40 protein-coding genes and 2 other annotated features are annotated in these 44,909 nt (G+C 38.9%); of the genes, 13 read left to right on the forward strand and 27 right to left on the reverse strand.

Features of this window, described 5'->3' with window-relative positions:
• Positions 1-113: 113 nt before the first annotated feature.
• Positions 114-869: a DUF2087 domain-containing protein gene (locus ACI48O_RS11740; RefSeq protein ID WP_435562002.1), complete on the forward strand. Its 756-nt coding sequence runs from the start codon at positions 114-116 to the stop codon at positions 867-869.
• A 22-nt stretch (positions 870-891) separates the two neighbouring features.
• On the forward strand, positions 892-1,251 hold the full coding sequence (locus tag ACI48O_RS11745; protein WP_435562003.1) for a GIY-YIG nuclease family protein: 360 nt from the start codon (positions 892-894) through the stop codon (positions 1,249-1,251).
• A gap of 56 nt (positions 1,252-1,307) precedes the next feature.
• Here the strand turns inward: ACI48O_RS11745 and ACI48O_RS11750 are convergent, their stop codons facing one another.
• The 3 genes from ACI48O_RS11750 to ACI48O_RS11760 all read right to left on the reverse strand — a co-directional run bounded on the left by ACI48O_RS11750 (position 1,308) and on the right by ACI48O_RS11760 (position 4,185).
• Positions 1,308-2,153 (reverse strand): GNAT family N-acetyltransferase, encoded by an 846-nt coding sequence (locus tag ACI48O_RS11750; RefSeq protein ID WP_435562004.1) that lies wholly within the window; start codon positions 2,151-2,153, stop codon positions 1,308-1,310.
• Between the two features lie 36 nt (positions 2,154-2,189).
• Entirely contained in the window at positions 2,190-3,326 is a 1,137-nt protein-coding gene (locus tag ACI48O_RS11755) for an amidohydrolase (protein ID WP_435562005.1), read from the reverse strand.
• 238 nt (positions 3,327-3,564) lie between these two features.
• Positions 3,565-4,185: a hypothetical protein gene (locus tag ACI48O_RS11760; RefSeq protein WP_435562006.1), complete on the reverse strand. Its 621-nt coding sequence runs from the start codon at positions 4,183-4,185 to the stop codon at positions 3,565-3,567.
• Between the two features lie 208 nt (positions 4,186-4,393).
• Here ACI48O_RS11760 and ACI48O_RS11765 point away from each other — a divergent pair, with 208 nt between their 5' ends.
• From ACI48O_RS11765 to ACI48O_RS11785, 5 genes are all read left to right on the forward strand, one after another.
• Positions 4,394-4,948 (forward strand): biotin transporter BioY, encoded by a 555-nt coding sequence (locus ACI48O_RS11765; RefSeq protein ID WP_435562007.1) that lies wholly within the window; start codon positions 4,394-4,396, stop codon positions 4,946-4,948.
• Between the two features lie 65 nt (positions 4,949-5,013).
• Positions 5,014-6,483, forward strand: coding sequence for an AMP-binding protein (locus ACI48O_RS11770; protein ID WP_435562008.1), 1,470 nt, complete (start codon positions 5,014-5,016; stop codon positions 6,481-6,483).
• Complete coding sequence (locus ACI48O_RS11775; RefSeq protein WP_435562040.1) at positions 6,476-7,573, forward strand: acetyl-CoA C-acyltransferase; 1,098 nt, start codon at positions 6,476-6,478, stop codon at positions 7,571-7,573. Before ACI48O_RS11770 ends, ACI48O_RS11775 begins: the two co-directional genes overlap by 8 nt.
• Entirely contained in the window at positions 7,570-7,965 is a 396-nt protein-coding gene (locus ACI48O_RS11780) for an FAS1-like dehydratase domain-containing protein (RefSeq protein ID WP_435562009.1), read from the forward strand. Before ACI48O_RS11775 ends, ACI48O_RS11780 begins: the two co-directional genes overlap by 4 nt.
• Entirely contained in the window at positions 7,962-8,333 is a 372-nt protein-coding gene (locus ACI48O_RS11785) for a MaoC family dehydratase (protein WP_435562010.1), read from the forward strand. Before ACI48O_RS11780 ends, ACI48O_RS11785 begins: the two co-directional genes overlap by 4 nt.
• 244 nt (positions 8,334-8,577) lie before the next feature.
• Here the strand turns inward: ACI48O_RS11785 and ACI48O_RS11790 are convergent, their stop codons facing one another.
• Positions 8,578-9,006, reverse strand: coding sequence for a VOC family protein (locus ACI48O_RS11790; protein ID WP_435562011.1), 429 nt, complete (start codon positions 9,004-9,006; stop codon positions 8,578-8,580).
• 168 nt (positions 9,007-9,174) lie between these two features.
• Between ACI48O_RS11790 and ACI48O_RS11795 the strand changes: the two genes are divergently transcribed.
• Positions 9,175-9,993 (forward strand): hypothetical protein, encoded by an 819-nt coding sequence (locus ACI48O_RS11795; protein ID WP_435562012.1) that lies wholly within the window; start codon positions 9,175-9,177, stop codon positions 9,991-9,993.
• A 224-nt stretch (positions 9,994-10,217) separates the two neighbouring features.
• On the opposite strand, the gene ACI48O_RS11800 is transcribed toward ACI48O_RS11795, so the two are convergent.
• The 9 genes from ACI48O_RS11800 to ACI48O_RS11840 form a co-directional block, all read right to left on the reverse strand.
• Positions 10,218-11,018, reverse strand: a complete 801-nt coding sequence (locus ACI48O_RS11800) for an enoyl-CoA hydratase-related protein (protein ID WP_435562013.1) — start codon at positions 11,016-11,018, stop codon at positions 10,218-10,220.
• 221 nt (positions 11,019-11,239) lie between these two features.
• On the reverse strand, positions 11,240-11,839 hold the full coding sequence (locus tag ACI48O_RS11805) for a polysaccharide deacetylase family protein (RefSeq protein ID WP_435562014.1): 600 nt from the start codon (positions 11,837-11,839) through the stop codon (positions 11,240-11,242).
• 48 nt (positions 11,840-11,887) lie between these two features.
• Positions 11,888-12,895, reverse strand: coding sequence for a glycosyltransferase (locus ACI48O_RS11810; RefSeq protein WP_435562015.1), 1,008 nt, complete (start codon positions 12,893-12,895; stop codon positions 11,888-11,890).
• Between the two features lie 806 nt (positions 12,896-13,701).
• Positions 13,702-15,837 carry a DNA helicase RecQ gene (recQ, locus tag ACI48O_RS11815; RefSeq protein ID WP_435562016.1) on the reverse strand — a complete coding sequence of 712 codons (2,136 nt, stop codon included), beginning with the start codon at positions 15,835-15,837 and terminating at the stop codon, positions 13,702-13,704.
• 202 nt (positions 15,838-16,039) lie between these two features.
• Positions 16,040-16,555 carry a DoxX family membrane protein gene (locus ACI48O_RS11820; RefSeq protein ID WP_435562017.1) on the reverse strand — a complete coding sequence of 172 codons (516 nt, stop codon included), beginning with the start codon at positions 16,553-16,555 and terminating at the stop codon, positions 16,040-16,042.
• A gap of 269 nt (positions 16,556-16,824) precedes the next feature.
• On the reverse strand, positions 16,825-17,088 hold the full coding sequence (locus ACI48O_RS11825) for a hypothetical protein (RefSeq protein ID WP_435562018.1): 264 nt from the start codon (positions 17,086-17,088) through the stop codon (positions 16,825-16,827).
• A 105-nt stretch (positions 17,089-17,193) separates the two neighbouring features.
• Positions 17,194-17,676: an acetolactate synthase small subunit gene (ilvN, locus tag ACI48O_RS11830; protein ID WP_435562019.1), complete on the reverse strand. Its 483-nt coding sequence runs from the start codon at positions 17,674-17,676 to the stop codon at positions 17,194-17,196.
• A 5-nt stretch (positions 17,677-17,681) separates the two neighbouring features.
• Positions 17,682-19,418, reverse strand: coding sequence for a biosynthetic-type acetolactate synthase large subunit (ilvB, locus tag ACI48O_RS11835; RefSeq protein WP_435562020.1), 1,737 nt, complete (start codon positions 19,416-19,418; stop codon positions 17,682-17,684).
• A 77-nt stretch (positions 19,419-19,495) separates the two neighbouring features.
• Positions 19,496-19,767 (reverse strand) — a binding site (T-box leader).
• Positions 19,768-19,828: 61 nt separating this feature from the next.
• Positions 19,829-20,093 (reverse strand) — a binding site (T-box leader).
• Positions 20,094-20,179: 86 nt separating this feature from the next.
• On the reverse strand, positions 20,180-20,674 hold the full coding sequence (locus ACI48O_RS11840; protein ID WP_435562021.1) for a PaaI family thioesterase: 495 nt from the start codon (positions 20,672-20,674) through the stop codon (positions 20,180-20,182).
• A gap of 232 nt (positions 20,675-20,906) precedes the next feature.
• Between ACI48O_RS11840 and ACI48O_RS11845 the strand changes: the two genes are divergently transcribed.
• Positions 20,907-21,386 carry a GyrI-like domain-containing protein gene (locus ACI48O_RS11845; protein WP_435562022.1) on the forward strand — a complete coding sequence of 160 codons (480 nt, stop codon included), beginning with the start codon at positions 20,907-20,909 and terminating at the stop codon, positions 21,384-21,386.
• A 68-nt stretch (positions 21,387-21,454) separates the two neighbouring features.
• On the opposite strand, the gene ACI48O_RS11850 is transcribed toward ACI48O_RS11845, so the two are convergent.
• The 4 genes from ACI48O_RS11850 to ACI48O_RS11865 form a co-directional block, all read right to left on the reverse strand.
• Positions 21,455-22,714, reverse strand: coding sequence for an MFS transporter (locus tag ACI48O_RS11850; RefSeq protein WP_435562023.1), 1,260 nt, complete (start codon positions 22,712-22,714; stop codon positions 21,455-21,457).
• Between the two features lie 156 nt (positions 22,715-22,870).
• Complete coding sequence (locus tag ACI48O_RS11855) at positions 22,871-23,092, reverse strand: hypothetical protein (protein ID WP_435562024.1); 222 nt, start codon at positions 23,090-23,092, stop codon at positions 22,871-22,873.
• Between the two features lie 150 nt (positions 23,093-23,242).
• The gene (locus ACI48O_RS11860; protein WP_435562025.1) at positions 23,243-25,537 is read right to left on the reverse strand and encodes a helicase C-terminal domain-containing protein; all 2,295 of its coding nucleotides are present in this window, start codon (positions 25,535-25,537) and stop codon (positions 23,243-23,245) included.
• 101 nt (positions 25,538-25,638) lie between these two features.
• Complete coding sequence (locus tag ACI48O_RS11865; RefSeq protein WP_435562026.1) at positions 25,639-27,201, reverse strand: Vga family ABC-F type ribosomal protection protein; 1,563 nt, start codon at positions 27,199-27,201, stop codon at positions 25,639-25,641.
• Between the two features lie 445 nt (positions 27,202-27,646).
• Between ACI48O_RS11865 and ACI48O_RS11870 the strand changes: the two genes are divergently transcribed.
• Positions 27,647-29,140, forward strand: a complete 1,494-nt coding sequence (locus ACI48O_RS11870; RefSeq protein ID WP_435562027.1) for a peptide MFS transporter — start codon at positions 27,647-27,649, stop codon at positions 29,138-29,140.
• Between the two features lie 190 nt (positions 29,141-29,330).
• Here the strand turns inward: ACI48O_RS11870 and ACI48O_RS11875 are convergent, their stop codons facing one another.
• The 4 genes from ACI48O_RS11875 to ACI48O_RS11890 form a co-directional block, all read right to left on the reverse strand.
• Positions 29,331-29,963, reverse strand: coding sequence for a DUF2238 domain-containing protein (locus ACI48O_RS11875; protein WP_435562028.1), 633 nt, complete (start codon positions 29,961-29,963; stop codon positions 29,331-29,333).
• Between the two features lie 213 nt (positions 29,964-30,176).
• Positions 30,177-31,964, reverse strand: a complete 1,788-nt coding sequence (gene pepF, locus ACI48O_RS11880; RefSeq protein ID WP_435562029.1) for an oligoendopeptidase F — start codon at positions 31,962-31,964, stop codon at positions 30,177-30,179.
• Between the two features lie 143 nt (positions 31,965-32,107).
• Entirely contained in the window at positions 32,108-32,593 is a 486-nt protein-coding gene (locus tag ACI48O_RS11885; protein ID WP_435562030.1) for a nitroreductase family protein, read from the reverse strand.
• Between the two features lie 386 nt (positions 32,594-32,979).
• Entirely contained in the window at positions 32,980-33,819 is an 840-nt protein-coding gene (locus ACI48O_RS11890) for an EamA family transporter (protein WP_435562031.1), read from the reverse strand.
• A gap of 311 nt (positions 33,820-34,130) precedes the next feature.
• On the opposite strand from ACI48O_RS11890, the gene ltaS reads away from it, so the two are divergent.
• Positions 34,131-36,083, forward strand: a complete 1,953-nt coding sequence (ltaS, locus tag ACI48O_RS11895) for a lipoteichoic acid synthase (RefSeq protein WP_435562032.1) — start codon at positions 34,131-34,133, stop codon at positions 36,081-36,083.
• 58 nt (positions 36,084-36,141) lie between these two features.
• Here the strand turns inward: ltaS and ACI48O_RS11900 are convergent, their stop codons facing one another.
• Entirely contained in the window at positions 36,142-37,152 is a 1,011-nt protein-coding gene (locus ACI48O_RS11900) for a VanW family protein (protein WP_435562033.1), read from the reverse strand.
• 201 nt (positions 37,153-37,353) lie between these two features.
• Between ACI48O_RS11900 and ACI48O_RS11905 the strand changes: the two genes are divergently transcribed.
• Positions 37,354-38,280 (forward strand): aldo/keto reductase, encoded by a 927-nt coding sequence (locus tag ACI48O_RS11905; protein WP_435562041.1) that lies wholly within the window; start codon positions 37,354-37,356, stop codon positions 38,278-38,280.
• Positions 38,281-38,395: 115 nt separating this feature from the next.
• Positions 38,396-38,857 (forward strand): YndM family protein, encoded by a 462-nt coding sequence (locus ACI48O_RS11910; RefSeq protein ID WP_435562034.1) that lies wholly within the window; start codon positions 38,396-38,398, stop codon positions 38,855-38,857.
• A gap of 41 nt (positions 38,858-38,898) precedes the next feature.
• Here ACI48O_RS11910 and solA read toward each other — a convergent pair whose 3' ends face one another.
• The 5 genes from solA to ACI48O_RS11935 form a co-directional block, all read right to left on the reverse strand.
• On the reverse strand, positions 38,899-40,059 hold the full coding sequence (gene solA / locus ACI48O_RS11915; RefSeq protein WP_435562035.1) for an N-methyl-L-tryptophan oxidase: 1,161 nt from the start codon (positions 40,057-40,059) through the stop codon (positions 38,899-38,901).
• Positions 40,060-40,337: 278 nt separating this feature from the next.
• The gene (gene glnT / locus ACI48O_RS11920; RefSeq protein ID WP_435562036.1) at positions 40,338-41,702 is read right to left on the reverse strand and encodes a type III glutamate--ammonia ligase; all 1,365 of its coding nucleotides are present in this window, start codon (positions 41,700-41,702) and stop codon (positions 40,338-40,340) included.
• 20 nt (positions 41,703-41,722) lie between these two features.
• A complete protein-coding gene (locus ACI48O_RS11925) occupies positions 41,723-43,081 on the reverse strand; it encodes an FMN-binding glutamate synthase family protein (RefSeq protein ID WP_435562037.1) in 1,359 nt (452 codons plus the stop codon).
• Positions 43,063-43,770, reverse strand: coding sequence for a GltB/FmdC/FwdC-like GXGXG domain-containing protein (locus ACI48O_RS11930; protein WP_435562038.1), 708 nt, complete (start codon positions 43,768-43,770; stop codon positions 43,063-43,065). Before ACI48O_RS11930 ends, ACI48O_RS11925 begins: the two co-directional genes overlap by 19 nt.
• On the reverse strand, positions 43,758-44,654 hold the full coding sequence (locus ACI48O_RS11935) for a class II glutamine amidotransferase domain-containing protein (RefSeq protein WP_435562039.1): 897 nt from the start codon (positions 44,652-44,654) through the stop codon (positions 43,758-43,760). The genes ACI48O_RS11930 and ACI48O_RS11935 overlap by 13 nt, the downstream gene beginning before the upstream one ends.
• Positions 44,655-44,909: the final 255 nt, after the last annotated feature.

A 44,909-nucleotide genomic window follows, 5' to 3' on the forward strand; every position in this document is an offset into this window, starting at 1 on the left:
GAGCTTTTATTAAAGAAAAATAAACAAACGTTTTCACAATACGTTTGCGTTATTGACAACAAAGATATAAAATGTTTGTATATAAACAAACAAAACAAGGAAGTGTTTGTATTATGCAAATATCCGAATTATTTTGGAATGCATCATTGGAAGAACTTAAACGTGGTTTTATTGAAGAAACAGACGATTATATCTGTTTAATATGTGGAAATAGAATTGAAAAAGGGATTATTTATCCCGAATCTGGTGTTTTATATGAAGCAGAAAAGTTTATGCGTGTTCATATCAACAAGGAGCATCAGTCTGTTTTTGAATACCTAATCGGACTTAATAAAAAACTGACCGGACTAACAGACCACCAAAATCGGTTACTTCAACTTTTTTATCAAGGTAAAAGCGATGCCGAAGTTAAACATGAACTAGGTATAGGCAGTGCTTCAACCATTCGGAATCATCGTTTCGTTTTAAAAGAAAAAGAACGTCAAGCTAAGCTTTTTTTAGCGTTAATGGATTTGCTAAAGGAAAAGGATCAGCATGCACCTGCCTTCCTCTCCCCTCACAAAACAGCTCGAATGGTAGATGATCGTTATAACATAACCCAAGAAGAAAAAGACGACTTGCTTGCCAAATTTTTCCCTGAGGGCCTAGATGGGCCGTTAAAATCCTTTCCATCAAAACAAAAGCAGAAGCTCGTTATACTGCATGAAATCACGAATCGCTTTGAAAAGGGTCGTACGTACACTGAAAAAGAGGTCAATCATATTTTAATTCCTATCCACCATGATTACGTTCATTTAAGAAGGTATTTGATTGAATATGGATTTTTGGATCGAAAAGCGGATGGAAGCGAGTATTGGCTGAAGAAATAACATTTCAAGAAGGAGAAGGAAAATGGATCGAAAAAAAGAACTAAAACAGCAATATAAAGAAACAAAAATCGAAGCAGGTGTTTACCAAATAAAAAATACGCGGAACGGTAAGATTTATCTCGGAAGCACAAAAAACTTTAAAACATTAAATGGAAAAAAATTTATGTTAGAAACTGGCGGTGAGCGAAACCAACAACTCCAAAAGGAATGGAACGAATTTGGAAAAGATGCGTTCATAATAGAAATTTTAGAGGTGTTAGAACAAAAGGAAACCGGTTATTTTGATTTAAAGCGTGAGCTAGAAAAACTGGAAGAAAAGTGGATGAACACACTGCAGCCATACGGAGAAAGAGGCTATCATAATCCAAAACGAGCTGAATAACGGAAAAACCGCCCTTAATTAGGGCGGTATAATGCTTATATCTTGCTGAATTTTATTCACACCTTACTTGATGGTGTTTTTGAGAGCACATAGAAATGGACCGGGCATTCAGTGTTTATGTTCTTTTTAAAACCAGTAACCTTCCATCCCCGCTCAAAATAGTCGGTAAAAATCTGTCTTGTCTTCATTCGCCAATCGATTGCTACATCAAGGTTTGTGCTTCGGATTTGACGATAATTTTTTGGAATGGCCACTAAAACTGGTTTATGAATTTGCGGAGCGGTATCCCGAATTAAAGATATAATCGGCACTCCTTCTCGACCTACCTTCCACTGTACAACAGAGCTCTCTACAGCTTCTTCCATACTCCAGCCCTCCACGCTAACATTATCAGTTAAATCACGGCGTATGTACCATTCGACTAGAAAACGATCGGTCGGAATTCCCTTGTTCAAGAGATCTTCCATTTCACCATAACAATTTGGGATGTATGTTCCAGAGACGGCGCCGAGCTTACCAATATTTAAATACCCATTTATACTTTCCAAAGGATCGTAAGTCCAAGTAATCAGTGAATACCCATACTTGAGCGCTTCCTCTCGTTGAGCCCATTTTAACTTCTCCCCTATTCCTTTATTGCGAAACTCAGGATCGGTCCCCAACACATGAGAACAAAGATAAGCAGTTTTTCCATTAAATCCAGGGAAGCTGTATTGAAAGGCAATAAGCGTTCCCTGAACGAAAGCACCTAGTACCATTCCCCCATTTTTCACGGCAGTTAACGTTTGGTGTGTTGGAATGGAGTCCTCCTTGCCCCAGATTTTCGATTCAAGCTGGCGTACCTCCTCCAGCTCATCCACTTTAGTAAGAATACGAATGTCAATTTCTTCAACTAATTTCATGGGAACCCCTCCCTCAGCAAAAAAGTACAACAAGTATCATGAATCCAAATCAGATGCTAACAAAACGGCTTTCGTTAAAATTTTCGTTCCATATATAAGTGCATCCAATTGAAATTTCATTTCAGGGTGGTGCAAACCTGGCGATAAACCACAGCCTAATCCAACCATTGTCGCCTGTAAATTTGCAGTTTTAGAAGTATAGAAATGGAAATCCTCTCCGCCTTGTGATATACACAAAGGAACCAAATTTTCTTCTCCGAGAATTTCTGTAATGGCAGCCGCGGCAATGTTTATTGCTTCACTGTTTTTAATCGCAGCCGGAACAAAGTCATTTAGAGACCATGAAATCTTCGCTCCCGTTATATTCATAATTTCCTCAAAGATCAACTTGACTTGATTCTGCAGTTCATTCATTACTTCATTTGTTTGTGCCCTTACATCTAATGAGAAGTTAGCTTTTTCCGGAATAACGTTGGAAGCCTCATTATGAGTTTGTAACTGGGTCATTTTAATCGAATAAGGAATCTTTGTGTCCAGTTTGATCTGTTTTATTTTTTCAACAATTAAAGAAGCTGCTTCGATTGCATTAATACCATCTTGCGGACGTGCAGCATGGGCCTGTAAGCCTTTGATTGTTCCTCGTATTGAACCCGCTGATCCATGAATAATCACAGGTGAAGCTTTCAAATAAGGAACCTCGAATTGAGGACGAACATGTATCCCAAATAAATAAACAACATTTTTAAGTGCACCTTCTTTTATCATTTGTAGCGCACCTTCACCCTTTTCTTCAGCAGGTTGAAAAATAAATCGGATAGTATGCTTGGGCACTATTCCTGAAGTGGCTATTGCCAATGCTGTATATAAAACCATAGTACTATGGCCATCATGTCCACAGGAATGGTTCGCCTGTACGATTCCGCCAACCTCTTGAACTAAAGCATCTAGATCCGCCCTTAATGCAACAACTTGTTCCATTTCACCTGGTATTTCAGCTACTATCCCAAAATGATTTGAAAATGTTTTTACCTTCAAGCCCGCTTTCGTTAAGTGTTCAATTATATAAGCAGATGTATTTTTTTCTTGCCAGCTTGGTTCAGCTAATGCATGAAGTTCTTGAAATGTCTTTAACAGACTCTCTCTATTCTTATCAATATATAGAAACGGATTCATGTTATCCTCCTTACCTCTTTGTCTGACATTACATAGCTCCTAGTGTATACAGCTTTATAGTACCGGACGTTTATTGATTATTGTGATAGTGAATAGTTATGTATCGGAATACATTAAAATACAACTAAGTAATTATTATACTTTGTTAATATATTATTTTAAATTAAAAATTGAAACCTTTTTGATAGAAATATTGTTACGTTTTTCTTGAAAGGGACGGGCTTCCCCCTTTGTTTGATTAATTCTTATTCTTTTTATTTATAGGATTTCGCGGAAAGTCTAGCCGTAAAGGAAGTGGAGGAAAAAACTGAGAATTTAAGACGGTATTTCCTGGCTGTGGAATATACTTATCGTCTAACCCGTTGCTGCTAATTAATAGATTGATAGGATTCTCAACACTGATTCGAACCTCATAACAAGGGTTTGAATGCAAAACTTGTGCTTGAGGGAAATCTGCTAACACAGTAAGCTGCGTTTGCGGAGGAATTTGAAAAAACAGCGGTTCCATTATGACCTCATGATCATCCACTTCTTCTGAAGGATGAATCGTTGGGTCGAACGAAAGAAGCCCCTCTTCTTCCGGTCTTTCATAACCTAAATCACTGGGGTCGAGTAATTCACCACTTAGCAGAACGGATTTTCCTAATTCTTCAGGCGGAGAAGTTGTCCAATCTTTGATTTCAACGATTACATCTTTTGTAAGCTTATTATCTAAATTTAATATATTTACCGAAATGATTTCCGTTTCAGGAGTAGCTTCAACGGGTCCTGAACTCAATATAATTCCAGAAACATGACTTGGAACCTTTTCGTTCTTTGAGGAGTGCTGGTCCTTAGAATTGCGTTTTTCTTTAGCCAAACAACTACACCTCTTTCATCTAATTATTATATTTATATTCACATTTGAATCCTGTTGTTAAGGTAAAGGTCCAAATGAAGCCGAATTTATTATTTCGTTTGGTTAACCAAAAATAAAAATATGTTGACATATGATATTATCCCCTACTAAAATAATGATTGAGAAAAATAGTTTAAATTATCTATATAATAATGAATGGAGATTTGTTATGAAAATCAAGGACATTACTTACATTGCTTTATTTGCAGCTGTAATGGGAGCGCTCGGCCTAGTTCCACCCATTATGCTGTCCTTCACCCCTGTGCCGATTACACTTCAAACATTAGGAGTTCTCTTGGCAGGAGGTATATTAGGAGCTCGTCTTGGAGCTTGGAGTTTAAGCGTATTCTTACTACTTGTTGCTGCCGGAATGCCACTTTTATCTGGAGGCCGAGGTGGAATTGGAGTTTTTGTAGGGCCAAGTGCCGGATATTTATTTGCCTATCCTATTACTGCTTTTGTAATCGGCTTTATCATTCAGCGCATCAAAACATTAAATTTAAGAAACATTTTGCTGACAAATTTAACCGTAGGGATTTTCTTACTCTATTTGATCGGTATTCCTGTCCAAGCTTTTGTCATGAACATTCCTGTTTTGGAGGCAATAAAGTTAAGCCTTGTCTATATCCCTGGGGATGTGATCAAAGCTTCACTTGCTTCTTACTTAGTCTTTAGATTGAAAAAACACTCTGTGTTTAAACAAAATTTATCAAAAGCTTCCTAAAGAGACACTTTGATGTGTCTCTTTTGCGTAATTTCAACCAATATTCTATCGAAAGGAGAATACCGTTGGCAGCCATTTCCGATACATACGAAAAACATGCAATCGTATTTCCAGATAAAATTGCAATACAAACACGAAATCAAACAATAAACTATTCCGATTGGTACAAGCTAATCAAGCAAACCGCTACTTGGCTTAATTCATTAAATGTTGCAAATAAAACGGTAGGGATCTATCTCCCAAATGGCATCCCTTTTTTACAGCTTTTTACCGGTGCAGCAGCTGCCGGCTGGACTGCTGTTCTGTTTGATACAAAATGGAAGGAAGCTGAAATTAAAGAGAGATTGTCAGTAGCTCTCCCTTCAATTTTTATCACCACTAGAAAGCTCGCGGGCAAAGTTGGCCCTTTTGTTCCTACGATCATCATTTGGGAGGAATGTGCGGAATTCATTAATCAAGCTGAATATCATCGTTCACCTGAAATAGACGGGCATTTACCTTTTTATATGGGCTTTACCTCAGGAACAACAGGAGCGCCGAAGGCTTTCATACGTTCGCATGATTCATGGCTTGCAAGCTTTGATTGTAATCGAAATAATTTTCAAATGGATGAAACAGAGAATGTACTTATTCCTGGAGGGCTTGTTCACTCACATTTCCTTTATGGGACCATTAGTACCTTGTATTTGGGCGGAACAGTATTTTTACTAGAAAAGTTTTCTGCTGAGTTAGCCTTAGAAATAATAAATGAACAACCGATTTCTACCGTATTTGTCGTTCCGACGATGGTTCAAGCGTTTCTAAAAATAGATGGAACGATCAATAAACCTATTAAAATGATTTCCTCCGGCGCTAAATGGGAGGTAAATTCAAAACAAAAGATCCAAACCAAATTTTTGAATTTAATCATGTATGAGTTTTATGGTGCAAGTGAACTTAGTTTTGTCACGTTTTTATCGCATCAAGAAAATCACTTGAAACCAGGTTCGGTTGGAAAACCTTGCTGGAATGTTGAGCTTCAAATTCGTAATAGGGATAACAAACTTGCGGCTCCAAATGAGATTGGAAAAATATTTGTACGAAGCACAATGGTATTTATGGGCTATCTAAACACCAACACGAGGACGGTTCGAACCATTCACGACCAAGCTGGCTGGATAACGGTCGATGATATGGGGTATTTAGATGAGGATGGTTATCTTTATATCGCTGGCCGAGAGAACAATATGATTTTATACGGTGGCATCAATGTGTTCCCTGAAGAAATCGAGAAAGTCCTTTCTTCACATCCTGCAGTTGAAGAAGTGGCTGTAATTGGTCTTCCCAATCCATATTGGGGACAAATAATTACGGCTGTTGTCACTGGTACTGTCAATAAAGTCGATTTGATTCGATTATGTAAGGAAACGTTATCCTCCTTTAAAATTCCTCGCAGGTGGTATTTCTTAAATGAGATGCCCTATACGACCAGCGGAAAAATCGCACGTGCCAAGTTAAAGGAAGAATTAGAAAGTAAGGTGATTTGTCATTCATAGTGCAGTCATTGTTCAAGCAAAACGTACACCCATTGGAAAAATGAATGGAATGCTCCGCAGTTGGGAAGCACATCAGCTTGCTGCACCTATTCTGCAGGTCCTTGGCAGTGAAGTAGAAGGAATTCTTGATGAAGTTATTCTAGGAAATGTCGTGGGACCTGGCGGTAATGTGGCACGTGTTGCTGCGTTAGAAGCAGGCTTACCCATGTCAATAACGGGTATCACTCTAGACCGTCAATGCAGTGCCGGATTAGAAGCGATTCGTATGGCTTGTTACTTTATCCAAGGTGGTGCTGGAAAATGCTACATCGCTGGTGGAGTAGAAAGCACAAGCACCTCCCCTTTACCGAAACGTGCACGCTTTTCTCCTGAAAAAATCGGAGACCCTGATATGGGAGTTGCAGCAGAATATGTAGCTGAAAAATATGGAATCACAAAGATGGAGCAGGATGAATACGCCCAAATTAGCTTTAACCGCAGTTGGTCCGCCTATGATAATGGACAATTCAAGCAAGAAATTATCCCTGTTGCCGAGAAGGATCACGATGAGGAATTTCTTAGACGCAGAAATATAGAAGCACTCCTAAAACGAGCCAAGCCGATATTCATAAAAGAAACAGGGACAGTTACAGCTGTAAACAGCTGTGGGATAAATGATGGAGCTTGTGCGGTAGTTGTCATGGACGAAGTGTTGGCAAAGCAACATCGATATCAACCCGTTTTACGGTTTGTAGACAGCAGCGTATCGGGGGTACACCCTAATTTCCCCGGAATCTCTCCCGTTCAAGCAATCCAATCATTGTTGTTAAAAAACAGCTTAACGATTGCTGATATTGATCTTTTCGAAATTAATGAAGCATTTGCTTCCAAAATAGTAGCCTGTTCACAGCAGCTCTCTATTCCGCTGGATAAGCTAAACGTTTCAGGCGGAGCATTGACGATGGGCCATCCATATGGAGCTTCCGGGGCAATCCTAGTCACGCGCTTATTCTATGAGGTTCAAAGAAAGCAAAATATCAAATACGTTGTGGCTGCTGTCGGGAGTGGCGGAGGAATTGGCTTGGCAATGTTGTTTGAGGTGATAAGATGAGAACGAAGGATTATACCATCATCTTTCGGGAAGGTGATGTAAGGCAATTTATAAAGGTTATCGATGATCGAAATCCCATTTATGAGTCGATTGCGACAGCCCAATCGTATGATTATACAACGATTCCGCTCCCACCGACCATGCCGATGATCGCTTATAAGTGGATTGACATCCCGTGGACGTTGACAGATCCTATTATTCATCGGACCCAGAATTGCAGATTACACAGCATTATGTATATTGACGAACCCTATACTGCTAATGTTTCGATATCTTATCGAACGAGGCGTGAAGATCAATGCCTCGTTAAACAAACTCTTTTAATTAAGGATCGTGACGGTAACATATGTTTTGAGGGGATTTCCCAGCTAATGGCAGGTGGACTAATTTGAAAACAATCGGGTTTCTTGTAACCGAAAAGGATATAGAAGGATATGCAGGTGTTTCGGGTGATTACAACCCGATTCATTTTGAACTTAAGGATGCCCAACAACACGGATTTCCAGATCGAATTGCTCATGGTATGCTGACAATGGGAAAAGTCTGGAGTGTTTTATCATGGAATATACTTTCTCCAACTGATCACCCTATTAAATATGATATAAAATTTTTAGCACCTGTTTTCGTCGGTGATGTCGTTACCCTTAATGTAACGAATACTGAAAATAGCACGATTACCATTGAAGGGAATTGTGCTGGTAAACCGGTGATTACTGGAACAGTTGTTTTAAAAAATTGCAGTGTTAAGGAACATTGTTGATTTTTGAGCAATCTGTTGATTGGAGCGGAAGGTGCGAGACTCCTGCGGGAGAAGGTGTCATGGGAGACCCCACAGGCGCTAAAGCGCCGAGGAGGCTCCCAGACTCCCCCGCGGAAAGGGAGCACCTGTAGCGGAAATCAACAGACAAATTTAACAAAGCCTAAGAAATTAAAGGAGAGAAGCATGTTTGCCTCTCTCCTCCTCGACAATCCTCTGTAAATAAATAAGAGCAGCCTGCTGCTTTTTACATTCCTGTTTCGTCACTTTCATGGCTAAACTGCCATGCAACTCCGAACTTGTCCGTTAACATGCCATAGCACTTGCTCCAGAATGTTTCTTGAAGCTCCATGCCAACCTTACCGCCTTCTTTCAATTTGTTGAAGGCTGTTTTTAATTCGTCAACGTCTTTCGTAATAACTGTAACACTAACATTGTTTCCTACTGTATAAGGTGATCCGGGATAAGTATCTGAAGCCATCACATTGCTACCACTAATCGTTACTCTTGAATGCATAACCAGGTTTTTTGCTTCATCAGGAAGTTGGAAATCAGGATTTGGCGGTGCTTCACCAAAGGACATTATTTCCGGTTTCGCTGAACCAAAGGCCTCCGCATAAAACTCCATCGCTTCCCGACAATTTCCATTAAACGTTAAATAAACCTCTACTGCCATTACCATCACTCCTTATAAAATAATCAACACTATCTCAATATTACCAAATTCATCATATTAAAAACCATGTAATACAAAATTAGACAAAATGACTAAAAAACCGCGAGTGACAGTACGGTTGAAATGAAATAAAATATAGAAAAGTCTAACAGTTTAGGAGAGTTGTGGATGGAAATATTTTCTTTAAGTGGTCCTAGTGGAACGGGAAAAAGTACGAGCGCTCTCTCATTTGCTCACAAACATAAGATTCCAGCCATCATCGATGATGGTTTATTAATATTTAATGGTAAAAAAATTGCCGGAACTTCGGCAAAATTTGAGAAGAATCCACTGACAGCTGTAAAAAGGGCCACATTCTTTGACGAGGATCACGTTAAGGAAGTTCAAATGGCCATTAACAATTACTACATAGATAGAATTTTAATTATCGGGACATCAGATAAAATGACACGCTTAATTGCGAGCCGCCTACAGCTAGGCGATATTAACCATTATTATTACGTTGAAGACATCCGTTCCTCAAGTGAAATTAAGCTCGCTCAATTTATCAGAAGAACAGAAGGAAAGCATATAATTCCTATTCCATATAAACAGGTGGATCAAAACTTCTTTAAAAAGCTAATCCAACGAGGTGTTGAAATCTTTTCACCCAAAAAAGAACGAATTGGAGAAAATACCATCGTTCACCCGGACTTCCACCGAGGCGCCATCAAAATCCACAAAAAGGTTTTTAGAAATATCGTTGAAATCATCTGCTCCGAATATAAAACAATTGATGAATGCAAGTCTGTTGAATTAAGTTTAGAAGGGTTACCCATTTTAAAAGCAAGTATTACGATAAAATACCCGATCCGCAGTAATTTAATCGAACTGATCGAGAACCTGCAAAAGGATATTCGCTTCCACTTTCTAAAAAACTTAAATATTGAACTTTACTCTATTAACCTAACCATTTATCTTGCCAAAAAAACGGAAAGCTCAGTCTAAAATGAGCTTTCCGTTTTTTATTTTTTATGTAACTAGAGATTTTAACGATGTAGATAACTATTCACAGTCAGACTTGTCCAGCTCCAGCCCCCAGCTCCTAGTGGACTTCGCCCACCTCCCTACGATAAGTCAACATCGAATCGCTATCGCTCTTCGTGTTTCCTTTATCTCAGTCGATGTCCTCCAGTCCATACGGAGCTACCCGGGCGCTTGCGCTTTTGTTCCTATTCAATCGTTCTACGCGAGAATTGCGGTGGCCGCTTCTCAACAAACGCGGCTACTCCTTCTGGGAAATCCTGTGCATCAACAAATGGAGTCGAGCCATTCCAAAGTACAGGCGCACTATTAATGCACTCATTAACCGATTTTTTCACAGCAAGCAAGGACGCCGGTGACATGGATGCCACTAATTTCCCCATTTTGAAAGCGTAGCGATCGAGTTCTGCCTCAGCTACCAAATAATTTAACATTCCTAGTGCATATGCCTCTTCTGCTTTCAAAATCCGCCCTAAATATACGAGTTCTTTTGTAACACTCGGTCCAACTAAATCAACAATTCTCTTAGCAAATTTATTGTTTAACGTGATCCCTAACTTCCCAACAGGAATGCCTAATCTAGCCTTCTCAGAACCAATCCGTAAATCACAGGCCAGCGCTAACTCAAGCCCTGCCCCCATTGCCGGTCCATTAATCACTCCTATAGTTGGCAATGGTAGTCCTTCGATGGTTGAAATCGCCTTTTCCATTGACACAAACGCATTTTCTGATTCTTCAAGAGTCATTTCATGAAACTCTTGAATATCTGAACCTGCCGTAAATTGTTCTCCCGCACCCCTTAAAAGCAGCACTCTATTTTTAGGATTTTCTAAAACCTGCTGACCTATTTCGGCTAGTTGATTCCACATATTTGCAGTTAAAGCATTTCGTTTTTGAGGTCGGTGTATGGTTATAATGGCAAGCCCTGCTGCTTCCTGCAGCGTAATTTTAGCCTGTTCCTCCGTCATTCTCTTGATTCCTACACGCATTCTTTCCCGCTCCCTTTTGTTCATTTTTTGAAAATTGAGTACCTATTTAAACAAAATTAGCAGTTTTCGCTCCTAATCGACAATAATAGATAGAATTTTCCGTATATAGGTATTATAGCATACTGTTCTATAACACTATTGGTGAAAAATAAAAAAATTCAATCTTTTCAAATTAATACTATACATAAACTAATCCCTCACGATAATGCTGAGATTGGTTGTTATGTTAATGTTGTAAGTTTAAACCCCTTACATCTTATCTTATCTATTAATTGTGATAGGATGGAGACGGTCTGAGGAAGCTCATGCAAAAGGATGACTGAACCGGGTTTTATATTGTTGAGAACATTGTCCACAATGACAAAAGGCTCATTTCGATGGTTCCAATCAAAAGAAGAAATGTCCCACATGACAGGAAATAAGTTCAATTCCTTCAAAATCGACAGTGTATCTTCATTATATTGTCCAAATGGAGGTCTAAAGTATTTTACCTGTCTTCGGGTGACGCTTTCTAGAATTTCTATACTTGTTTTGATCTGCTTAAATTGTTCTGTGGTGTTCAGTGTTGTTAGATTAACATGCTTATGGGCATGTGACCCAAGAGTATGCCCCTCATGAAAGAGGCGCTGCCAAGGTCTTTTCCCATAGAGTAACCTCGACTGCCAAAAGAAAACAGCTGGCGCATTTTTTGCTTTTAAAATATCAAGAATTTGGACCGTCTGTCGTCCTGGACCGTCATCGAATGTTAGAACCACGCTTTTTTCCTCTCGGCCCTCCCCTTGTAAATTTGTTATCCATCGTTCATCCTTTAGATCGTACACGACCTCTTCAGTTACAACTCAAGGATTTCTCAACACCCTCACCTCTGCTCATTTATCTCCGATTACTTGATATACTGACAGATAACGTTGGATTTCCTCATCAAGACGATGATTTTGACGTATGAAGGAGACCGCAGTATCTGTTATATCACGGAGTCTAACTTTATCCTCTAGAACGGTTTTCAGTTTACTTGTAAATTCTTCAGGTGTAGAGTAAAGAATTCCATTTGCCCCATCATGAACAATACTTTCATTACCACCATTTCGTCTCGCCGCGACAAGACAGCCTAACTCCATTGCTTCCAAAAGTGTTGAAGCCTGCCCTTCGCTAATTGAAGTGTTAATCACCACATCTGCCCACTGATAAAGTGATTTCATTCCTTCCAACGGGACATTTTCCAAAAAGGTAATCCAAGGATGTTTTTGCTGATATTGGAGCAACTCTTCGTAAACGGGCGGTTCAATCACAATTCCTGCGACAATAAATTGTAAGTCAGGATAGGATTTACGAAGTTGGATGATCTCTTTCATTACATAAAATATATCTTTCACTCGCCTTAACCCCGATGGCAGTAATATATTAGGATACCCTTTTTTTAATTGTGCTGTTACATCGATTTCGTTTTCTGGAAACCAGACACTCTGCGGAATGATTCTTATATAAGGATGATCACAGCACCTTTTTAATTTGATTGCTCCGTCCTCTGTAAAGACAGTTATTGCTGCTGCCTGTGTGAGAAATTGTTTGTAAGTTGGATCATTTTTTACCTCAAGTAAATCATGATTAACATCTGTCCCACCATTTGTTAGAATATAGGGTTTTCTTAATTTAAACCCTACCTTATTCATCCATCTTGAAAATCTGGATATATGCAGGATATGAAAAACTTCGTAATCGCTGAACGTTTTTAATAAGTCGTCAGTATACTCTTCTTCCTCATACGCAAAAACGAGAACGTTCATTCCCTTCATTCTCAATCCCGATACGATCCGCTTTGCCGTTGTAGAATTCCCGCGACTCTGGTGATAGTAGGGGGTAAAAAATACAATTTTCATTTATAAATCTAATCCTTTTTTTATTTTTGCTGTAATCGTACCATACAAGACATGTCAATTTCTTTTTGTATGCTTGAAGTAAGAGATTTTGTCTAAATAAGTCAGAAAATTTTAAATAATTATCGGATTGTGTTAAAATATGGATATAGAAATGCAAGGGGGATCGAATGATGAAAAAAATGATCTTAATCATACTGTTCCTAATTAATGGTTTCTATTACTTCTATTATATTTTTAATTTTGGAAGTCCTGCATTAATCAACCATATTTGGACATTAATTTTCGTAACTGGCATCATTATATCATCTTACTATCTTTATCGTTACATAAGAAAAACCAGTTATATGCTATATTTATCACTAGCAGTCTTTATTATGAGCATAACCTCCTTAGGTGCTTTTGGATTTAGACAACTGATCGATGGTTTCTTTTAAAGAAAGCTGTGTTAAAGCTCAGTGTTGATTTTTTACACAATGTTGATTAGAGGGGAAGGTGCTTGACTCCTGCGGGAGCAGCGGGACAGTTGAGACCCCACAGGAGCTTTAGCTCCGAGGAGAAGGAAAAGTGGAAGCGGCTTGCCCAGGGGCGACAGGCATAAGACGATCCGTCAAGAAGGTCGTTCTTTGACCTTCTTAACGGATTGGCTTATGACCCCGAGCCCATAGCCGCTGTAGCTAGACAGGCTCAACGCCCGCCCCGCGGAAAGCAAGCTCCTCTCGCTGCAATCAACATTCACGTTTAACACAGACTTAAAGAAAAAACCTCTACTTTAAGGAATTACTAACAAGCCTTAAAGTAGAGGTTTTTTAGTGTTCTTTTAAAAAGAAGTAAGCGCGGAGCATAAAATAGGTTACCTCATCCGGAAGCTGTTCCTTTATGGGTTTCAATTTTTCCGTTCCCGCAGTTTCGATCGCCGCTTCTATTAACGGACGGTATTCCGCTGGAAGTTCTTTATCCCAATCGATCAAGTGGCCTTCCTCTCCGCTTTTTATAAGATGGGATTGGATGGTGATCTGTGAAAGCTCCCGATCCTTTGCAATTTCCGCAATGGACATTCCCGATCTATGAAGCTCGTAACTGACAAGATGAGAGGGGGGTGCTTCAGCATCCTTCTGCTTTCGTTTAGGTTTATGATTTTTTTTCTCATTAACTTGAATGCTTACCACGCTTTCCCGCTCTGGATTTCTTTCACAAAAAGAGCGTATCGCTTGGATGAAATCTAATCCATACTTCTCTAATTTCCGAGTCCCTACCCCTTTTATATTAGCAAATTCAGAGCTTGTTTTAGGAAGCTTTACACACATATCTTGTAAACTGGTATCTGCAAAAATAACAAACGGCGGCACCTGTTCTTGTTCTGCAAAACGCTTCCGTAACTCACGAAGCTCTTCGAAAAGTGGGTCAGCCTTTGAAATGGTTTTGGCTTGGATCTCCTCTTTCCTTGTTACGATTTGAAGTCCTGTAAGAACATCTCTCCCCTTTGATGTAACGAAAATCGTTGGAAACTGACCGTTTTCAACCCCCACTACATCTTCGGTAATTAAATAATCAATAAATTCGTTAACGTCTTTGGCGCTTTTATCTTTCAGCATTCCGTATGTGGTTAATTTATCAAAATGAAATTGCGCTATCGTTTTACTTTTAGAACCTGTCAAGACTTTCGCAACAGCCGCTTTCCCGAATCGCTGACCCATTCGGACGATACATGAAAGGACAATTTGCGCCTCCTTCGTTACATCAACAGCCTGTCTCGTATCAGTACAATTGCTACATCGACCGCAGTCACCAGCTGTCGCCTCGTTAAAATACTCGACAATCCATGTCTGAAGACAGTTCTCAGTATGACAATAACCGACCATTTGGTGTAGTTTCGATAACTCCATTGGAATTCGGTCACGATCCGAAGTTTGATCAATTAAAAACCGGTGTATTTGTGTATCACCAGGTCCATACAATAGGATACACGTGCTATCAAGGCCATCACGTCCAGCTCTCCCAGCCTCTTGATAATAACTTTCCATATTTCTTGGCATTTGATAATGAATGACATAACGTACATTCGATTTATCAATCCCCATCCCAAACGCCGATGTTGCAACCATTACCGTTTTTTCATCCTGTAAAAAGGCGTTTTGCTGTTCTCTCCTTTCACTATCAGATAGTCCAGCATGATAACGAGCCACATTTACCTTTGCCTTAGTAAGTGCTTGGAATAACTGGTCCACCGTTTTACGGGTTGAAGCATAAATGATGCCTGATTCATGTTCATTTTTACTAACATAATCAAGTAAAAATCGATCGCGGTCCTGCCCTTTTACAACCGAAAAAGTGAGATTGCTCCGTTCAAAACTTGTAACCACTTCCTTACCGATATGGAGAGACTGGCAAATGTCTTGGCGAACCTGCGAGGTAGCAGTTGCAGTTAATGCAAGAATTATAGGCTTTGTTTGAATATGGTTTAATATGCTTGAAATATACATATAGCTTGGCCGAAAATCATGGCCCCATTGCGAAATACAGTGAGCCTCATCTACCGCGATAAGCGGTATTTCAATCCTGCCCAGTTCCTGTAAGAACTGACCAGACTCCAGTCGTTCCGGTGAAATATAAAGAAGCTTATATTCTCCATTTCTAGCAAGCATCATCCGTTTCTCAATTTCCGAAGCTGGCAAACTACTATTAATATAGGTTGCCGCAATTCCTAGTTGCTGGAGGGTATCAACTTGATCCTTCATTAAGGAAATAAGTGGTGAGATGACAATCGTTGTTCCAGGAAAAACAAGTGCGGGGACCTGATAGCAGAGAGATTTCCCTCCACCAGTCGGCATAACACAAAGTGTATTTTCCTTTTTGAAGACATGTTCTAGGGTGGAAATTTGACCGGGGCGGAATTGGTCATAACCAAAGTGGGTTTTTAGAATAATAGTAGCCTCTTGAAACAAGTTTGGTTCCTCCTTTTTTTGACTAGGAGACTAGTGATTTATTTTCTATTATACAAGTAGCGCGAGGGCTTTTGAACACTATCCGTCGATTGTTTTTTCATTAGGAGGTTTATTAGCCCGGTATAGAAATGGAGAAATCGATTATTTTGCACAAAAAAACCCTTTGAGCTTCGATAACTCAGAGGGTTTTTTTATCGGATGATTATGCGGCTTTTTTACCTGTATCCAGTGCTTGTTTGAAAACAGTCTTTCTAATGAACGGAATTACCCAGCGGTCTAATCCGTATTTTCCAGCATTAAAACCTGCGAACAAAATGATAAATCCTAAGAAAATATCTGTTGGGTTGTGTGAAACTGTTCCAGCTAGGAAGAATGAAAAGTTCATCACTAAACCAAAGAACATCGCTGCAGTTGTTAAACAACCAAGGAGAAGTCCTAAACCAATCAAAAATTCTCCAATTGGAACGATCGTGTTAAAAAGATCTACATTCGGGATTGCAAAATTTTCTAAGAATGATACATACCAGCCATATACTATAGACCCATCTGGACCTTTAACTGGGTTCGCTACAGCTCCTTGTAAAAATCCAGTCGCATCAAATCCTCCACTTGATAACTTTCCATATCCCGCAGTTAACCATGAATACCCTAAATATAAGCGAAGGACTGTTAAGATCCCTGCTGCAATTTTGTTTTCTCTTAAGAAATTTACTACCATTTTAAATCTCTTCCTTTCAAATATATTGAATTAAGTATTTCTGAATTCAATATACCAAAAGTAACGTGTGAATAGTGTATAGCGAAGGTTCGTTCACATAGTGTTAATAAAAAATTGAATGATTTGTGAATAAATGGCATGTGTCGGTTGAAAAACGTTCATATTTGTGATTATTTAATAAGTTTACATATCTCCCATTCCGTTTTTATAAAAAAAGGAACCACTCCTGTAATGGATATGGCTCCTCATAAATGTATTTAAATTTATAATTATCCTTTTCTTTTCATGAAAAATGCGAGCCCAAAAATCAAAATCGGTAAAAGGATAAATAATTTTGTGTATCCTGGTTGTGTATAAAGGATAAACGCCGGAACTAATAACGCTAAGCCGCTAATGAAGACAGCTTTCCACGATTGGCGAAATAACCCCCAAAGGAAGAACAAAGCTCCCGCAATAATAAACCCCCATACAATCGTACCAACTAGGAAAAAACCTAAATCCCACACATTAAAACCTAATAAGAAGAATTCCATTTTGATCCCCCATTGTTGTTAAGTGGTACTGGCATTAGTTCTGGAAAAGGTTTATTTTTAAAAGTTTATATATGTTAAGTTTATTTTTAAAACAGATTAATATGTTTAAAATTCCTTTTCCATCGCCATTACTCCGGTTCGGGATAATTCTTTTAAACCATACGGAATAAGTTGCTCCACCATTTTATTAATGGTGCTGCTTTCGCCCACTGCTTGAATAATCATCGTTCTTGAACCATTATCAACTACAGTCCCCTTGAACCCTTCAATAATCTCGAGTAATTTACTATTCCAGCTTGTTTCCTTGTTAACTTTCAAAAGTGCTAGTTCACGTGTAACAATTCGTTCTGGGTTAATGAGTTTTGCTTTGTATACTTCGATCAACTTTAATAGTTGATTTAAAATTTGCTCCATTAAGTTGTCATCGCCAGACGTTACAATATTAATTCTTGATAACCCTTCTTCTTCAGTAGCGCCCACGGTAATACTATCCATATTAAAGCCTCGCCGAGTAAACAGACTTGTTATTCTTTGCATAACACCTGGATGATCTTTTACCAAAAGCATGATTGTTTTCTGATTTTCCATAACTTTTACCCCTCCATCATCATTTCGCTAATTGGATTCCCTGGCAACACCATCGGAAAGACATTCTCGTTTTTTGAAACAACGAAGTCGATTAATACCGGACCATCTGTTTCTAATGCTTCCTTCCATACTTGGTGAGCCTCTTCTTTTGATTGCGCTCGAAGCCCCTTCACTCCATAAGCCTTAGCAAGCTGGACAAAGTCGGGATTGCCTGTTAAATCGATATGGCTGTATCGCTCATCATAAATGATTTCCTGCCATTGTCGAACCATGCCCAACGCCTGATTATTAATAATCACAATTTTTAATGGAAGCTTATGAATGGCGCAAATGGCTAGCTCCTGGGCACACATCTGAATACCGCCATCCCCATTAATTGAAATTACCAAACGATCCGGATTCCCCATTTGCGCTCCAATAGCGGAAGGCAAGCCGAATCCCATAGTCCCTAGACCTCCAGATGTGATTAATGATCGAGGATGATTAAACTGATAAAACTGAGCGGCCCACATTTGATGCTGACCAACATCTGTAGTAATAATGGCATCCCCATTGGTTGTTTCATGAATCATTTCAATCAAGTACTGTGGCTTTAATACCTTCTCATCATCTTGATATTTCAAAGGATAAGTCAGTTTGTTTTCGTTAATTTGCTCGATCCATGCAGCCGATTTCGCTGGTTTTGCTGATTGGTTCGCTATTGAAAGAACTAATTTTATATCACCGATCAAAGGAATATCGGTTGCTACGTTTTTCCCTACCTCGGCGGGGTCAATGTCGATGTGGGCAATTTTCGCCTTTGGGGCAAAGCCTCCTAAATCCATCGTTACACGATCATCAAAGCGAGCACCAATACTAATTAACAAATCACTATTTTGGATAGCGGTATTAGCTGCATATGTTCCGTGCATTCCCGGCATCCCCACCCAAAGACCATGAGAGCTCGGAAAGCCGCCAAGTCCCAAAAGAGTGGTTGCAACAGGTATTTGTGTTGTATTGATAAATTCCAAAAGTTCTTCTTGTGCACCAGAATGAACTACACCTGCTCCTGCCAAAATAAGTGGGCGTTCAGCCTTCTCAATTGCTTGCAAAAGCTTTTCGATTTGCTGACTGTCAGGGGTTATTCCAGGATTATAGCCACGAATTTGAATTTCTTCAGGATAGATAAACGTCGTTTTATTTGCCGATACATCCTTAGGAATATCAATCAATACAGGCCCTTTTCTTCCTGTAGAAGCAATATAAAAAGCCTCACGAATAACTGTAGCTAAGTCCTCAACATTTCGAACCTGATAGCTGTGTTTCGTAATTGGCATTGTGATTCCATAAATATCAGCCTCTTGAAACGCATCTGAACCGATCAAATTTGTCGCAACATTACCGGTTATAATGACTAACGGTACAGAATCCATATGGGCAGTTGCAATGCCGGTAATAAGATTTGTTGCTCCTGGTCCTGAAGTGGCAATACACACCCCTACCTTACCGGTAGATCTCGCATATCCATCTGCTGCATGTATCGCACCTTGCTCATGGCGGGTTAATAGGTGCTTAAAATCCTCATTCCCATGCATCGCATCATAAATATTCAATACTGTCCCCCCAGGATAGCCAAACACACAATCTACTCCCTCTAATAATAAGGAACGGAGCAGAATCTCTGAACCTGATAAATTATCACGGGTTAATAATCTTTCTCGTAAATCATTTTTTTGTTCTGTTGCTACATTTTGAGCACTCATATAAATCCCCCTTCAAATTGTAAACTGATTTTTTTATAAATAAAAAACCTCTTTCACCCCAACACACACATCGCATGTATCGGGGTGAAAGAGGTTATCTTCCACGGTACCACCCTAATTTTGTTATATGCCTTACAGCATATAACCTCAGTAGGTCTCAAACATTAGAAACCCTAAGCACAATAACGAGTGCCATTCCGGTCCTCCATACTTGGTAAAAAAAAGTACTACCTTTCAGGAAAACAGCTCAGAGGTGACTTCGTCATTGGGATTAAGGCAAAGGTTTCAGCCAGTCCTTTGCTCTCTGTGCATAAGAGCCCAAAAACTTTATCCTCTTCATTGCTGATTGGATCTTTATGTATCAAAAAACACAAAAGCCTCTTTCATCTCAATACATGCATAAAATGCATGATTGGGATGAAAGAGGCTATCTTCCATGGTACCACCCAAATTTGTTGCAGCTTTGCAGCATACAACCTCAGCAGGTCTCAAACATTAGAAACCTTTGACACAATAACGAGTGTCAATCCGGTTTTCCTTACTAGTTAGAATTTAACGGTTCGGGAAAACAGCTCAGAGGTGACTGTGAAATCAGGAGTTATGGCAAAGGTTCCAGCAAATCCTTCGCTCTCTGTACATAGTGCCTAATCTCTTTATCCTCTTCATTGCTTTGATTAATATGTTCTGAATTTTATTACAATTTCGACAGGTTGTCAACGCTTCAAGTTTAAAAAATGTAAAAGTTAACTAAACAGACACATTTAGTCGTTTTTCAAAAAAGTACTTGGCATTACAACAGCAACCACTTCACCACGTGCACAAAGAGTTTCATCCGCATATACCTCTGTCTCTACTCGAAACTTCTTTGGATGAATTTCATGAACCGTACCAATGGCTCTTAATGGGACGTTTTGTGGTGTTGGCTTAAGGAAATCCACTTTTAAGGAAGCGGTTACAAAACGAGGCGGTTCAGCTCCATCTCCCACTTCATGTCCATTCTTTCTATGTAACGTAATAGAAGCGGAACCAGTACCATGGCAGTCGATTAATGAAGCAACCACGCCTCCATAAACAAAACCAGGAAGAGCTGTATGCTCTGGGTTTGGAGTGTAAATGGTTAATGTTTGCTCCCCTTGCCAGCCTGTTCGTAATTGGTGTCCATGTTCATTCAAACGGCCACAACCGTAACACCATGCAAAATCATCTGGATATTCATCCTGTATTGCTTTAACTACTTCCACTACAGTTTCTTCCATAAAATCTCCTCCTTTTTCAGAATATTATAACATATTAGGTAAAATTGAGAAGAATTATGTGGAAATAATCGCCAAATACAGCAGAAAACAGGATATAAGACCTACCCCCTAGCGTATACATGTGTATTTATTTTAAAAATAAAACTTTCTTTCAAAAGAAATAAATGACATGATTTAAAAGAGGTTTAGGTAAGATATGGATTAATTGATCTTCTTTAGGAGCTGAAACCGGATGAACTATAAAATTATTGAAAGAGATGCGTTCCAAGTAATAGGCGTAAAACAAGAATTTTCATGCGGAAATGGTAATTTTGGAATTCCTGGTGTACCAGTGTTTTGGGATGATGCCCATAAAAGTGGAACTATTAGTCAATTAGTAAAATTATTAAATGGTCAAATTAAAGGGCTTTTAGGTATTACCACTAACTTCGATCCAGAAAAAAATGTGGTTGATTACTGGATTGCTGTTGAGCATGATGGAGCAGTACCAGAAAATTTCGCTTACATTGAATACCCACCAGCAAAATGGGTCGTGTTTGAAGTCCGTGGACCTGTCCCATTTGCCATCATCGAGGCTTGGAAACAAATTTATTCCGATTGGTTTCCTTCGAATCACTATCAACCAGCAAATTTAGCACCTATTGAAGTCTATCTTGATTCCGAATTGAACAGCCCGAATTCTTATAATGAGATTTGGATTGCTGTAAAATAATGTCCACCTAAACAAAAAAGAGACTTTTCGGAGTCTCTTTTTTGTAATTTAGTTAATTTCTTATTTTCTTATACTTCTGCCGCTTTTGGTATCGATGACCCCTGACGTTTCTTAACACTTAGCACAAAAAGTGTCGCTAATATACATAAGGCACCAGCGGAAATAAACGTAAACGTGTAGCTATTAAAGACCTCGTAAAAGTATCCGCCAAGAAATGCGGCCACCCCGGAACCTACCTGATGAGCAGCAAAAACCCAACCATAAATGATAGCCCCGCGTTCCTTTCCAAAAAATTCTGTCGCTAATCGAATCGTTGGCGGGACGGTTGCAATCCAATCTAATCCGTAGAAGACTGCAAAAACGATTAGCATGACATACGATTTCAGTTCAAAGGCATATGGCAAAACAAGCAATGACAAGCCTCTTAATCCATAGTACCAAAACAATAACCACCGATTATCGAAGCGGTCTGATAACCAACCTGAAAACATAGAACCAATAATATTAAAAATGCCCATAAATGCAAGCAGGCTTGCTGCATGAACCTCAGGGATTCCATGATGTGTAGAAGCAGGAATAAAATGCGTCCCAATTAACCCAGCTGTCGATAAACCGCAAACAAAAAAACTTGCACTTAATAGCCAAAATGGAACAGAACGAACTCCAATCCATAAACCATGAAACGCTGTTGTTATTGGATTTTGCTTGATTGAGTTTGCATCTATTCCAACGTTTTCCACAGCACCATATGGAAGCAACCCTTTTTCGGATGGATGATTTCTCATCCAAATGGCAATGATTGGAATCATTAAAATGGTTAAGGCGATAAAAATGTATAGACCCACTCGCCAAGAATAGGCTTCTGTCACGAAAGAGAGCAAAGGAGTAAAGATCATTTGTCCCGCTGCAGTACTGGCCATTAACAAACCAACTACAAATCCCCTTTGCTTCTCAAACCAATTTGTTGCCACTGTTGCAGAGAGAACAGTAAGAAAAACACCGCAGCCGATCCCGATTACTAGACCCCAAATGAGATGTAACTGCCAAATCTCAGTCATATACAAACTGAAGATCATTCCCAATAACAAAAGGAGCATCGCGTATACCATCGATTTCCGAATTCCGATCCTATTAAGGCCTGCGGCAATAAACGGTCCGGAAAAACCGTAAAGCGTTAAATTGATTGCAAAAGCAAAGGAAATAGCAGAACGACTCCAGGCAAATTCCTGCTCCAAAGGAATCATAATCACTCCTGTAATCGAACGAATACCGGCTGCTACTAGCACAGCAAAAAATGTAAGCCCCACAACAACCCAACCGTAATACAAATACAAGCCCTCCCCCTGCTTAAGGTCATAAATAATAACACCATCATACAATTGAAAACGATTATTTAAAAGATTCTAAAACAAAAAAACACCTCAAGGTTGAGGCGCATTGTCATTTAAGTCGTACATTTGTGAGGGATGGTTTGTGCGTTTGGTTTAAAGTTCTCTTTCTTCTTTTCCATCTTCCCTATTCTCATACCAATTCGTCAGTTGAGTGAGAATCGCAAATACCAAAAAGAAATTCATGGCCCATACATTGATAAAAGGAGCTATTCCCCCAAATTCAATTGATTGATAACCTTTAAATTTCATCACAATCATCGACTCGATAAAAATGAGTACAAAACCAACTACACCCGCCACTGCCATACGAATCATTTTGGATCCCCCACTTTTTTCGTTTGCACTATCAAGAAAACTGATAGCCATTGCCACCAAGAAATCGAGCAACATTACTTTAATAATAGGGTTAAAACATCGTCCTAAACAATGATTTATAGCACATAAACCGGGGACTTTGAGCAATTTTCAAATAGAATTATTTATTATAGTATAGTTGCGCCATTCCTGTGGTAGAAGTGATTTATATGGATTTTTTAGAAACCGATCGTCAACCAGAACAATTGTTCCGTGATCATATTCAGAACGAATCAATCTTCCTCCTGCCTGTAATACTTTGTTCATGCCTGGATACACATAGGCATATTCAAAACCATTTTTTCCCTGAGCGGTAAAATGGTCTTTGATAAGATTTCGTTCATAACAAAGCTGAGGCAGGCCAACACCAACCACCACAACACCGTTTAAGCGATTCCCGACTAAATCAACCCCTTCAGAAAAAATCCCACCTTGGACAGCAAAGCCTAGTAATGCATTTTTTTGATTAGGTTGGAAGGATTCGAGAAACTCCTCCCTTTCAGCTTCTGTCATTCCTGTTGCTTGAACTAAAGTCGCCGTGTGTTGAGATAATTGTTTAAATTCTTCATAAACAGACAGCAGATAATGATAGGAAGGGAAAAAAGTTAAGTAATTACCCGGTCTGCTTGTAATTAAAGCATTGAGCATTGCAGCAATAGCTGTTTTTGATAGTTCGCGATCGCCGTACCTAGTTGAGATTGGCTGGATGTAAACATCAACCTGACCTTCAGAATATGGGGAGGGAACAGCGAGCAGATAGTCCTCCTCCTCGCCTCCAAGAATATCCTGGAAGTACGAAAGCGGTGAAAGAGTAGCTGAAAAAAACACCTTAGAACGAAAACCTTTTCCCATTTGTTTCAAAAGCAAGGAAGGATCCATACAAAATAGTTTTATTGTTAAATCATGATTATTTTTTTCTCCATAAATGACATAATGTTCATCTACTAACTCGTTTATTTTTAGAAATTTTTGGACTGCGAAGTAGACATCCAAAAGAGTGGAACTCGAACCATTTCCTGAAACCAATACCGGTTCAGCAGCATCAACAAATTGGTTTAGAAGTTCCATTAATCTTTCATCAAAATCTTGAATGACAAACTGATTTGGCTCACCTTGTTGTTTTCTCAATGAAAGAAACCACGCGTTGATTTCGCTTGCCAGCCGAAAAACTTCTTTATGAATTTGCTTATATTCTTTTTTTAATTGCAAAAATATATCTTTATTTAAAGAGGCGGAGAACATTTCCCTTCCCCGGTCGGCCAAATTATGCGCCTCATCAACAAGCAAAATGGTCGACCTCTTCTGCTCCTCAACCATTCGCTTTAATGATACTCTTGGGTCAAATATATAATTGTAGTCGCATATCACCGCATCAACTGTATAAGCTAGGTCAATCGAAAACTCAAATGGACAAATTGAATGCTTACGGGCATAATCTTCGATAACCTCTCGATTCATTAAATTTTCATTGGTTAAAATATCGAGCATTCCGTTGTTAATCCGATCATAATAACCATTTGCATACTCACAAATCTCCGGTTGACAAATCGTTTCATCCTTAAAACAAACCTTTTCCTTTGCCGTAATCGTGACGGTCTTAATATGAAGTCCAGTTGAGCACATTCGAGTGAAGGCTTCTTCAGCTGTTGTTCGAGTAATCGTTTTTGCCGTAAGATAGAAAATTCGACTGAGCTGCCCATCGCCAATCGCCTTAACCGATGGAAATATGGTTGATACTGTTTTCCCAATACCCGTAGGTGCTTTGGCAAACAGATTTTTCCCCTCTATCATCGTCTTATAAACAGCACCCATTAATTTACGCTGGCCTTTTCGATACGATTGAAAAGGAAATTGTAAATTTTTTATACTTTGATTTCGTTTTAGTTGATGATCATGTTGCAATTTGGCATATGGGACATATCCTCGGATTACTTCAAAAACAAAGCTTTCCAACTCTAAAAAAGTAAATTGCTTTTTCACATACCTTTTTTCTTCTGTCTCGACATGAACATAGGTCAATTGAACAGAGATTTTTTCAAGCTTTTGATGAGAGGCGAATATATACGCATATAGCTTGGCTTGAGCCCAGTGAACCGGATATCCCGCTTCGTCAATCTGTTCAAGCGGCTGTGAAAATGACTTAATTTCATCCACTATGACAGTGTCATCTATAAATAGCAACCCGTCACATCTACCGTCAATGATGAACGTAAGATTTTCAAAAGGAATTGAGGCAGAAAGATAAACCTCTTTCTGATCAAACTCACCATAATTTTTTTGGATTTTTTGGTGAATCCGCGTCCCATCAACGAATGAGGTTTGTGAACGAAATCTCGCATCGATACTTCCACTGCTATAGACATATTCAACTAAGGCTCTTACTGAAATACGGATTTCCTTTGTCATCAGACCACCAGCTTCCTATTTAACCAATACAGAATGTATGTTCTGGTACTCAATATAGCAAAAAACTCGCAACAATTCATCGGTTAAAAATATCAATTGTGTCAGAGCATCAATTTGCGTTTTTCAGCTAGCAATTTCTTAAATTCATTTTCTAATTCAGCTGATGGGTCTATGCTAAGACGGCTTAGTACTTCTGTAATTTTTGTCTCAAGAACTAACAATCGGTCTTCTTTTTCATTCCTCACAGCCTTTGGAACATGCTGTTTGTATTGAGTAAAGCTTCCTTCAAAAAGGTGCACTTGTTTATTGCTTATTTCTAATACCCGGGTCGCAAGATTCTCGACAAAACGTCGGTCATGTGAAACGAAGATTACCGTGCCCTCATACTCCCCTAATAGGGATTCGAGTGCTTCAACGGACTCAATATCCAAATAATTCGTCGGTTCATCCAAAACTAATGTATTAATTTCACTGACGAATAACTTTGCTAAGGCAACCTTCACTCTTTCTCCACCGCTTAATACACTAACTTGTTTATAGACATCTTCTCGAAAGAAATGAAGTCTTGCCAAAACCGTCCGTATAAATGTTTCATCCTGCTTTGAGGTAGAAACGACATTTTCTAAAATCGATTGTTCTGTGTTTAATATATCGAGATGTTGGCTAAAGTAACCTATTTTCATAGCTGGTGCGATCGAAATTCCCTCAACACGAGCAAGGATTTTTTTCACTAACGTCGTTTTTCCGCTTCCGTTGGGCCCGATAATCGCTAGTTTATCCCCGCCTCGAACGGTAAAACTCACTGGTTCCCAAAGAGTACTCTGGCTAATCTCACCTTGAACGTTTTCAACGCGAAGGACAATCCGACCTTTAAAGTTCACTTCATTGGGCAAGTTCATTTTGATTGCTGGTAACTCTTTGATTTTTTCAATCCTTTCAAGCTTTTCTATTCTCGTTTCAATTGCTTTCGCACTTTTTTGCAACTTCTTTTTTTTATTAGCAAAATAAGGCTTAGAATTTCTTGCTTCTGAAAGATTGACATTTTTCGGTTTTTTAGTCGCTTTTTCCGCTTTTTTCTCTTTTAACATTAAGGCTTCTTCCAGCTGTTTTTTCTTTTTTTCATACTTTTCGTACTCTGTCGCATGATGACGAAGCTCTAGTTCTTTCTGCTCCAAGTAATGAGAATAGTTTCCTTTATATTCCTTAATTTTCCCGTCGTTGATTTCCCAAATCAATGTACAAACAGTATCAAGAAACAATCGGTCATGCGAAACAACAACAAGTGCTCCTGGTAAACTCAACAGTTTCTTTTCGACCCATTGTATATGAACTGCATCCAAATTCGTTGTAGGTTCGTCAGCCAGTAATATTTCAGGATTTTGTAAAATCGCATCGTTAATATATTCCTGTGTCACTTCTCCACCGCTCTTTACCGTATCCGTCTTTTTTAATTGGGGTAAAAGCTCTACCACACCTTTTGTTAGGACTGCTCCGGTTTCTGGACTTTTTTTGCCCGCTAAAACCTCCAATAATGTTGTTTTTCCGCAGCCATTTCTTCCAACGATTCCGATTCGATCTGTTTTCTGTATTCGTATATTTTCTATATCTAACAATAACCGATCTCTTACATATATTTTTAATTGATTTGCTTCCAATACTGCCATACGATTATCCCCTTTTTCATTATATTAGGAGACAATAAAATGCCTCCTATCCATATTCAGAATAGGAGGCGTAGATGTACACCAAAAAGAGACTGCTCCCTTTAAGGTCAAACAAATAAAGCCTATCCTATTCTGAAAACGTTCATTAAAGGCAGCATGAACTAAGCAGAAAAACACCTTCTGCTGAAAATCCACCTTTAATTCACTGCTTTCGAAAAATAGGATTAGAACTTCATTTAATTGGGTCACCCTTCCGTTATTATTTAATGTAAAAATAAACCTTTATTGTTTAACTGTCAACAAGTTCTCGTATTTATCTCCTTTTAAAAAAAAATCTTTTAAAAAAATCCCCATTTAAACTCTGAATCTTGCTTTTTTACAGATATTGTTTTTGACATTCAATATCTAGAAAAGTATTATATTAGAATAATAAGGAGGTTGTAAGATGTCAGACTTTAATAGACAGAAAATTGTGGACAGTGTCCCTCAAAAAGGCTTTTTCGGTCACCCTAAAGGGCTTTTCACACTTTTCTTCACAGAATTTTGGGAGCGGTTCTCTTATTACGGGATGAGGGCTATCCTTGTTTACTACATGTACTATGAGGTATCTAAAGGCGGCTTAGGGATTGATGAGTCCCTTGCACTTTCAATTATGTCCATATACGGTTCTTTAGTTTATATGTCAGGTATCATCGGCGGATGGTTAGCCGATAGAATCTTCGGTACTTCAAACGCAGTTTTTTACGGTGGAATCCTGATCATGTTTGGTCATATTGTATTGGCGATTCCTGGAAGCGTCACAATGTTTTTCATTTCGATGATCCTGATTGTTTTGGGGACAGGATTATTGAAACCAAACGTTTCAAGTGTCGTAGGAGAAATTTACAGTATCCATGACAACCGTCGTGACGCTGGTTTTAGTATTTTCTACATGGGAATTAATATGGGGGCATTTCTGTCACCATTAGTTGTTGGAACAGTTGGAATGAACCACAATTTCCACTTAGGATTCGGTATTGCAGCAGTCGGAATGTTCTTTGGTTTAATCGTGTTTACTTTTACTAAAAAGAAGAATCTGGGGCTTGCTGGAAAAACGATTGCCAATCCTCTCTCTCCAAGTGAAAAGAAAAAGGTGTTCACTTGGATTAGTATAGCAGCCATTATTCTAACCTTTTTAATAACATCGGCCATTCTAATGGGGATTTTAACATTTAATACTTTCATTGCATTAGTTGGAATACTAGGATTTTTGATTCCAACGATCTATTTTGTAGTCATGTACCGTAGTCCGAAAACAACAGATGTAGAACGTTCACGGATTATTGCCTATATTCCGTTGTTTATTGCAGCTGTTATGTTTTGGGCCATCCAAGAGCAAGGCTCGACGATTTTAGCAAACTATGCGGATAAGCGTACACAATTAGATTTCGCTGGTATTCATATTTCGCCAGCCTGGTTCCAATCTTTAAATCCGCTATTTATTATTACATTAGCGCCAGTGTTCGCGTGGCTATGGGTGAAGTTGGACAAGAATCAGCCTACGATTCCGCAAAAATTCTCATTAGGTCTTTTATTCTCAGGGCTTTCCTTCCTAGTTATTTTATTACCGGCCTATGTGGGTGGTGCGGATTCATTAGTAAATCCATTATGGCTCGTTCTAAGTTACTTGATCTGTGTATTTGGTGAATTATGTTTATCACCTGTTGGATTATCAGCAACAACTAAATTAGCGCCTGCAGCTTTCTCAGCCCAAACGATGAGCTTATGGTTCCTTTCGAATGCTGCGGCTCAGGCCCTAAATGCCCAACTTGTAAAATTCTATACACCAGAGACTGAAATGGCGTACTTTGGTGTGATTGGTGGAGCATCAATTGCGTTAGCTATTGTACTCTTCTTGTTTGCCCCGAAAATTCAGGGCTATATGAAAGGGATTCGATAAGGTTATCCCTATATCATTACTATCTCAATATGTGCTTTCTTGCTGGACCCGCTTATTATAGTGAAAACAGTAAGAAGGCACATTTTTTTGATTGACGAGATTTCCGCATTTCATTGAATGTATTTCTTTTTCTTCCCGTATCTTCGCCGATAAACAAGAGAGCAAACTCATTTCCGTCCGATTCACCGAGTCACCCTCTTTTGGATTTCAATTTCGATAAATGTCGGTTATGAAGTTTTGAAAAAATAAGTAAGGTGAGCATGGAACCAATCAACAGCAATAACATATCCCATTGTGCATCCCAAATATCCCCCTGGGCTCCTAAAAAATCCTCAGTTAACTTTTTCCCCTTTGTTACTTTGAAGGACAACCATTCAATAATTTCATATAATGCTCCGATTGCTAGTGAGATACTTAGAGTAATTCCAACCAGCCATGGTCCTTTATTTAATGATGTTAAACGAAGTAAAATTTCTCTTATTACAATCACTGATAACCCCTTAAGGAAATGAGCAAAACGATCATAATGGTTCCGATTTAAGTCGAAATGGTCTTTAATCCAATTAAAAAGTGGAACCTTTGAATAAGTGTAATGACCCCCGATAAACATAAGAATTGAAAGAATTGCAATAATGATATAGGATACCGTGGTTAGTCTGAACTTTTTATACGTTGCAATTACTGTAATAACAAGGATAAGTGCGGGAAATACTTCTGCAAGCCATATTAAGTACCCCTCTGGACGGATAACTGACCAAATTAATACAGCTGCCACTACAAGAAATAAGAATATATGAATGATTACACTATGGTCTCTTTTCACTATCCCACTCCTATTATTTTTTGCGATTCTTACAATCGGTGTTTATTTTCCCCCCCTCGGAACTTTTTATAAACATTTACGATAATAAAAAAAGATAAATAATGGATTCAAAAACGCAAGATATAATGAAAAAAGCCAACCAAAATTAATCATAAAAGCCCGGAACTATTTATTATTTTAGTTCCGGGCTTTTGTGATTAGTTGTAACTCCTTCTATATTTTTGAAAACTCTTCTACTAATACTTTAAATTGATTTAACGTATTGGCAATTGGTATTGGAGTGGTCAAATCTACACCTGTTTTTTTCAATAGCTCAAGCGGATAATCTGAACTGCCACTTTTTAGAAACTCTATATAGGAATGAAGCGTTTTCTGATCCCCTTCAAATATTTTCGTAGCCAGATCAATAGCTGAAGCAAATCCAGTTGCATACTTATAAACATAAAAAGGACGGTAAAAGTGCGGAATTCTGGACCACCCATACTTCACTTCATCATCGAGAACAATTTCTAGGCCATTATATTCTTTAAATAACGTTTCATACGTATGATTAAACACTTCAACATTTAAAGGCTGGCCCGTTTCAGCCATTTCATGAGTCTTCTTTTCAAATTCAGCAAACATGACTTGCGTGAAAAAGGTTCCCTTAAATTTATCAATAAAATGATTAAGCAGATACTTACGTTTTTCCTCTTTTGTTTCGTTATTTAATAAATATTTTATCATTAGCACTTCATTCACAGTGGAGGCAACTTCAGCTACAAATATGCTGTAACGCGCCGTAATTTGAGGCTGATGTTGTGAACTTAGTTTGCTATGGACTCCGTGACCGCACTCGTGTACTAAAGTAAATAAACTATCTAAGTCATCATGATGATTTAAAAGGATGAAAGGATGGACTCCATATATTCCTAAATTATAGGCGCCAGATCGTTTCCCTGGCGTTTCTCGAACATCAATGTAACGGGAGGCTTTGAACTCTTTTAAAGTATTCAGATAATCAGTACCTAGTGGTTCTAATCCCTTTAGCATCAGTTCATACGCATCTTCATAAGGAATAATTTCCTTGACTCCCTTTACTAAAGGAACACTCATATCGTATTGATGAAGTTCATCTAGCTGTAATTTTTCCTTCCGAATCTTGGCGTATTGGTACAAAGGAGCAATATTTTCTTTCGTTGATTGAATAAGATTTTCGTAAACTTCTTTCGGTACTTTATCTCCAAATAGACCTTTTTCTAAAGCTGAAGGATAATTTCGAATCTTAGCAATCGTTACATTATTTTTAATAGAAGCAGAAAGTGTGGAGGCTATAGAATTTTTCAACTGAAGATAAGGTTTATAATATGCCTTATAGGCTTCTTTCCTTTTTTCTCGGTCGTCATCTTCAATTAGTTTTGAATACATTCCTCTTGTTAGCTCGACCTTTTCTCCATTATTTCCTGTAACTTCCCCAAACTTTATATCTGCATTGTTGATCATCCCAAAAGTGTTGGCTGGAGCAGAAAAAGCATCGCCTAACTGTGACAATACCGCTTCCTGGTCTTTAGTAAGCACATGTGGTTTATAGCGGAATGAGTCAACTAAATCTTCTTCAAAGTATTTAAGTCCATCTTCTTCAGCGATATATCCTTTTAATGTTTCCTCATTCAAACTAAGTAAAAAGGGCATAAAAAATGATGTAGCTGCACTAACTTTTATGCTTAATCCTTTTGCACGCTCTAGCAATGATTGAGAAGCAGTATTCCGAGTATCTTCATCCACTTTTAGCATACAATACGCATAAACATGATTGAATTTATAGGAAAGTTCTTCTCGTAGTTTTAAATAATCATACAGACTTTTGCCATCCTGAATAGCACCATCATACTTCTTTAGCTTTTCCACTAATTGTTCAATCTCAGCGAAATCCTTTTCCCACTTGGTCAAGTCTGGATAGAGATCTTCTAAATTCCATTTTTCATTAGCTGGCACATCTGCTCTAGATTGGTAACTTGTCATAGAACTCTCCTTTATAAATATTTTTTCTTCATTATATGTATTAAATTGTAAACCTTTTAATAAAACCATTCTATGATTATGCTTATTTTCACACAAATATCCCGTACAACGAACATATGCTGTCGGGATAATTAATTATTCAGTTATGAAAGATAGTTAATTTTTGATGTAATCGGGGTTCTTTGTTTAACAGTTGGAACCTCTTCCGGATATCCGATCGCTAATACTCCGATAACATCATAATCACTTGGGACATTGAGAATGGCTCTGTTTTTAGAACTGATGCCAATTGAGGACCAAAATGTACCTACCCCTTCTTCCCATGCAGCAAGCATAAAATTTTGAATGAAACAGGATGTTGCAGAACGGTTTTCTTCCCTTTCCACTTCATTTTTACCTTGCTGTGATAAAACGGCAAATACAACCGGTGCACCCCCTAAATTTGTTTTGTGGTTCAAGCTTGCTCTCGCTTGAGGGCCAATAAAAACTACTTCCCACGGTTCGGTCATTCTGTGATTAGGCGCTAACGTTGCTGCTTCTAACCATGAAACAATGGCTTCGTGATCAATGGGATCATCTTTAAACTTCTTAATGATCCGTCGGGATTTAATCACCTCGATTATCCCCATTCAACTCCCCCCTCATCCAACCAATTATTTAATAACATATGTTTTATCTAAATTTAAGTGTTTGACCGCCAACATCAATCTTTTTAAAATGGTTTGGTATAGAACAATATTGATTTTGAGCACTCTGTTGATTGGAGCGGAAGGTGCGAGACTCCTCTAAAATGCTTAGGCATTTTATCGTGCGGTGTTCATTCAAGGATGATTATTCAACGTCCTGCGGGAGAAGGTGTCACGGGAGACCCCACAGGCGCTATGGCGCCGAGGAGGCTCCCGGACTCCCCCTAAGGTGCGCGAGCACCTCTCGCGGAAATCAACAGCCCAATTTTACAGTGGCTTTGAAATAAAAAATAGATACCTCTAAACGAAGTATCTAATTCTTATAACGGCTATATTTTTGTAAGAACGATCCCGGTTAAAGCTGATAAAACACCGATAATCTGATAGGTTTTCAACTTTTCTTTAAATAAAATACATCCAACAAAAACGACAATTAAACAATTAAGGCTGACGATTGGAAAAATAATGCTGGCAACTCCCGTTTGTAAAGCATAAAAATAGCTACTGTAGCCAATAACACTTATCATTCCAACTAAGGTGCCAATTTTTATTACAGGTGCATCAATTTTTTCCTTTTGACTCATGATCAGCATGAACAGATATACTCCTCCACCGCCATACATCGATATTAATATATTAATAGAACTAATATGTAGATAAGACGAAAGCTTCATCAGCACCCCTAAAATACCGAATGATAGAAACGCTAAAATAATCCGAAATATCCAGGCAGTATAATGCGTGTTAGATTTCAAGCTCTGCGGTGTATACTGTATGGCTATGACAGAGGAGACAATCAGTAATATACCAACCCATTGTATAGTAGAGATTTGTTCGTGAAAGATCAATCCAGCGCTTAACACAGGGAAAATGGCATTTGCCGAAACAATTGGAGCCGTTAAACTTGCTGGTCCCTTTTCATAGGCTTTCGACATTTGAATATTTCCGTTTGCATTTAAAACTCCGATCAATACCCCTAGACTAACCGTTGTCATATTTAATTGAAGGGTACTGCTGGTAATTCCATAAATGAATGTAAGGATAAAGGCTGTGAAATAAAAGAAAAATTGAAGTTGAATCTTTGAATAACCTTTTTCCGTACTCCATTTGAAGATGGCATTATTTATTCCAAAACAAATAGATGTTAAAATCGCTCCCAAAAACCACATGAATCCTTCACTCTCTCTTAATAAAAATCCAATCCTTTTAATACTTTTTCAGTATAATCAACTTCACAATAAAAGGCGAGATTAATTAAATTAAGAGGAGAAATGGGATTAGTTTTAGTTATAACTGCTGGGGCTTGACATATTTTGAAAAAGAGGTATAGTAATATATCGTTGTAACTAATCTAAACATTTTTTGATATCATTGCTCGTTTATAAGCCTAATAGAAAAATATTGATAATTTAGTTCAAATAACATATTTAAAAATATCCAAAACTATGCCATAATTATTTGCTAGAAGGTAGGTGTAACAATGAATAACGTAATACTTAAAGGTCAAAGTATTTTCAATAAATATATTGGCTTTTTCTTTTTGAGTGTTTTCTTCCTATGGATGAAAACATACATTGTTCAATTAACTCAATTTGACTTAGGTATTGATAACTCGATCCAAAAGGTACTTTTATTTATTAACCCATTAGGATCTTCGATATTATTTTTAGGTTTTGCATTTATTTTTAAAGGACGAAGAAAATATTTATCACTTATCATTATTGATTTACTTTTATCGTTTTTACTATATGCGAACGTACTGTACTATCGTTTCTTTAATGATTTTATTACGCTCCCAACATTATTCCAAACACAAAACTTTGGCGACGTAAGTACAAGTGTTGGATCGTTATTAAAACCATATGACTTTTTATTCTTTATTGATGTGATTATTTTAATCGGATTGCTCTCCTTCCGCATCGCAAAGATTGAAATGAAAGACATGAGCCGTCGTAAAGTGGCTGCATTAATTACCTTTGCATTAGGAATTTCATGCGCCAATCTTGGCTTGGCAGAAGCAGACCGTCCTCAATTATTAACTAGAGGGTTTGACCGGAATTATATTGTTAAATATTTGGGCATGTACAATTACACGATTTATGATGCGGTTCAAAGTACAAAAGCTTCAGCACAACGAGTTATGGCTGATAGCAATGACATCACTGAGGTTATCAACTTTACTCAATCAAACTATGCTGAGCCAAATCCAAAATACTTTGGTGCAGCAAAAGGTATGAATGTTATTTATTTACACCTTGAGTCTATACAAGAATTCCTGATTGATTACAAGTTACACGGTGAAGAAGTAACGCCGTTCTTAAATTCATTAACAAGAGAAAAAAACACGCTTTATTTTGATAATTTCTTCCATCAAACAGCACAGGGTAAAACAGCTGATGCTGAATTCATGCTTGAAAATTCATTGTTTGGATTGCCGCAAGGTTCTGCTTTTACAACTAAGGGTTTAAATACGTATCAGGCTGCCCCTGCAATTTTAGGCCAGCAAGGCTATACGTCAGCGGTTTTCCACGGTAATTCAGGATCCTTCTGGAACCGAAATGAAATTTATAAATCTTTTGGCTATAACAAGTTTTTTGATTCAAATTATTATCAAATGAAAGCGGAGGATCTTGCACCATATGGTCTAATGGATAAGCCGTTCTTTGCTGAATCCATTCCGTTGCTTGAAACATTGCCGCAGCCTTTTTATACAAAATTTATTACTGTTTCTAACCATTATCCATACCCGATTGATGAACAGCTTGCAAGCATTGCGCCTAATACAACCGGGGATAAATCAGTTGACTCATACTTCCAGACAGCACGTTATGCCGATGAGGCACTGGCACAATTTTTCATTTACCTAAAGGAATCTGGTTTATATGATAATTCGGTAATTGTTATGTACGGTGATCATTACGGGATTTCTGAAAACCATAACCAAGCAATGGAGCTAGTACTTGGAAAAGAGATTACTCCTTTTGAAAACGCAGGTTTACAACGTGTACCACTATTCATTCATGTTCCAGGTATGGACGGTGGAATTAACCACACTTATGGTGGGCAAACAGATCTACTCCCTACCCTGCTTCACTTGTTGGGAGTCGAAACGAAAAATTATGTTCAGATGGGAACAGACTTATTGTCTGAACAACATGATGATGTTGTAGCATTCCGAAATGGCGACTTTGTAAGTTCTACGATTACCTCGGTTGATGATAAGTTCTATGATTCAACAACAGGTGTGGAATTAACAGAGGACAAACTCGAAATGGCCAAGCAATATCAAGAAAGTGTTGAACAAAAATTAGCTCTTTCTGATAAAGTCGTAAATGGTGATTTATTACGTTTTTACACGCCGGAAAACTTTAAAGCTGTAGATCGTTCTCTTTATAACTATAATACTTCTGAAGATGAAGAGTCAGATAAGTAACCAAAAAGGCTGCCATAAATTTGGCAGCCTTTTTTCATAAAAATAGAAGCACATGATATTATACAGCCTTCTTCAATACCCCTTCATATTGTGCAGACGTCCTAATTTCTACAGTTAAAGTCCCGTTCCCATAAATTGTTTTAATTAAAAATGGAGCACCAGCTGTGTTTTGAAATCGAAAATCTACTCCACCATAGGAAACTGTTGCATCTCGCCCCGCTGGTACATACCCCACTGTTACCGAGTGATGGTGCCTTTCTACATAACTAACACCAAGTTGATCAACAGCATTAAACAAGGTGGAGGAAGTTTGACAAATCCCACCTCCGATGCCCATTACTAATACCCCATCGACCGCTTCTTGTGCTGGTTGATATCCATGTGCTTCGTCACTTGGACCAACCGTTGTATTAAACGAAAAATAATCATCCGTTCCAACGATCACATTATTAATCGCAGCAGCTGACAGCTCTATATTTCGATTTCTTCCTGTGACACTTGGATTAAAAGATGTCGTGTAGGAAGCAACTACCACTTCCCCTAAAAGCGGAACATCTTCAGGTCTATACCCGCTTGCTTGAACAGTAAGGGGCAACTCAACATTGCCTCCTTTTGTAGAAGCTTCCATAATCCGATTGACTAATTCTGCTTCTTCAAGCACTACCCTCGGGCTGCCTTTTATAACTTGACCATTTGCATCAATTCGATCTGGTACATTTCGTTGGTCATAACCAGGCGTTGTTTCAGTTCCTCTTGCAATTTCTTTTACCCAAGCTTCAATATCCTGTTTATATTTGTTATCATCTGTTCCAAAACCCATTTCCTTTGGATTGATGGTTTTAATGACCTTTTTTGAAGTTGGATCTACCACATTAACCATGATGAGTTTTGGTTCTTCTTTTGTTTGTTTAGCTTTCTTTGCTTTTTTGCCTTGATCAATCTTTTTTTCAAGCTCCGCAATTTTTTTCTCCATTGCCTTTTCTTTTGTTGTTTTTTCCGAACAGCCAGCTAGTCCAAGCAAACTACCGATAAGAATAAAGGAAATTATCCATTTACGTTTCACATACATCCCCTACCCGACAATAAGATTAACTTCTAACTAGGAACTAATTTCCATTTCACATTTTATTCCGCTTAATCCCGCTGTATTACACAAAAATAACTAAGTTTTTTAATATTGGATTTAGTGAAAACTACCCGTAAATCAGAAGGGAATATAAATAAAATAATGAGAACGAGAAACAATGAATATAGACAGGAGGAACGAATGATGAAATTCTTTAACATCGCCAATACAGAATTAGAGGTTTCCAACATTATCATGGGCAATATGCGTTTGTCACAGTTATCGGCATCAGAAGCTGAAAAACTGATCCGTACAGCAATAGATGAGGGAATCAATCTCTTTGACCACGCAGATATATATGGTCAAGGACAAAGCGAAGAACTCTTTTCCAAAGCTTTAAATATGAACAAGAGCACCAGGGAACAGTTGATTTTGCAAAGCAAATGCGGAATTCGTGCTCAAGAGAACTATTTTGATTTTTCCAAGGAGTATATTATTGAATCCGTTAATGGGATTTTAAAAAGATTAAAGACAGATTACCTCGATATTTTACTTCTACATCGTCCTGATCCACTAATGGAGCCTGATGAAGTTGCAGGTGCATTTGATCTGCTTCAAAGCAGCGGGAAAGTAAGACACTTTGGTGTATCAAACTTTAATCCAGGCCAAATAGAGCTTCTTCAAAAAGGCCTTTCGCAGAAACTGGTGATAAACCAGCTGCAATTAAGCCTTGTTCATACGCCAATTATAAATTCAGGAATAGCCTTAAATATGAACATTGACCAATCGATTAATCGTGACAGCAGCATCCTTGAATATTGCCGGCTCCATGATATTACTCTTCAAGCATGGTCTCCGTTTCAAAAGGGCTTCTTTGAAGGAACCTTCCTTGGCGATTTCGAGCATTTTCCAACGCTTAATCAAACATTGGACTTCTTGGCTGACTCCTATGGTGTAACCAACACCGCAATCGCCACTGCATGGATCACACGGCACCCTGCCGATATTCAGGTTGTCCTTGGAACGACAAACCCGCAGCGCTTAAAGGAAGCTTGTAAAGGAGCCAATCTCAAATTGACAAGAGAGGAATGGTATCAACTTTACAAATCAGCGGGAAACATCGTTCCATAATGGCAACGACGGAACAAGAATGTTAAATTGCCTTTAAATGAATACTAAAGGCTAAGATTTTCCATGGATAATACTCGTTACAACTGACACACTATCCGTTAAAGGAGGTGTTGTAATGAAACATGTTAGAGCCTTAATTATAAAATTAGTTTCAAGCTTTGTTCTTCTATTCATCATTCTTGGTATGATTTTCGACATGAATTTCGGAAACGTCCTGCTAATTTCCTTAGTCTTAGGTATAGCGGCTTATATTGTAGGTGATATGATGGTTTTACCAAGAACAAATAATATGACCGCTACAATGGCTGACTTTGGTTTGGCATTTTTGATTATTTGGTTCATTAGTGAGGGCGTAACAACGAATGAGAACACCGTTTTTCCATCTCTCATTGCAGCTCTTGGAGTCGCTGTGTTCGAATACTTTTTCCATAAATATCTTGCCAATAACATTATCGAAGCATCACAAGATCAGCAGCAAGTGGGCAAAATGAAATACCAAACAGAATTAGCGGATGAAATTATGATTGCCCGACCAGATGTAAGAAGTGAAAAAGATGATACAGATACACTAAAATAAAAAAAGAATGGACACCATCATAGAGATGGTGTCCGCTTATGTTAGTTTTTTGCAAGCTCTGCACCCTGAAAACGATTTAACCTAAAGAAAGAAATATCATGCTTCGTTTCACCGTCAATCGTTAAATCTGCTAAAATGTTGCCGACAACACTGGCAAACTTAAAGCCGTGCCCGGAAAAACCACCTGCGATTACGACATTCCGATAATTTGGATGGAAATCAATGATAAAGTCACTATCTGGTGTTAACGAGTATAAACAAACCTTCCCATCTGCTAAATCATTTGCGGCATCCGGCATATATTTGTTTAAAAAGCCCTTTAAGTCTCCCTCATCCTCACAGTAGGAACCGAACGTGCGGTCGACCTTATCAGCATTTGTTTCTATTCCAGTATCATGACGTCCAATCTTTAGGCCTGTATTGCGGAAGTTAGGAAAACCATAGTAATGACCATCCAATGTATCAAAAACAAAGACTGGGAATTTACCATGATCAAATTTACCTTCAGGGTCAGGAGTAAACCAGGCTGCAGGTTTTCTTAGTACTTTAATTGGCAGGTCAATCTTGTTTAATAATTTTGGAATCCAAGCCCCGGCAGTTACAACTAAATGATCAGCAACAATCGTGCCATTATCGGTTATCATTTCTACCTTGTCTAAGCCCAAAGAGAACGATTGAACCGGAGTGTTTTCCAAGAGTTCTGCACCTAGTTTAAGTGCCTCTTCTTTATATGTGGTGATACACTCTTCGCAAAGAACAAATCCTGAAAGTGGATCATAACAGGCTTCAAAATCTTCTGGAATTTGAATTCCCGGCCAGCGCTCCATGACCATTTCCGCTGTTAATTCTTCAATCGGAAGATTATTTTTTTGCGAGCTTTGCACCGTTTCTTTAACAAAAGTGGATCCTGATTTTCCGGCCATCAAAGCACCTGTTTGATAAAAAAGCTTTTTTCCTGATAATTCTTCAAGCTCTTTCCATAGCTTGTGAGCTTCTAATACTAGCGGAATGTATTTTTCGCCTTGGCCATAACCGAAGCGAAACATTCTTGTTTCACCAGCGTGGCTTGCCATCGAATTTGGAACCGAAAATTGATCAATCATAAGTACTTTTTTGTTTTGTTTTGCTAAGAAATAACCCGCTGCGGTTCCCATCGACCCAGCACCTAAAACCACCACATCATATTTCATTTCATTCCCCATTTTTTTCCCCTCCCAATTTCTAGCTAAAAAATAGGTTGTGTTAAAGAACAATGTTGATTTTGGGCACTCTGTTGATTGGAGCGTAAGGTGCGAGACTCCTGCGGGAGAAGGTGTCTCGGGAGACCCCACAGGCGCCATGGCGCCGAGGAGGCTCCCGGACTCCCCCGCGGAAAGCTAGCACCTGGAGCGTAAATCAACAGCCCAATTTAACACAGCCAAAAAATAAGTAAGAAAGAGCTGTCGCTTTGTAAAAGCGAACAGCCTCTGTTAAAAGTCGATCAATAACCTTTTAAATATTTTTCAATTTCCCAGTTGCTGACAAAGCTATGATACTGGGCCCATTCTTCTTTTTTACGAGCAATAAAGGTATTCATAAAGTCTTCGCCAAGCATCGAAATCAAAACCTTATCCTGTTCTAAAGCTTCAACTGCTTCCTTTAAAGAAGAAGGTAAACGGTTCAACTCGTTTTCTATTGATTGCAAACGATATAAATTACCACTGAATGCTTCCCCAGGGTCAATTTTGTTTTCAATTCCATCTAACCCCGCTGCGAGAATAGCTGCTGTTGCTAAATATGGATTGGCTGTACCGTCCATTGCCCGGAATTCGATTCTTCCTGAATCCGGAATTCGAATGTACTGTGTCCGGTTATTGCCACCGTAACCAATGATGTTGGGCGCCCATGTTGCACCTGACATTGAATCCATTGCTGTCAATCGTTTATACGAATTAACTGTCGGACAAACGATGGCTGACAATGCTTTAGCATGATATAGAATTCCGCCGATAAAATGATAAGCAGTGTCAGATAATCCGAAACCTTTACCGTCGAATTGATCTTCAAATAAATTACGCTTTTCCTGTTCATCCCATAGGCTAAGATGCATATGGCAGCCATTTCCTGTTAATGTTGAAAAGGGTTTCGGCATAAATGTAGAGATAAGCCCTCGTTCTTCTGCCATGGAACGCACCATATATTTAAAAAACGTGAGACGATCAGATGAAGTAATCGCATCTGCAAAGTCAAAATTGATTTCGAATTGCCCGTTTGCATCCTCATGGTCAGCCTGAGTTACACCCCAGCCTAACTCATTCATATTGTTAATTAACGAGCTTAAAAACTCGATGTTCCTCATTAAGGCCTGTTGCTGATAACAGGGCTTTTGCTCTTTGTCCAGGTCGTCAAAGGGGCTTAAATTACCATCTCCATCCTGTTTAAGCAGGAAAAATTCCGGTTCAATCCCTGTTTTCATGACGTATCCTAATTTTTTTGCTTTTTCAGCAACCTTTAACAATATCGTTCTGGAACAATGCTCCCAGGCACTTCCGTCCTCAGTTAACGTTCCTGCAAACCAGGCAATGTCTTTTTTCCAAGGCAGGACAGTCATTGAACGTAAATCTGGAATACATAACAGGTCTGGATCATGAGGTCCGTGCCCAAGATCACCGACCGCAAATCCTGCAAACCCGGCGCCGCTTTTACAAACCGATTCCAACCGAGCTGAGGGAACTAGTTTAGCCCGCGAAGCCCCATTTATATCTGAAAAAGAAGCTAATACAAACTTAATATCTTGGTCTTCGATTTTTTTTATTGTTTCTTCCATTACACCCCTATTGCTCGCCGCGATTCCGATCAATTTCATCACCATCCATTCTTTTTTTACTATTTGTTTAGCATCTCTGCTACTTCGTGTGACTCTTCATAGCTTGCATAATAAGGCTTCTTCCGGCCTAATCCTACTAATGGTACACCCGTAATATGAGATGACACCAAGGTTAGCGAACGTAAATCGGTTGGATCAAGATCGCTTACTTTGCTTTTTCCGCAAGAGCGGGCGAAAATTTGCATTTCCATCGTGATCGAGTTAATGTAGTTTTCTACTCTGTCCGCCGCTTCCTCTGGATCTAAGCGTGCCATTAACTCAGGGTCCTGAGTTGCAATCCCCACTGGACATTTACCCGTGTGGCAGTGATGACATGCAGAAGGCTCTGTTCCAAGTGCGTGGTAGTCCTCGACGTAGTTGGCACTATTGCAATTAAGAGCAATTAACATCGCTGAACCCATATAAACCACGTCTGCCCCTAGTGCAATTGCTTTTGCTGCATCAGCGCCGTTGCTGATCCCTCCGCCAATGATCAATTTCACTTCATCCTTCATGCCAATGTCATAAAGTGCTTCAGCTGCTTCAACAACCGCAGCAATCGTTGGAATACCAGTATGATCTAATTGGATCTCCGGTGAGGCAGCCGTTCCACCTTCCATTCCATCGATGACAACTGCTTCCGCGCCTACTTTTGCAGCCAGCTTCACATCATCATACACACGTCCTGCACCAATTTTAATAAAGATTGGCACTTCATAATTCGTTGCTTCTCGTATTTGCTGAATTTTAACCCCTAAATCATCAGGACCCATCCAATCTGGATGACGGCACGGACTTCGTTGATCGACGCCGACAGGAAGATCACGCATGCGGGCAACCTCTTCTGATACTTTAAATCCAAGCAGCGTTCCACCAGTCCCTGGCTTGGCCCCTTGGCTTACCACGATTTCAATCGCGTCGGCCTTTTTTAAGTCATATGGATTTAACCCATAGCGGCTTGGCAGCAGTTGATAAACTAGCTTTTCAGACGCTTCGCGCTCCACAGGATGCATCCCGCCATCACCTGTACATGTACTGATTCCACAGCGAGTAGCCGCAATCCCTAACGCTTTTTTCGAATTGGCATTAATTGCGCCAAAACTCATTCCGGCTACCATAATCGGTGTTTCTAGAACCAATGGACGTTTCACGCGCCCCTCACCTATGACAACTCTTGTATCACATTTTTCACGATATCCTTCAAGTGGGACACGTGATAATCCCGCTGGGGTAAACACTAGATCGTCGAAAGAAGGCAAATCTTGTCTTTTTGTTGCTTGTCCGCGAATTCGATAGCGGCCTAATTCTGCTTTTTCTTGAATCTCTTCAATTTTCTCCGGACTCCATACTTTGCTTTTTCTTATAATATTTCTTTCCATACGCTGAACTCCTTTTTATTAAAATTATGAAGCATTCCGTTCGGAACAATTTTCTTAAAGCTTGGCGGTGCCTGCATATTATAGGAAGCTAACAAACTCTTAATTTGTTCGTATTCCTCTTTTGGCACGTCCACTACCTTTGTTCCGTTTCCAAGTTCGGTAATTTCGCCGCCGACAAAAATGGCTCCGTCATACATCGAATCGCCAATCGCCTTACCAGTATCACCACATATGATCATCGTTCCCTTTTGCATCATAAAGCCGGTCATATAACCACAGCTTCCGCCAATGATCAGCTGTCCTCCCTTTAAGCCGATTCCGGCACGGGCCCCAACATCGCCCTTTACAACAACCGTTCCGCCTCGTAAGGATGCAGCACAGGCTGAGGATGCACTTCCTTCGACGACAATTTCGCCATTCATTAAATTTTCACCAATGGCCCATCCGGCATTGCCGTTTATTTTTGCGGTTACATGATCACATAGGCTGATTGCATAGTAGCCAACATCACCATTTATCGTCAGGTTAATGGGGTCAGTTATTCCCACTCCAAGGTTGTGATTCGCCATTGGGTTTTCGATGACAACTTCCTTCACCTTTTCCTTTGCAGCTTTACGAATCGTTTGATTAATTGTACTTAGTGGAGTTTTTTCGCAATCGATTAAAATTGCATCCTTTACAGATTCCATACTAGGACCTCCTCTGCTTTTGGTTCTCTAATTTTCAGGTTCTCGCCAAATTCTCTTGTAATCGCCAAGCTTTCTGAAGCAAATGCGATATAATCATCAGTTTCAGCCAACACCATCGGCTTCATTCCAAACGGCTCCTTCGCTAAGCCAACGGATGTAGGGGTCACGGCAATATAGCTGAACGACCCATCAAGATCCGTGATCGAGGATTGCATCGCTTCTTCAAGGCTTGCCCCTTTCTTCATCTCGTCCACCAAATAAACTGCAATTACCTCTGAGTCATTTCCTGTTAGAAAATGGTACCCTTTTCTTTCATAATAGGATCTTAGTTTGATATAGTTCGTTACATGGCCGTTATGGATAATTGTCAAATCCTTACTGGCATAGCAGCATAATGGCTGCGAGTGCGAAATATCCACTTTACTTTCGGTTGCCATCCTTGTATGCCCGACAGCCACCTGGCCATTATAGTTAGAAAGCTGAAATTGGGTTTCTAAGTTATTGGCACCACCCAAATATTTCAACACCTCAATTTGTTGGCCAAAGCTGGCAACTGAAACATCGCTGTCCAACTCGTTTAATTCGTTGATCAAGCTCTGTTCATCTCCGCTGTAGGAGATTTTTGCTCTAACATAGTTTCCGTGATCAGAAGACTTGAGGATAGTTGCCTTTCCCTTTAATAAGCTAAGGATTCTTTGTCCATTCCCTGTTTTTTCATAATTCACATCAACATAAAGCACGTTTTCTTCTTTAGGATGAAGCAAGGCTACACCAGTAGAGTCCGGTCCTCTTCGGTACAAACTATCTAGCATTGTTAAGATGACCTCACCTGTTATTTTATCGTGGTTTGTATTTTTAAAAATGACACCGCCGATACCACACATTTTCTACCCCTCCTGATTATTAGAGTGAATACTCTGAATTATTTTTGGTTATTGTTGCTATGAATTAAGAATAACTCCTTTCTCACAGTTTTTATTGTAAAAAAAGGAACTATGTTAAATCTTTTTACATAATTTTGTGATAATTACTTACACGAAATCGAGTAGGAGGGGGTGACTAACCCCCGACCTCTCACACCACCGTACGTACCGTTCGGTATACGGCGGTTCTATTAAGATTGACGTAAAATTTCATAA

This window comes from Neobacillus terrisolis (assembly GCF_051233475.1).
Classification (GTDB): domain Bacteria; phylum Bacillota; class Bacilli; order Bacillales; family Cytobacillaceae; genus Bacillus_BU.

Bases quoted from the DNA above. Each gene is read 5' to 3' on its own strand.
- ACI48O_RS11740 (WP_435562002.1), top strand. From the start codon at position 114: ATGCAAATATCCGAATTATTTTGGAATGCATCATTGGAAGAACTTAAA.
- ACI48O_RS11745 (WP_435562003.1), top strand. From the start codon at position 892: ATGGATCGAAAAAAAGAACTAAAACAGCAATATAAAGAAACAAAAATC.
- ACI48O_RS11750 (WP_435562004.1), bottom strand. From the start codon at position 2,153: ATGAAATTAGTTGAAGAAATTGACATTCGTATTCTTACTAAAGTGGAT.
- ACI48O_RS11755 (WP_435562005.1), bottom strand. From the start codon at position 3,326: ATGAATCCGTTTCTATATATTGATAAGAATAGAGAGAGTCTGTTAAAG.
- ACI48O_RS11765 (WP_435562007.1), top strand. From the start codon at position 4,394: ATGAAAATCAAGGACATTACTTACATTGCTTTATTTGCAGCTGTAATG.
- ACI48O_RS11780 (WP_435562009.1), top strand. From the start codon at position 7,570: ATGAGAACGAAGGATTATACCATCATCTTTCGGGAAGGTGATGTAAGG.
- ACI48O_RS11790 (WP_435562011.1), bottom strand. From the start codon at position 9,006: ATGGCAGTAGAGGTTTATTTAACGTTTAATGGAAATTGTCGGGAAGCG.
- ACI48O_RS11795 (WP_435562012.1), top strand. From the start codon at position 9,175: ATGGAAATATTTTCTTTAAGTGGTCCTAGTGGAACGGGAAAAAGTACG.
- ACI48O_RS11800 (WP_435562013.1), bottom strand. From the start codon at position 11,018: ATGCGTGTAGGAATCAAGAGAATGACGGAGGAACAGGCTAAAATTACG.
- ACI48O_RS11810 (WP_435562015.1), bottom strand. From the start codon at position 12,895: ATGAAAATTGTATTTTTTACCCCCTACTATCACCAGAGTCGCGGGAAT.
- ACI48O_RS11820 (WP_435562017.1), bottom strand. From the start codon at position 16,555: ATGGTAGTAAATTTCTTAAGAGAAAACAAAATTGCAGCAGGGATCTTA.
- ACI48O_RS11825 (WP_435562018.1), bottom strand. From the start codon at position 17,088: ATGGAATTCTTCTTATTAGGTTTTAATGTGTGGGATTTAGGTTTTTTC.
- ilvN (WP_435562019.1), bottom strand. From the start codon at position 17,676: ATGGAAAATCAGAAAACAATCATGCTTTTGGTAAAAGATCATCCAGGT.
- ilvB (WP_435562020.1), bottom strand. From the start codon at position 19,418: ATGAGTGCTCAAAATGTAGCAACAGAACAAAAAAATGATTTACGAGAA.
- ACI48O_RS11840 (WP_435562021.1), bottom strand. From the start codon at position 20,674: ATGGAAGAAACTGTAGTGGAAGTAGTTAAAGCAATACAGGATGAATAT.
- ACI48O_RS11845 (WP_435562022.1), top strand. From the start codon at position 20,907: ATGAACTATAAAATTATTGAAAGAGATGCGTTCCAAGTAATAGGCGTA.
- ACI48O_RS11855 (WP_435562024.1), bottom strand. From the start codon at position 23,092: ATGATTCGTATGGCAGTGGCGGGTGTAGTTGGTTTTGTACTCATTTTT.
- ACI48O_RS11860 (WP_435562025.1), bottom strand. From the start codon at position 25,537: ATGACAAAGGAAATCCGTATTTCAGTAAGAGCCTTAGTTGAATATGTC.
- ACI48O_RS11865 (WP_435562026.1), bottom strand. From the start codon at position 27,201: ATGGCAGTATTGGAAGCAAATCAATTAAAAATATATGTAAGAGATCGG.
- ACI48O_RS11870 (WP_435562027.1), top strand. From the start codon at position 27,647: ATGTCAGACTTTAATAGACAGAAAATTGTGGACAGTGTCCCTCAAAAA.
- pepF (WP_435562029.1), bottom strand. From the start codon at position 31,964: ATGACAAGTTACCAATCTAGAGCAGATGTGCCAGCTAATGAAAAATGG.
- ACI48O_RS11885 (WP_435562030.1), bottom strand. From the start codon at position 32,593: ATGGGGATAATCGAGGTGATTAAATCCCGACGGATCATTAAGAAGTTT.
- ACI48O_RS11890 (WP_435562031.1), bottom strand. From the start codon at position 33,819: ATGTGGTTTTTGGGAGCGATTTTAACATCTATTTGTTTTGGAATAAAT.
- ltaS (WP_435562032.1), top strand. From the start codon at position 34,131: ATGAATAACGTAATACTTAAAGGTCAAAGTATTTTCAATAAATATATT.
- ACI48O_RS11900 (WP_435562033.1), bottom strand. From the start codon at position 37,152: ATGTATGTGAAACGTAAATGGATAATTTCCTTTATTCTTATCGGTAGT.
- ACI48O_RS11905 (WP_435562041.1), top strand. From the start codon at position 37,354: ATGAAATTCTTTAACATCGCCAATACAGAATTAGAGGTTTCCAACATT.
- ACI48O_RS11910 (WP_435562034.1), top strand. From the start codon at position 38,396: ATGAAACATGTTAGAGCCTTAATTATAAAATTAGTTTCAAGCTTTGTT.
- solA (WP_435562035.1), bottom strand. From the start codon at position 40,059: ATGGGGAATGAAATGAAATATGATGTGGTGGTTTTAGGTGCTGGGTCG.
- glnT (WP_435562036.1), bottom strand. From the start codon at position 41,702: ATGAAATTGATCGGAATCGCGGCGAGCAATAGGGGTGTAATGGAAGAA.
- ACI48O_RS11925 (WP_435562037.1), bottom strand. From the start codon at position 43,081: ATGGAAAGAAATATTATAAGAAAAAGCAAAGTATGGAGTCCGGAGAAA.
- ACI48O_RS11930 (WP_435562038.1), bottom strand. From the start codon at position 43,770: ATGGAATCTGTAAAGGATGCAATTTTAATCGATTGCGAAAAAACTCCA.
- ACI48O_RS11935 (WP_435562039.1), bottom strand. From the start codon at position 44,654: ATGTGTGGTATCGGCGGTGTCATTTTTAAAAATACAAACCACGATAAA.